Annotated in this window: 37 protein-coding genes and 1 pseudogene; 23 read left to right on the top strand and 15 right to left on the bottom strand. The window is 70.2% G+C overall.

The window, feature by feature from the left end; translation table 11 throughout:
- From ACFW48_RS24035 to ACFW48_RS24005, 7 genes are all read left to right on the top strand, one after another.
- Positions 1-1423, top strand: a 1423-nt coding sequence (locus tag ACFW48_RS24035) for a serine hydrolase (protein ID WP_386317716.1), incomplete at its 5' end; no start/stop codon positions are given.
- 58 nt (positions 1424-1481) lie between these two features.
- On the top strand, positions 1482-2435 hold the full coding sequence (locus tag ACFW48_RS24030; protein WP_386317714.1) for an ornithine carbamoyltransferase: 954 nt from the start codon (positions 1482-1484) through the stop codon (positions 2433-2435).
- Positions 2432-3724, top strand: coding sequence for an MFS transporter (locus ACFW48_RS24025; RefSeq protein WP_386317712.1), 1293 nt, complete (start codon positions 2432-2434; stop codon positions 3722-3724). Before ACFW48_RS24030 ends, ACFW48_RS24025 begins: the two co-directional genes overlap by 4 nt.
- Complete coding sequence (locus ACFW48_RS24020; protein ID WP_386317710.1) at positions 3711-4502, top strand: thioesterase II family protein; 792 nt, start codon at positions 3711-3713, stop codon at positions 4500-4502. The genes ACFW48_RS24025 and ACFW48_RS24020 overlap by 14 nt, the downstream gene beginning before the upstream one ends.
- A 30-nt stretch (positions 4503-4532) precedes the next feature.
- On the top strand, positions 4533-5468 hold the full coding sequence (locus ACFW48_RS24015; RefSeq protein WP_386317708.1) for a TauD/TfdA family dioxygenase: 936 nt from the start codon (positions 4533-4535) through the stop codon (positions 5466-5468).
- Between the two features lie 7 nt (positions 5469-5475).
- Complete coding sequence (locus tag ACFW48_RS24010; protein ID WP_386317706.1) at positions 5476-6339, top strand: 4'-phosphopantetheinyl transferase family protein; 864 nt, start codon at positions 5476-5478, stop codon at positions 6337-6339.
- Positions 6336-7268 (top strand): TauD/TfdA family dioxygenase, encoded by a 933-nt coding sequence (locus tag ACFW48_RS24005; protein ID WP_386317705.1) that lies wholly within the window; start codon positions 6336-6338, stop codon positions 7266-7268. Before ACFW48_RS24010 ends, ACFW48_RS24005 begins: the two co-directional genes overlap by 4 nt.
- 103 nt (positions 7269-7371) lie before the next feature.
- Here ACFW48_RS24005 and ACFW48_RS24000 read toward each other — a convergent pair whose 3' ends face one another.
- Together ACFW48_RS24000 and ACFW48_RS23995 are read right to left on the bottom strand one after the other, a co-directional pair.
- Positions 7372-8085 (bottom strand): DUF4097 family beta strand repeat-containing protein, encoded by a 714-nt coding sequence (locus ACFW48_RS24000; protein ID WP_386317703.1) that lies wholly within the window; start codon positions 8083-8085, stop codon positions 7372-7374.
- 69 nt (positions 8086-8154) lie between these two features.
- Positions 8155-8409 (bottom strand): hypothetical protein, encoded by a 255-nt coding sequence (locus ACFW48_RS23995; RefSeq protein ID WP_310872089.1) that lies wholly within the window; start codon positions 8407-8409, stop codon positions 8155-8157.
- A gap of 181 nt (positions 8410-8590) precedes the next feature.
- Between ACFW48_RS23995 and ACFW48_RS23990 the strand changes: the two genes are divergently transcribed.
- Positions 8591-9229 (top strand): sensor domain-containing protein, encoded by a 639-nt coding sequence (locus ACFW48_RS23990; RefSeq protein WP_386317701.1) that lies wholly within the window; start codon positions 8591-8593, stop codon positions 9227-9229.
- Positions 9230-9371: 142 nt separating this feature from the next.
- Here the strand turns inward: ACFW48_RS23990 and ACFW48_RS23985 are convergent, their stop codons facing one another.
- Entirely contained in the window at positions 9372-11243 is a 1872-nt protein-coding gene (locus tag ACFW48_RS23985; RefSeq protein WP_386317699.1) for a BTAD domain-containing putative transcriptional regulator, read from the bottom strand.
- 157 nt (positions 11244-11400) lie between these two features.
- Positions 11401-11916, bottom strand: coding sequence for a DedA family protein (locus ACFW48_RS23980; RefSeq protein ID WP_386317697.1), 516 nt, complete (start codon positions 11914-11916; stop codon positions 11401-11403).
- Between the two features lie 151 nt (positions 11917-12067).
- Between ACFW48_RS23980 and ACFW48_RS23975 the strand changes: the two genes are divergently transcribed.
- The 3 genes from ACFW48_RS23975 (at position 12068) to ACFW48_RS23965 (ending at position 14580) form a co-directional block, all read left to right on the top strand.
- The gene (locus tag ACFW48_RS23975; RefSeq protein WP_386317695.1) at positions 12068-13357 is read left to right on the top strand and encodes a sensor histidine kinase; all 1290 of its coding nucleotides are present in this window, start codon (positions 12068-12070) and stop codon (positions 13355-13357) included.
- Positions 13330-13989 carry a response regulator transcription factor gene (locus tag ACFW48_RS23970; RefSeq protein WP_121748265.1) on the top strand — a complete coding sequence of 220 codons (660 nt, stop codon included), beginning with the start codon at positions 13330-13332 and terminating at the stop codon, positions 13987-13989. Before ACFW48_RS23975 ends, ACFW48_RS23970 begins: the two co-directional genes overlap by 28 nt.
- A 135-nt stretch (positions 13990-14124) precedes the next feature.
- Complete coding sequence (locus tag ACFW48_RS23965) at positions 14125-14580, top strand: phospholipase (RefSeq protein WP_386317693.1); 456 nt, start codon at positions 14125-14127, stop codon at positions 14578-14580.
- A 188-nt stretch (positions 14581-14768) separates the two neighbouring features.
- On the opposite strand, the gene ACFW48_RS23960 is transcribed toward ACFW48_RS23965, so the two are convergent.
- Positions 14769-15035 (bottom strand): hypothetical protein, encoded by a 267-nt coding sequence (locus tag ACFW48_RS23960; protein WP_386317691.1) that lies wholly within the window; start codon positions 15033-15035, stop codon positions 14769-14771.
- A 294-nt stretch (positions 15036-15329) separates the two neighbouring features.
- Here ACFW48_RS23960 and ACFW48_RS23955 point away from each other — a divergent pair, with 294 nt between their 5' ends.
- The 6 genes and pseudogenes from ACFW48_RS23955 to ACFW48_RS23930 form a co-directional block, all read left to right on the top strand.
- The gene (locus ACFW48_RS23955; RefSeq protein ID WP_386317689.1) at positions 15330-16937 is read left to right on the top strand and encodes an acyl-CoA carboxylase subunit beta; all 1608 of its coding nucleotides are present in this window, start codon (positions 15330-15332) and stop codon (positions 16935-16937) included.
- An 8-nt stretch (positions 16938-16945) separates the two neighbouring features.
- On the top strand, positions 16946-17161 hold the full coding sequence (locus ACFW48_RS23950; protein WP_386317687.1) for an acyl-CoA carboxylase subunit epsilon: 216 nt from the start codon (positions 16946-16948) through the stop codon (positions 17159-17161).
- Positions 17162-17696: 535 nt separating this feature from the next.
- A complete protein-coding gene (locus ACFW48_RS23945; RefSeq protein ID WP_386317685.1) occupies positions 17697-19736 on the top strand; it encodes an SPFH domain-containing protein in 2040 nt (679 codons plus the stop codon).
- Between the two features lie 78 nt (positions 19737-19814).
- Positions 19815-24695: a DNA repair ATPase gene (locus ACFW48_RS23940; protein ID WP_386317683.1), complete on the top strand. Its 4881-nt coding sequence runs from the start codon at positions 19815-19817 to the stop codon at positions 24693-24695.
- 188 nt (positions 24696-24883) lie between these two features.
- Positions 24884-26131: a cation:proton antiporter gene (locus ACFW48_RS23935; protein ID WP_386317681.1), complete on the top strand. Its 1248-nt coding sequence runs from the start codon at positions 24884-24886 to the stop codon at positions 26129-26131.
- Between the two features lie 11 nt (positions 26132-26142).
- Positions 26143-26352 (top strand): annotated as a pseudogene (locus tag ACFW48_RS23930) (site-specific integrase); the annotation flags it as partial.
- Between the two features lie 331 nt (positions 26353-26683).
- On the opposite strand, the gene ACFW48_RS23925 reads toward ACFW48_RS23930, so the two are convergent.
- The 7 genes from ACFW48_RS23925 to ACFW48_RS23895 all read right to left on the bottom strand — a co-directional run bounded on the left by ACFW48_RS23925 (position 26684) and on the right by ACFW48_RS23895 (position 38604).
- Positions 26684-27364 carry a hypothetical protein gene (locus tag ACFW48_RS23925; RefSeq protein WP_030183853.1) on the bottom strand — a complete coding sequence of 227 codons (681 nt, stop codon included), beginning with the start codon at positions 27362-27364 and terminating at the stop codon, positions 26684-26686.
- Entirely contained in the window at positions 27361-27921 is a 561-nt protein-coding gene (locus ACFW48_RS23920) for a hypothetical protein (protein WP_097249658.1), read from the bottom strand. The genes ACFW48_RS23925 and ACFW48_RS23920 overlap by 4 nt, the downstream gene beginning before the upstream one ends.
- 204 nt (positions 27922-28125) lie before the next feature.
- Positions 28126-29646 (bottom strand): NaeI family type II restriction endonuclease, encoded by a 1521-nt coding sequence (locus ACFW48_RS23915; protein ID WP_386317679.1) that lies wholly within the window; start codon positions 29644-29646, stop codon positions 28126-28128.
- A gap of 489 nt (positions 29647-30135) precedes the next feature.
- Entirely contained in the window at positions 30136-31416 is a 1281-nt protein-coding gene (locus ACFW48_RS23910) for a TIGR02679 family protein (protein WP_386317677.1), read from the bottom strand.
- The gene (locus ACFW48_RS23905; protein WP_386317676.1) at positions 31413-35651 is read right to left on the bottom strand and encodes a TIGR02680 family protein; all 4239 of its coding nucleotides are present in this window, start codon (positions 35649-35651) and stop codon (positions 31413-31415) included. The genes ACFW48_RS23910 and ACFW48_RS23905 overlap by 4 nt, the downstream gene beginning before the upstream one ends.
- On the bottom strand, positions 35648-36973 hold the full coding sequence (locus tag ACFW48_RS23900) for a TIGR02678 family protein (protein WP_386317674.1): 1326 nt from the start codon (positions 36971-36973) through the stop codon (positions 35648-35650). The genes ACFW48_RS23905 and ACFW48_RS23900 overlap by 4 nt, the downstream gene beginning before the upstream one ends.
- The gene (locus tag ACFW48_RS23895; RefSeq protein ID WP_386317672.1) at positions 36970-38604 is read right to left on the bottom strand and encodes a TIGR02677 family protein; all 1635 of its coding nucleotides are present in this window, start codon (positions 38602-38604) and stop codon (positions 36970-36972) included. The genes ACFW48_RS23900 and ACFW48_RS23895 overlap by 4 nt, the downstream gene beginning before the upstream one ends.
- A 232-nt stretch (positions 38605-38836) precedes the next feature.
- Between ACFW48_RS23895 and ACFW48_RS23890 the strand changes: the two genes are divergently transcribed.
- Together ACFW48_RS23890 and ACFW48_RS23885 are read left to right on the top strand one after the other, a co-directional pair.
- Positions 38837-39481, top strand: coding sequence for a DUF433 domain-containing protein (locus ACFW48_RS23890; RefSeq protein ID WP_097251353.1), 645 nt, complete (start codon positions 38837-38839; stop codon positions 39479-39481).
- A complete protein-coding gene (locus tag ACFW48_RS23885; RefSeq protein ID WP_386317670.1) occupies positions 39478-39948 on the top strand; it encodes a DUF5615 family PIN-like protein in 471 nt (156 codons plus the stop codon). The genes ACFW48_RS23890 and ACFW48_RS23885 overlap by 4 nt, the downstream gene beginning before the upstream one ends.
- A gap of 87 nt (positions 39949-40035) precedes the next feature.
- Here ACFW48_RS23885 and ACFW48_RS23880 read toward each other — a convergent pair whose 3' ends face one another.
- A complete protein-coding gene (locus tag ACFW48_RS23880; protein WP_386317668.1) occupies positions 40036-40788 on the bottom strand; it encodes a hypothetical protein in 753 nt (250 codons plus the stop codon).
- 427 nt (positions 40789-41215) lie between these two features.
- On the opposite strand from ACFW48_RS23880, the gene ACFW48_RS23875 reads away from it, so the two are divergent.
- The 4 genes from ACFW48_RS23875 to ACFW48_RS23860 all read left to right on the top strand — a co-directional run bounded on the left by ACFW48_RS23875 (position 41216) and on the right by ACFW48_RS23860 (position 46132).
- Positions 41216-42040 carry a hypothetical protein gene (locus ACFW48_RS23875; protein WP_386317666.1) on the top strand — a complete coding sequence of 275 codons (825 nt, stop codon included), beginning with the start codon at positions 41216-41218 and terminating at the stop codon, positions 42038-42040.
- On the top strand, positions 42037-43359 hold the full coding sequence (locus ACFW48_RS23870) for a 7-cyano-7-deazaguanine synthase (protein WP_386317664.1): 1323 nt from the start codon (positions 42037-42039) through the stop codon (positions 43357-43359). Before ACFW48_RS23875 ends, ACFW48_RS23870 begins: the two co-directional genes overlap by 4 nt.
- A 152-nt stretch (positions 43360-43511) precedes the next feature.
- Entirely contained in the window at positions 43512-43925 is a 414-nt protein-coding gene (locus tag ACFW48_RS23865; protein ID WP_328312088.1) for a hypothetical protein, read from the top strand.
- A complete protein-coding gene (locus ACFW48_RS23860; protein WP_386317662.1) occupies positions 43925-46132 on the top strand; it encodes a caspase domain-containing protein in 2208 nt (735 codons plus the stop codon). Before ACFW48_RS23865 ends, ACFW48_RS23860 begins: the two co-directional genes overlap by 1 nt.
- Positions 46133-46193: 61 nt before the next feature.
- Here the strand turns inward: ACFW48_RS23860 and ACFW48_RS23855 are convergent, their stop codons facing one another.
- Together ACFW48_RS23855 and ACFW48_RS23850 are read right to left on the bottom strand one after the other, a co-directional pair.
- Positions 46194-46946, bottom strand: coding sequence for a transposase family protein (locus ACFW48_RS23855; protein ID WP_386317660.1), 753 nt, complete (start codon positions 46944-46946; stop codon positions 46194-46196).
- Between the two features lie 41 nt (positions 46947-46987).
- Positions 46988-47299, bottom strand: a complete 312-nt coding sequence (locus ACFW48_RS23850; protein ID WP_386317658.1) for a hypothetical protein — start codon at positions 47297-47299, stop codon at positions 46988-46990.
- Positions 47300-47376: the final 77 nt, after the last annotated feature.

Below are 47376 nucleotides of genomic sequence, written 5' to 3'. Positions count from 1 at the left end.
GATCCCGGCCGCCTTCACCGCCCTGGCCGCCCTGCCCCTCAACGCCAACGGCAAGGTCGACCGCCGCGCCCTGCCCGCCCCCGACGCGGACGGCGAGGACGACACGCAGCGCCCGTACACGGCCCCCGTCACCGGGATGGAGAAGGTCATGGCGGGCGTCTGGAAGCAGACCCTCGGCCTCGACCGGGTCGGCACCGGCGACAACTTCTTCGAACTCGGCGGCCACTCGATGCTCATCATCAAGGTGATGGCGGCGGCCCGGAAACTGAACCTGCCCATCACCCTCCAGATGCTCTACCAGACGCACACCCTGGCCGAACTGGCCGCCGAGCTGGACGCCGCGGCCGGCCCCGGCACCACCCGGACGGCCACCGACAACGACCCGGCGGCGCCCGCCGCCGACCGACTGCCCGTCATGGAGGAGCACCACATCCCCGGCGTCGCGGTCGCGGTCCTGCGCGACGGCGAGGTAGCGTCGCTGCACGGTTACGGCGTCCTGGAGGCGGGCTCGACGCGGCCCGTCACCCCGACGACCCTCTTCCAGGCCGGCTCGATCAGCAAGCACATCACCGCCCTCGCCGTGCTGCGCCTGGTCGACGAGGGCACCCTCGACCTCGACACGGACGTCAACCCCCGGCTCACCGGCGGCTGGCGGATCACCGACCCGGCCGGCACCCCGGTGGCCGTCACCCTGCGCCAGCTGCTCTCGCACTGGTCGGGGCTGGTCTCCGTGCCGTACGAGGGGGTCGCCCCCGGCGCCGGGCTGCCGCCGCTGTCCGAGCTGCTCGACCAGGTGCACAGCGAGGTGGCGCCCGGCACCAGGTTCCGGGTGTCCAACACCAACTACTGGGTGATCCAGCGGCTGCTGGAGGACGTCACCGGGCTGCCGTTCGCCGAGCTGATGCGCCGTACGGTCTTCGAGCCGCTGCGCATGGCCCACAGCAGCTTCGACCAGGACCACCCGGAGACGTCGGGCAGGCCGGCGGCCGTCGGACACGGGCCGCTCGGCGACCCGGTCGAGGGCGGCTGGCGCGTCGGACCGCACCTCGCCTCCTCCGGTCTCTGGTCCACCGCCGCCGACCTCGCCAAGGTCGCCGTCGAACTGCGCAGGGCCTTCCTGGGCGAGCCCTTCGCCTTCCTGTCGAAGTCGCTCGCCGAGGAACTGCTCACGCCCGTCGGCGAAGGCACCTTCTACGGCCTGGGCACGGTGGTCGACGGGGAGGCCCCCGCCCTGGAGGCCGGGCACGGCGGCGAGCCCCACGGCTACCGCAACATGATGATCGTCCGGATCTCCGACGGCACCGGCTTCGTGGTGCTGACCAACGCCGCATCGGGCCGCGCCGCCATCAAGGCCGTCTCGGCGGGCCTGCGCGAGCAGTCCGGAATCGGCGGCGGCGAACGCGCCGGGCAGTGGGCCCGGTGACCCCCGCACGTCCGGCTCCCGGACCCGCCCCCACCCTTCCTTCGAAAGGACGCCCGCCGTGCGGCATCTGATATCCATCGACGACCTCACCGACGAGGACCTGCGGGCCATCGTCGACCGCGGTGCCCGGTTCAGCGCCGAGGGCCCCGCCGGGGCCCGCCCGCTGGAGGGCGACATCGCCGGCATCTACTTCCGCCGGACCTCCACCCGGACCCGCACGGCCTTCTCGGCCGGCGCCCTCAGGCTCGGCGCGCAGATCGTCTCGTACGGCAACGGCGACCTCCAGCTGAACACCGGTGAGACCAGCGAGGACACCGGCCGGGTCATGTCCCGGATGCTCGACGTGCTCGTCGCCCGCACCGCGGACGACCCCGCCGAGATGCGCGCCTGGGCCGCCCAGAGCCGGATGTCCGTCATCAACGCGATGAGCGCCGACGAGCACCCCACCCAGGCGCTCACCGACCTGACCACGCTCCTCGGCCGGTTCGGCCGGCTGGAGGGGCTGCGCGTCCTGTACGTGGGGGAGGGCAACAACACCGCCTCCGCCCTCGCGCTGGCCCTCACCCGCTTCCCCGGGGTCGAGCTGGAGCTGCGCACCCCGCCCGGCTACGGGCTCGCCGACCGGTTCCTGGCCCGGGCGGCGGAGCAGGCCGAGCGCCATGGCGGCCGGTTCGCCGAGCGCCACGACATGGACGCGCTGCCCGCCGACCAGGACGCCGTCTACACGACGCGCTGGCAGACCACCGGCACCGACAAGCCGGACCCGAACTGGCGGGAGCTGTTCGCGCCGTTCCAGGTCCGCGAGGCGCTGTGGGAGGACAGCCCCAAGGCCGTCTTCCTGCACGACCTGCCCGCGCACCGGGGCGAGGAGGTCACCGCCGACGTGCTCGACGGCCCGGCGAGCATCGCCTTCCAGCAGGCCGAGAACAAGATGCACAGCGCCATGGCCGTCCTGGAATGGTGCCGCCGCGGGCCCACCGGTTCCGCGGACGGCGCGGGGCGGTCCCGGTGACCGTCGCCCCCCAGGCACCGGCCGAGGCCCGCCCCGAGCTGCCGCCGCTGCGCAGGAACCGGGACTTCGTCCTGCTCTGGTCCGGAGCGGGCATGTCGTTCCTCGGCACCCGGGTCACCGCGGTCGCCTATCCGCTGCTCGTGCTCTGGCACACCCGCTCACCGATCGCCATGTCCCTGGTGACCTTCGCGGCCCTGCTGCCCGCCCTCCTGGTGCAGCTGCCGGCCGGGGCGCTCGTGGACCGGTGGGACCGTCGGCGCGTGATGGTGGTGTGCGAGGCGGGCCGTGCGCTGGCGCTCGGCACGGCCGCGGTCGCGGTGCTCACCGGCCAGGTCCAGGTGGCGCACATCGCCGCCGTGGCGTTCGTCGAGTCCTGCCTCACCGTCTTCTACCGGCTGGCCGAACGCGGCGCCGTGCGCAATGTGGTGCACGAGGAGCAACTGCCGCAGGCGCTCGCGCAGAACGAGGCGCGAGGCCGGGCGGCGGGCCTGCTCGGCCAGCCCGCCGGCATCCTCTTCTACACGGCGGTGCGCTGGGTGCCGTTCCTGTTCGGCGCGGTCGCCTACCTCGTCTCACTGGTGACCCTGCTGTTCATCAGGAAGGAGTTCCAGGGCGAACGGGTCGCCCCGCCCAAGGCGCTGCACCGCGAGGTCGCCGAGGGCATGGCGTGGCTGTGGCGCCGGCGTTTCCTGCGCACGGCGCTCGGCTTCGTCGCCGGCACCAACGCGCTGTTCCAGGTCCTCAGCCTCGCCGTGATCCTGATGATCAAGGAGGAGGGCCGCTCGGAGGCCGTCCTCGCCGTCGTCGTGACGGGCGGCGGCATCGGCGGCATGCTCGGCGCGCTCACCGGCGGCTGGTGGATGCGCCGGTGCAGCCAGCGCACCATCCTCGTCGGCGGGCTCGCCGTCTGGGCCTGCCTGATGACGGCCATCTCCTTCACCCGGGCCGAACCGCTGCTGCTCGGACTGCTGTTCGCCGGTACGAGCCTGGTCGGCGCCGTCTTCAACGTCGCCGCCGCCGTCTACCAGGTGCGCACCACCCCCGACGAGTTCCAGGGCCGCGTCGCCGGCACGGCGAACCTCATCTCCTCCGGCACGAACTCGCTCGGCGCGCTCCTCGCCGGCCTCGCCCTCGAACTCTGGGGCGCCGCCGACTCGATCCTGCTGACCGGCGCCGCGATGGCGCTGCTGGCCCTGGGCGCCGTACTCAGCCCCGCCCTGCGCACCGAGGACGCGCCGGCCGACACCGAAGCCCAAGGGCGAAAGGGAGACGAACGTGAGCGGACCTGACAGCCCGGCCGCCTGGTTCCGGGTGCACCGGCGGACCGTGGACCCGCGGCTGCGACTGGTGTGCTTCCCGCACGCCGGCGGCACCGCCCAGCTCTACCACGGCTGGCCGTCGAGGCTGCCCGAGGACATCGAGGTGCTCGCCGTCCGCTATCCCGGCCGGCAGGACCGGCTGGCCGAGCCGTGCGTCGAGGACATGGCGGCCCTCGCCGACCGGGTCACCCGGGCGCTCGTCCCGTACCTCGACCGGCCGGTGGCGCTGTTCGGCCACAGCATGGGCTCCGCCGTCGCCTACGAGGTGGCGCTGCGCCTGGAGGCCCGGCACGGCACCACGGCCGCCCGACTGCTGGTCTCCGGCCGGGCAGCGCCGCACCGGGCCCGGCACAGCGGGCTGCACGAGGAGGACGACGACACGCTGATCGCGGGCGTCCGCAGTCTCGGCAGCCTGGGCTCCGAGGTCTTCGACATCCCCGAGCTGCGGGAGCTGCTGCTGCCCGCGCTGCGCGCCGACTACCGGCTCATCGAGACGTACCGGCCCGGGAGCCCGGCCCCTGTGCGCGCCCCCGTCAGCGCGTACATCGGCGACGACGACCCCGGCTCCGGCCGCGACCGGGCGTTGGTGGCGGCCTGGGCGGAACTGACCACCGCGGGCGACTTCACGCTGCGGTCCTTTCCCGGTGACCACTTCTACCTCGACCCGTGCGAGGCGGAGCTGACGGCCGACATCGCACAACAACTGGAGGGAGTGGGGCGAAATAGAAGATTTATAGCTTTCCCCTAGATAGTTGGAGAATACTGAAGGGATCGTCCCATGACTGAACAGCAGACCTGGTCGCCGCTCGAGATCGAGACCGAACTCGTCGGCGGCACGGAGGAACTGGTCGACCGCCTCAAAGCGATGGGTGACGAACTGGGAGAACTCATCGTGCAGGAGAAGGCCCTGGTCTTCCGTGGCTTCGGGGTGACCCCGGCCGGTCTGGACGACGTCCTCGACCTGCTGCTGCCGAACCGCCTCGCGTACGTGCACGGCAACTCGCCGCGCACCAAGGTCGGCAGCAACGTCTACACCTCGACCGAGTACCCGCAGGAATTCACCATCTCGATGCACAACGAGATGAGCTACGCCCACGCCTGGCCGGCCCGGCTCGCCTTCTACTGCCAGATCCAGCCCGGCAGCGGCGGCGCGACCCCGGTCCTGGACTCCGCGGTGTGGCTCGACTCCCTCGACGACGAGGTCAGGCAGGCCTTCGCCGGCGGCGTCCGCTACACCCAGAACCTGCACGACGGCTACGGCCTCGGCAAGAGCTGGCAGGACACCTTCGAGACCGACAGCCGCGAGGAGGTCGAGGCGTTCCTCGACGGCACCGGAGCCGGCTGGGAGTGGAAGGCCGACGGCGGCATCCACGTCGAATCGGTACGCCCGGCCACCGTCCGGCACCCGGTCACCGGAGTCGAGGGCTGGTTCAACCAGGCCGACCAGTGGCACCCGGCCGGCCTCGGCGACGACACCGCCGCGGCCCTCGCCCAGATCCTCCCCGAGGACGAACTCCCGCAGAACGTCACCTTCGCCGACGGCAGCCCGATCCCCGCCGAGTACGTGACCCAGATCCGCGACCGGGGCCTGGCCAACGCCGTCGACGTCGACTGGCGCACCGGGGACCTGCTCCTCATCGACAACGTGGCGCTCGCCCACGGCCGCCGGCCCTTCACCGGCGCCCGTCGCGTGCTGGTGGCGATGTCGGACTGATGACGCCATGACTGCCGAGACCGCCGAGTTCGAGCGGCTGCGGACGCAGGACGCCGTCCACGTCTGGCGGGGCCGCGCACCGGACGCGCTGCTCCCCGAGGACACCGCCCTGCTCTCCGCCGCCGAACTCGGGATCGTACGCCGCAGGTCGCCGCAGGCCGCCGTCCGGTACGCGGGAGCGCACGCGGCCCTGCGCCGGGTCCTGGCCCGCTACCTGGGCGAGCCGCCCGAGCGGATCAGGCTCGGGCGGCAGCCCTGCCCCCGCTGCCGGCATCCCGAACACGGGCGTCCGCGCATCGACTGGCCGCCCAGCGGCCTCGACTTCAACCTGTCCCGCTCCGGCGGGCACTGGCTGCTCGCCGTCGTCGCCGACCACCAGGTCGGTGCCGACGTCGAGGACGGCAGGACCGTCGACGTCCAGGGCTCGTCCGCGATCGTGCTCACGGACGACGAACTGGCCCACATGCGGGCCCAGCCCACCGAGGAACTCCGCCTGGCGGCCTTCTTCCACTGCTGGACGCGTAAGGAGGCCGTGGTGAAGGCCTCCGGGGTGGGCATCGTCGCCGACCTGCGCACCATCGAGGTACGCCCCGCCGACGACGGCCCGGTCCGCGTCACCCACGCCGAGCCGAACGGCCCGGACACCTGGACCGTGCAGAACCTGCCGGTGGGCCCCGGACTGTTCGCCGCGCTCGCCAGGGAGGCCGGCAGCACGGGCCCCGTACTGCTGCGGGACTACCGGGAGATCCAGAACCTGCCGCACGACAGCGCCCCGCACGACAGCGCCCCGCACGACAGCGACCGGCACGACTGCGACGCGTACGACCCCGCGCCCCACGACACCGAGAAGGAAGGAGCCCACGCCGCATGACCGCCGCCGAGTTCTTCGCGCCGCCGGGCACCCCCGGCACCTCAGTCCACACGTTCATCGACGAGAACCACGACAAGCTGCGCCGCGTCCTCGCCGAGCGCGGAGCGATCCTGCTGCGCGGCTTCGAGGTGGGCGGGGTGGACGGATTCGACGGCGTGGTCCGCGAGTTCTCCCGCTCCGCGCCGCTCACCTACGCGGAGCGCTCCTCGCCCCGCTCCACCATCAAGGGGCAGGTCTACACCTCGACCGACTACCCCCAGGGCGAGGAGATCTTCCTGCACAACGAGAATTCCTACCAGGCGACCTGGCCGCGCACCCTGTACTTCTTCTGCATCGAGCCGGCCCTCACCCAGGGCGCCACCCCGCTCGCCGACATCCGCGAGGTCTACCGGCACATCGACCCCGGCATCCGCGACGAGTTCGCGCGGCGCGGCTGGCGGGTCGTGCGCAACTTCCACGCCGAGTTCGGCGTGCAGTGGCAGGAGGCCTTCGGCACCACGGACCGGGACGCGGTCGAGGAGTACTGCCGCGGCAAGGGCCTGGACCCGCACTGGCGGCCGGACGGCGGGCTGCGCACCACCGCGGTGCGCCGCGCCGTGCACACCCACCCGGAGAGCGGCGCCCCCGTCTGGTTCAACCACGCGACGTTCTTCCACGTCACCTCGCTGGCCCCGGAGGTCCGGGAAGGTCTGCGGGAGATCTTCGCCGAGGAGGACCTGCCCACCAACACGTACTACGGGGACGGCGGCCGCATCCCCGACGAGGTGATGGACCACCTGCGCGCGGCCTACCGCGCGGCGTCCACCCGCTTCGACTGGGAGCGCGACGACGTCCTCATCGTCGACAACATGCTCGCCGCCCACGGCCGCGAGCCCTTCACGGGCCCGCGCAAGATAGCCGTCGCCATGGCAGAACCGTGGGAGGGCTGATCGGAACGGCTCGGCACGAGCCGGCCGGCGCGCCGAGCGCGACGGGCCGGGCACTCCCTCTCGGGGAGCGCCCGGCCCGTCGCCGTCGCCGTGCCGCGGGGGCTCAGCCCGCGGCGCTCAGCTTCACGTCGCCGCCGTCCGTGTGCAGCGTGATCTTGCGGGTGGCCCCGGGGTCGGTCTTGATGTCGACCTTCGACGAGCCGCCGTTGCTGGTGGCCTTCACCGCGTACGCCTCGGCGGCCGGCACCCGCACCGACACGTCGCCGGCCCGGGTGTCGACGTCCACGGTGTCCGGCGCGGCGGTGAACCGGGCGTCGACCGCGCCGCCGTTGCCGTCCACGGTGAACCGCTTGGAGGTGATCCGGTCCGCGGTGACCTTGCCCCCGCCGGACTTCACCTCAAGGGTGCCGGCGAGCCCGGACACCGTGACGTTCCCGCCCTTGCTGTCCAGGACGGCCGCGAGGGCCTTCGGCACCTCCAGGGTGTAGTCCACGGTGCACCTGGAGGCCCCACCGTCCTCGGCGCAGCCGTCCCCGGGTGTCAGCAGCAGCGTGCCGCCCTGTGTGGTGTGCTCCGTGTCCGGCTTGTCACCGCTGTACGTCACCTTCTCGGTGACCCTGACCGTGCTGCCGTCACCGGCGACGACCTTGATGTCGCCGCCCGGCGTCCGCACCTCCAGTGCCGACACCTTCCCGGTCACGTCGTACGAGGTGCTCTTGCTCTTGGATCCCTCCTGACCGACCTCGCAGCCGGTGGCGAGCACGCCGGCGGCGAGCGCGAGGACGGCGACGGACAGGTGACGGGCGCGGAGCTTCATGATGGCCTCTTCTTCTTTCGGTGCTCGGGACGACTTCAGGTCTGCGCAGTTGCGGGGCGGGGACAGGACCTAGGAGACAGGGCGGCGGTTCACGGACCGCCCGCCCTCGCGGTAGGACGCGTGGGAGAAGGAGCCCGGGGTCTGGGCGACCCACACGCCGCCGACGACCTGGGCCCGGACCACGGAACGCGTGGTCCCGGTGCCGGGGAGCGGGCCGCTGAACACCACGGTCGGCGCGGCACCGCCGGCCGGCAGACGGCCGGCCACCAGCGAACGCTGCGGGCACGTCTCGACATAGCTCTGGGTGTTCGCGACCGTCGACATGTGGACTCCCAAGTGACTTGGCCCCGCTGCTGCGGCGCTCCGACTGCTGACTCAACAAAACCGTGAGTAGGGGGTCCGGCACATTGCGGCGGAACAGAGTCTTCGGGGTAGGGCCAGGCATACCCCGGAAGTAGAACTGGGCTGCTGGGCGCGGGAGGCACCCGGTTTCTACGGTGGGGACATGGCAATCCTGGAAGCGACATCGGTGTGGGTGGCGGTCCGCCGCCCCGGTTTCCTGTTCTCCTCGTGGCCGTGGCGGGCGACCGCCTACCTGCTGAGCAGTACTCCGGTGGGCCTGATCGGTCTGATCGCGATACTCACCGCGTTCGCGGTGGGCGGCGCGCTCACCGTCGTGCTCGTGGGGGTGCCCGTCCTGCTGGCGGCCCTGTTGTCCGGCGTCCCGATGGGTGTGGTCGAGCGGCGCCGGCTGCGGATGGTCGGCCACCGCGCCCTGCGCGACCCGCACGAGGAGCCGGAGGAGCCGGGACTCGGCCCCTGGTGCAGGAAGCGGTTCTGCGAGGCGTCCAGCTGGCGCGAGCTGGCCTACACGCTGCTGTTCGTGACGGTGCTGTGGCCGCTGGACCTGCTGGCCGTGGTCTTCGCGCTCGCCGTTCCCGTGGGCCTGATGGCCACCCCGTACATGCTGGCCGCGTACGGCGGTGGCGAGTCCACCATGGCGCTGAAGCAGTGGGCGGTCACCTCCTACCCGCAGGCCTGGGCACTCGCCGTACTCGGGCTGCTGCTGCTGCCGGTGGCGGCCTACGCGCTGACCGTGGTGGCCGGCGCCCGGGCCGGCTGGGCGCGGATGCTGCTCACCTGACCGGGCACGGGGCCTCATCCGCCAACCTCCTTCCACGCCGCTCACGTTGATCCATTCAACGGGGCGGCGCGGCGGTGTGCCCGGCGTGTCAGCTGGCAGCACCCTGCCCCGGCAGGACGTTGCGAAAGGCCCCGGCCGGGCTTCAGCAGCGCGCCCCGGCCAGTGAGCGGGCGAACACCAGGACCACCTCGTGGAAGAGGTACTGCGGCAGCCCCGTCGCGTCCACGCCCACCGTCTCCAGCAGGGACACATCGGTCAGCCGCTCCAGGAAGTCCTCCGCCTCCTGCTCCGGGATCCCGAGGAGCAGCCCCGCCGTGACCGCGGGGAACGGGCCGCGCCCCAGCGCCGTCAGCTCGGCGAGGAGCTCGTGCTCCCGCGCGCTGAAGCCGCGCATCGAGGACAGCACGGACTGCCGTACGTCGAGGTCCCCGAAGCGCAGTTCGTGCAGGCGCGTGTCCTCCTTCGCGAGCCGGTCCGCGAGCCGCGTCGCCGACCAGTGCGGCCGGGACGCGAGGCGGGCGCCGGCGACCCGCAGGGCGAGCGGCAGCCCGCCGCAGGAGTCCGCGATGGCGGCGGCCGCGTCGGGTTCGACCGCGATCCGCCGGAGGCCGGCGACCGCCGCGAGCAGGGCGAGGGATTCGGCCTGTGCCATCGGCGCGCACGCCGTCGTGTGCGAACCGGACACGGCGCACAGCCGGGCCCGCCCCGTGACCAGCACGGTGGCCGAGGCGCTGCCCGGCAGCAGGGGATCGAGCTGGAGGTCGCCGGCCGCGTTGTCGAGGAGGATCAGCAGCCGCTTGCCCGTCGTGCGGGTGCGGTAGAGCCGCACCAGCTCGTCCAGGTCGGCGGGCGGCCGGTCGGGCGCCGCGACCGGCTCCCCGAGGGCGCGCAGCAGCCGTACCAGAATCTCGGCCGGGTCCTTGGGCGTGCCGTCCGCGTGGCACAGGTTCGCGTACAGCTGGCCGTCCGGGAAGTGCTGGACGCTGGCGTGCGCGGCGTGCACGGCGAGCGCCGTCTTGCCCACCCCGGCCATGCCGGTGATCAGCATGCGCTGCGGCCGGAAGACGGGCTGACGCCCGGCGCGCGGCGGCGCCAACTGCGTCAGGAGGAAGTCGAGTTCGGCCTTGCGGCCGGTGAAGTCGGCGATGTCGGCGGGCAGCATCGCGGGGGGCGCGGCCTGGGGCGCGAGCGGCGGCGCGAACGTCAACGGCCGCCCGCCCGGGTTCTGCGGGGTGTTCGCGTGCGGCGCGATCGCCGCCGTCGGGGCCGGCGGCCGGGGCAGGTCGAGGGTGCTGTTGAGCACCGCCTGGTGGGCCGCGTTCAGGTCGGCGCCGGGGTCGACGCCGAGTTCGTCGGCGAGCGTCCGACGGCCCTGCTGGTAGACGTGCAGGGCGTCGGCCTGCCGGCCGCACCGGTACAGCGCGGTCATCAGCTGGGCGCGCAGCCGTTCACGCAGCGGGAACTCCGCCACCAGGCCCACCAGTTCGGGGATCAGCTGCTGGTGCCGGGAGAGCGCGAGGTCCGCCTCGATGCGGTGTTCCAGCATCGTGGTGCGCGCTTCCTCCAGTTGCGGCAGTTCCGCGTCCGCGAGGAAGGTCGTGACGTTGGCGAGCGCGGGGCCGTGCCACAGGCCCAGGGCCCCGCTCAGCAGCTCGTGCGCGTCCTCGTAGCGCCGTTCGGCGAGCGCGGCCCGGCCGAGCCTGCCCAGCCGCTCGAACTCCGAGGTGTCGAGGCGTGCGTCGTTGATGTGGATGAGGTATCCGGGCTGACGGCGGACCAACTCCACCTCCGGGCCCAGGAGTTTGCGCAACCGGGAGATGTACGTGTAGATCTGGGCGCTCATGGTGGCGGGCGGGTCCCAGCCCCACAGCAGCGCGCTCAGCCGGTCGTCGGTGACGATCTTGCCGCGGGCGAGCAGCAGCGCCGCGAGCACGGTGTGCACCTTCGCCCCCGACATGGAGACACGCCGTTCGCCCTGTCTGGCTTCCACCGGACCGAGAAGCTGGAAATCCATGAGTCCCCCACTCACTTGCGTTCACTGCTGTCGAGACGGCCGGCTGGATTGCCGAAGTCTTCCGTTGAACCATTCTTCGAGGGCGTGACCTGGTAAGTCGTCAGCGGCGCAGGGCAGGAGGCTGCGGTGGCAAGACGTTGCACGCTCATCCGCGCGTTCACAGGCCCGGGCTGAAACCCATGCCGTAGCCGACGAGCACGAAGGCCGGCGCCCACACCGCGCTGCTCACGACGGACCAGGTCAGATAGGACCGCACGGGCATTCCGGAGACCCCGCACAGGGTCGGTACGAGGGTGCGCAGCCCCGCGGTGAACCGCCCCACGAACACCGCCCGGCCGCCGTGCCGCTGGATGGCGGACAGGGCGCGGGCGGTGGAGCGGGGCCGCAGCAGCCGACGCGGTACGCGGTCCAGGAGCCGGGTGTTCCAGCGTCGGCCGGCCGCGTAGCCGAGGCCGTTGCCGAGCACCGCGCCGAGCAGCGCGGTGACCACGATCCAGCCGAGCGGGACCCGGCCGTGGTGCGCCAGCATGCCGCCCATCACCACGGCGGTCTGCCCCGGGAGCAGCACGCCGATCAGTGGCAGCGCGGCCTCGAGGGCGGGCAGCAGCAGCACCGCCGCCAGGATCCCCCAGATCCCGAACATCAGGGTGTGGTCGGTCAGCCAGGCCAGCATCTCCGGCCTCCTTTCGCTGCCTCCAAGACAACCGCGCGGGCCCGCGCGGAACACGACCACTGGGCTGAGTCCTGGGGTAGGGCAGGCCCTACCCCAGGCCCTCGGTCTGGAGGGATGGCTCCGGCAGAGAACCGCCTTCTACCGTGAGGCCATGCGCTCACTCAACGTGTGGCAGGCCCTGTCCCGCTCCGGCTACCTGCTCTCCGGCTGGCCCTGGCGGGCCGCCGGTTATCTCCTCAGCAGTACCCCTGTCGGCATCGTGGTGCTGCTGGCGATCGTCCTCGCGGCGGCGATCGGCAGTGCGCTGGCCGTCGTGCTGATCGGCCTGCCGCTGCTCGCGCTGCTCGCCCTGTCCGGGCTGCCGGTGGCGGCCGTGGAGCGGCGGCGGCTGCGGCTCGTCGACCGGCGGCCGGCCCCCACGCCGCACCGGGTGCCGGACGAACCGGGGTTGCTGGCCTGGGGGCGTACCCGGTTCCGGGAACAGGCGACCTGGCGGGAGCTCGGTTACACGCTGGCGTTCGCGACGGTGCTGTGGCCGCTCGACCTGCTGGTGTTCGTCATGGCGCTCGTCGTGCCGGCGGGGCTGGTGGCGACGCCGGCCCTGATGGCGACGGTCGGCGATGGCGAGGAGGCGCCCGTACTGAAGATGTGGACTGCGACCAGCTGGCCCGAGGCGTTCGCCGTCGCCGTCGCCGGCCTGCTGCTCTTCGCCCTCAGCGGGTATGTGATCGGCGCCGTGGCGGTGGCCCGCGCCGAACTCACCCGGCTCCTCATCGCGCCCGTGGAGACCGACCTGGGGGAGAAGGTCACCGAACTGGTGCGCTCCCGCGTCCGGTTGGTCGACGCGTTCGAGGCGGAGCGCCGGCGGATCGAGCGCGACCTGCACGACGGCGCCCAGCAGCGCATCGTCGCCCTGACCATGGCGCTCGGCCTGGCCCGTCTCGACGCCCCGCCCGGCCCGCTGGCCGACCAGCTCGCCAAGGCCCACGACGAGGCCGGCAAGGCGTTGGCCGAGCTGCGGGAGCTGATCCAGGGCATCCATCCGAAGGTTCTCGCCGACTTCGGGGTGGGCGCGGCCGTCGCCGACGCCGCCGACCGGTCGGTGGTACCGGTGGACGTCTCGGTGGAGTTGCCGCGGCGGCTGCCCGAGGCGGTCGAGGCCGCCGCCTACTTCGTGGTCTGCGAGGCGCTGGCGAACGTCGCCAAGCACAGCGGGGCGCGGCGTGCCGAGGTGGTCGGCCGGTACACGGACGGGTGGCTCGTCTTCGAGGTGGGGGACGACGGGTGCGGTGGCGCGGACGCCCAACGGGGCAGCGGCCTCACCGGACTTGCCGACCGGGTGTCCGTGCTGGATGGCAGACTGACCCTGTCCAGCCCCGCCGGCGGCCCGACCCTACTGCGTGTGGAGATCCCTTGCGAGCCGACAGAGCACTCCGTGTAGTCCTGGCCGAGGACAGTGTGCTGCTCCGGGAAGGACTGATCGGCCTGCTCGGACGCTTCGGCCACGAGGTGGTCGCGGCGGTCGGTGACGCGGAGGCGCTGATGACGGCCGTCACCGAGCACACCCCCGACATCGTGGTCACCGATGTGCGGATGCCGCCGGGATTCACGGACGAGGGGCTGCACGCGGCCGTGCGGCTGCGGGAGGCCCGGCCCTCGCTGCCGGTCCTGGTGCTGAGCCAGTACGTCCAGCGCAGTTACGCGTCCGAGCTCCTCGACTCCGGGGACGGCTCCGGCGTCGGCTATCTGCTCAAGGACCGGGTCGGCCAGGTCGAGGAGTTCCAGTCGGCCCTCCTGGAGGTCGCCGGGGGCGGCACGGTCGTCGACCCGGAGGTCGTCCGTCAGCTGCTGCGCCGCCGACGTGACCCGCTGGAGCGCCTCACGGCCCGCGAGCGCGAGGTCCTGGCCCTGGTGGCGGAGGGCAAGTCCAACACGGCGGTCGCCCGCGAACTCGTCGTCTCCGAGGCGGCGGTGGGCAAGCACATCGGCAACATCCTCGCCAAACTGGACCTCCCGCAGGCGGACGAGACACACCGCCGGGTCCTCGCGGTCCTCGCCTTCCTGCGGGGCTGAGCCGTATATGGCGCGGTGCTCGCCTTCCTGCGGGCCTGACCCGTATATGGCTGCGCCATAGCCCCCGCGGCCAGGCTGTGCCCGCCCCGCGCATCAGCGCCGGGCCCACACCCACAGCCCGCCGGAGGACTCCCGATGCGCAGCCGTTTCGCCACGCCCCTCGCCGCCGCCGCTCTCGCCGTGCCGCTCGCCCTCGGTGCGGCGGCCGCCCCCGCCCAGGCCGCCCCCGCCGACAAGCCGCAGGTGCTGAGCGGCTGGACCCAGACCGGCGCGAGCAGCTACAACTCCTGGGTGGCGGCCCGCGACAACCAGGCTTCCTACAGCGCGTACGGCTTCGACTGGTCGACCGACTACTGCACCACGTCGCCCGACAACCCCTTCGGCTTCCCCTTTCAGATGTCATGCGCGCGCCATGACTTCGGCTACCGCAACTACAAGGCCGCGGGTTCCTTCGACGCCAACAAGGCCCGCCTGGACGACGCCTTCCACGCGGACCTGAAGCGGGTGTGCACCGCCTACTCGGGCATCAAGCGCGCCTCCTGCGACGCCTCCGCCTGGACCTACTACCAGGCCGTCGACAAGCTCGGCTAGGAGCTGTCGCGTGGGCCCCCTGCGCATGTGAAGGTTCGGAATGCAAGGTTCCCCGCGTATTGCCGACCGGCGACCGGTCGGCAATACGCATGCGGAGGGAAATCGCTCACCAGAAAAGGCGAAAGGGCCCGCCCCCGAAGAACGCGGGGGCGGGCCTTCGTCGACGCGACGGTCACTTCCGTGCCGGGTCAGTCCCAGCTGGGGTCCGCCGGCAGCGACAGGGCGCTGTCCCAGCTCGGGTCCTCCTGGACGCTGTCCCAGCTCGGGTCCTTCTCGGCGCTGTCCCAGCTCGGGTCCATCTGCACACTGTCCCAGCTCGGGCCCTTCTGTGTCACCGCCACGCCGGCAGTCGAGTCCCCCGCCACCTGGGCGACCGCCCCCGCGGCCGGCGCACCGAGCGCCACGGCGACGGCGGCTACGGCGACAAGACCTGTGCGCAGAACGCTGACCTTCATGTGATCCCCCTGGTTGTTTTCCGGATACCGGAAAGACATTGAGTGAGCGGACGTATTCCATCGGAATTCCGACGACCGCCCTCCGATGAATGAGATTCTTGTTCCTCGGTCACCCCTGCCACCAGGGCAATCCCATGTCAGGGTGCTGCGCTGGCAGTAGCTTGACAGCGGATCATCGCATTCCGATTCGGCGGCCGAAAGTATTCCGCTTCTCTCTGTGTAGAAGAAGTAAAGGTGAAGGGCCTAAAGCTGGGTCTGACGTGCACCCTTGAACTCTTTCCGAGGAGTACTCAGATGACCCTCGCCGCCGAGCCGGCCACCGGCCCACCGCTGCCCCAGCTCGCCGAAAGGCCGGATCTTGCCACGCGCACCGCCGAGCTGCGCGGCTACCACGAGGAGGCGCGGCGCGGCCCGGACGAGCAGGCCACGGCCCGTCAGCACGCACGCGGCAAGCTCACGGCCCATGAGCGGATCGCCCTGCTCTTCGACGCGGAGTCGTTCACCGAGGTCGAGCCCCTGCGCCGGCACCGGGCCGTCGGCTTCGGCATGGAGTACAGGCGCCCGTACGCCGACGGGGTCGTCACCGGCTGGGGCACGGTCCACGGCCGCACCGTCTTCGTGTACGCCCATGACTTCCGCGTCTTCGGCGGCGCGCTCGGCGAGGCCCACGCCGAGAAGATCCACAAGGTGATGGACCTCGCGGAGGCGGCCGGCGCCCCGCTGGTGGCCCTGTGCGACGGAGCGGGCGCCCGCATCCAGGAAGGGGTCACCGCACTCGCCGGCTACGGTGGCATCTTCCGCCGCAACGCCCGCTGTTCCGGGGTGATCCCACAGATCAGCGTGATGCTGGGCCCGTGCGCGGGCGGCGCCGCCTACTCTCCCGCGCTGACGGATTTCGTCTTCATGGTGCGCGGCACCTCACAGATGTTCATCACCGGCCCCGACGTGGTGCAGGCCGTGACCGGCGAACAGATCGACCACAACGGCCTCGGCGGCTCCGACGTCCACGCCACCACGACGGGCGTGGCAGCTTTCGTCCACGACGACGAGGAGTCCTGCCTGGAGGAGGTACGGCACCTGCTGTCGCTGCTGCCCTCCAACAACCGCGAACTCCCCCCTCACCAACCGTCCGACGACCCGGCCGACCGCGGTAACGACGCCCTCCTCGACCTCGTCCCGGCCGACCCGTCGCGCGCGTACGACATCCGGGACGTCATCGCGGAGATAGTCGACGACGGCGACTACACGGAGGTGCACGCCCGCTGGGCGGGCAACGTGGTGTGCGCCCTGACCCGGCTCGACGGCCACGTCGTGGGCATCGTCGCCAACCAGCCGTCGTCGTTCGCCGGGGCGCTCGACATCGCGGCCAGCGAGAAGGCCGCCCGCTTCGTGCAGACCTGCGACGCCTTCTCCATCCCCCTGCTCACCCTGCTCGACGTGCCCGGCTTCCTGCCGGGCCGCGAGCAGGAGCACGGCGGCATCATCCGGCACGGCGCGAAGCTCCTGTACGCCTACTGCAACGCGACCGTGCCCCGGATCCAGCTGATCCTGCGCAAGGCGTACGGCGGCTCCTACATCGTCATGGACTCCCGCTCGATCGGCTCCGACCTCTCCTTCGCGTGGCCGTCGAACGAGATCGCCGTGATGGGCGCGGAAGGCGCGGCAGGCGTCGTCTTCCGGCGCGAGATCGCCGCCTCGCCCGACCCGGAGGCCACCCGCGCCCAGCTGATCGAGGAGTACCGCTCCGAGCTGATGCACCCCTACTACGCGGCGGAACGCGGCCTCGTCGACGACGTCATCGACCCCGCGCGGACCCGCGCGCTGCTCATCCGCTCACTCGCCATGCTGCGCACGAAACACGCCCCGATACCGGAACGGAAGCACGGCAACCCACCTGTATAGGAGCCCCCTTGCCCAAGACCCCGACCCCGAACCCGAACCCGAATCCCGTGTTCACAGTGGAACGCGGCACCCCCGACGCCACCGAACTGGCCGCCCTCACCGCGGTCCTGCTCACCCGGGCCAGACTGCTGCCCCACCCACCGATCCCCACCCCCGCCCCGACCCCGTCCCGCCCGACCTGGCCCCACCCGTCCTACCGGGTCCCCGGCACATGGCGCCGCTGACGTCCTGGTCGCCGGGCGCGATGCGACCAGTCGGCCGTCCTCGCTGGTGAGCAGGACGCGCTCGCGTCGACGCCCGGCATCAAGAGGACGTAAAGATTGCCGTATTACGGCAATGCGGCGCGATGCGCTCCTCGGTCAGTATGAGGGCGGCAGCAACAGGGGGACGGCCCCGGTGCCAGGGCCCGGCAACGGGCGTCGGTGCCGGGGTCCGGTCGATCGTCTCGGGGGTGAGGTCGTGGCACGGACTGACGACGTCACCGCGCACATCCCCACCCGCCTCGACATCACCGCTCCGGCGGACGAACCCGGCGTGCGGTCGGGCGCCGCCCTTCCTGCTGGGCCGGGCCGCGGACACCGCGGGCGACGACGACCGGACACTGCGGCCGGTTCCCCGTACGACCCCGGCAGTAGCCACCGCCGCGGCTGAGCCGTGGCCGACGTGCGTCGCACCGGACGCGTCCACCCGTAGTCGAACGGGCGGCCGCTCTGCCTCTTCGTGGAGGCATCAACTCTTCGCAGACTTCGAGGACTTCCTATGGATTACCCCACCCTGGGCATCGGCGTGCTCGTTTGCCTCCTGCTCGCGGCCGCCGTGCTGTTCGTCGTCGCCCGCCTGTTCCGCAAGGTGGAGCAGGGCAAGGCCCTGATCGTCTCCAAGATGCGCAAGGTCGACGTGACCTTCACCGGGCAGGTCGTGCTGCCGGTACTGCACAAGGCCGAGGTGATGGACATCTCGGTGAAGACCATCGAGATCACCCGGGCCGGCAAGGAAGGGCTGATCTGCAGGGACAACATCCGCGCGGACATTCGGATCTCGTTCTTCGTCAAGGTCAACAAGACCGCCGAGGACGTCGTCAAGGTCGCCCAGGCGGTCGGCACCGCACGGGCCAGCGACCGGAACACGCTCCAGGAGCTGTTCCACGCGAAGTTCTCCGAGGCGCTGAAGACCGTCGGCAAGCAGATGGACTTCACCGACCTCTACACCAAGCGCGAGGAGCTGCGGTACCGGATCATCGAGGTCATCGGCGTCGACCTCAGCGGGTACCACCTGGAGGACGCGGCGATCGACTACCTGGAGCAGACGCCGCTGACCCAGCTCGACCCGGCCAACGTCCTGGACGCGCAGGGCATCCGGAAGATCACCGAGCTGACGGCCGTGGAGCACGTGCGCACCAACGAGGCCCAGCGCACGGAGGAGAAGGAGATCACCCGCCAGAACGTCGACGCGCGGGAGGCGATCCTGGAACTGGAGCGCCGGCGGGTCGACGCCGAGACCAAGCAGAAGCGGGAGATCGAGACCGTACGGGCGAGGGAAGAGGCCGAGACCGCGCGGGTGGTGGAGGAGGAGCGGCTGCGGGCCCAGTCCGCCTTCCTCAAGACCGAGGAGCAGCTCGGCATCCAGCGCGAGAACCAGGGACGCGAGGTCGCGGTCGCGCAGAAGAACCGCGAGCGGGTCATCGCCATCGAGAACGAGCGCATCGAGAAGGACCGCCTCCTGGAGGTCATCGCCCGGGAGCGGGAGACGCAGCTGACGCGGATCGCCGCCGAGAAGGAGGTCGAGGGGGAGAAGCGGGAGATCGCCGACGTCATCCGCGAGCGGGTGGCGGTGGACCGTACGGTCGCCGAGCAGGAGGAGGCCATCAAGAGGCTGCGTGCCGTCGAGGAGGCGGAGCGGCAGCGGCAGGCCGTCGTCATCGCCGCCGAGGCCGAGGCGCAGGAGCGGCTGGTCAAGGACATCAAGGCCGCCGAGGCCGCCGAACAGGCCGCCACGCACCGTGCCGCCGAGGAACTCACGCTCGCCGAGGCCCGGCTGAAGAGCGCCGACCTCGACGCGCGGGCCAAGCTGCGGCTCGCCGAGGGCATCCAGGCGGAGAGCGCGGCCCAGGGGCTGGCCGAGGTCCAGGTCCGCGACAAGGAGGCCGAGGTCCTGGAGAAGGCCGGCCGCGCGGAGGCCGGGGCCACCGAGGCCCGGCTGCGGGCGGAGGCCGAGGGCGCCAAGGCCAAGGCACTGGCCGAGGCCGCCGCCGTCGGCGAGAAGCTGAAGGCGGAGGCGGCCGGCCTCACCGAGAAGGCCGCGGCGATGGCCGCGCTGGACGAGGCGTCCCGCGGCCACGAGGAGTACCGGCTGCGGCTGGAGGCCGAGAAGGACGTCCGGCTGGCCGGGCTGGACGTGCAGCGGCAGGTGGCCGAAGCGCAGGCGACGGTCCTGGCGACCGGGCTGGAGAACGCCGACATCAACATCGTCGGCGGCGAGTCGGTCTTCTTCGACCGGCTGGTCGGGGCGATCGCCCTCGGCAAGGGCGTCGACGGCTTCGTGCAGCACTCCGAGACCGCGCAGGCGCTGGCGGGTCCCTGGCTGGACGGAACGTCGAGCTTCACCGACGACATCGGCCGCCTCCTCGGCTCGGTCTCCACGGCCGACGTGCGGGACCTGACCGTGTCCACCCTGCTGATGAAGCTCATGAAGACGGGCGGCGCCGACTCCGCGGCCCTGGAGCAGCTGCTCAGCAAGGCCGGCGAGCTGGGCCTCGCCGACACCCGGCTGGCGGCCGTGAACGGCAGCGCCAAGGGCTGACCGACCGCGGTCGTGGAGCTGCCGCGCGGGGGGCGGCAGCTCCACGACCGCTCTTTCCGACTTCCTGAGAGGGACCTCATGACCACCGCCCTGGACACGGGTACGTACGAGGTGCTGCGCGACCGCCTCACCGCGCAGGCGGCCGAACTCGCCCGCCGCGCCGAGGCGCTGAACGCCCGCCGCGTCGAGGAGTTCGGCTCCCTGCGCCTGGAGCTGACCGGCACCGAACACCTGCGCACCGAGTCGGCGTGCGTGCCGCGCGACCTCGTGTCCGTCGGCGACGTCCTGGTCTTCGGCTACGGCACCGTCCCCGGCCGGGGGCCCAAGACCACCGTCGGCGACGTCCTCGCGCTGCACGACCGGGCCCTGAACCGGCTGCCCGAGGACGCCGTGCCCGGCCTGCTCGACGATCCGGCGTTCGTCCGCGAGTTCGCCGCCCTGCACCGCTACTTCCACCAGGCCCGGCTGCTCCGGCTCCGGCGCGTGGAGGACAAGGTCCTCGCCGTCTTCCGGACCGGTGAGAAGGCGGACGACATCCGGGTCCTGCGCTGGGCACTGTCCGACGACGGCCGGGCGTCCTTCCTGGACGCGCGCGGTGACCGCGACCACGTACTCCCGCCCGCCCACGACTTCGCGTGGACGGTGACGACCCGCGAGGACCACGTCCTGGGCCGCCATCCGCACGTCTCCATCGAGGGCGAGGTGTTCGTCGAGACGCTGGGCGGGACCCTGACCGTCAAGACCGAGGACGACACCGGCACGGGCGAGGGCGTGTACGCCGAGCCGGTCGACGAGCCGCTCCAGTCGCTCGCCGACGCGCACATCGCGTACGCGCGCGTGGGCGCCCTGATCCTGGTCGACGTCCTCCCGTACAAGGAGGACGTCCACCGCTACCTGGTGTTCAACACCCTCACCAGGACCGTCGTCCGCCTCGACGGCATCGGGCAGGCGTGCCGCCGGCTGCCCGAGGACCAGGGCATCGTCTTCCCCGGCGGCTACTGCCTGGCCACCGGCACCCACCGGACGTTCGACGGCGTCGACACCGAGGGCATGGAGTTCGAGCGGGCGGTCCGCTCCCCGAACGGCGAGGACGTCCTCTTCGCCTTCCACGCCCGCGCGGCGGGCCGCAGCCTGCTGCTGCCCTACAACGTGATCCGCAAGGAGGTCGCCGCCCCGCTGTCCTGCCACGGCTGGGCGCTGTTCGACGACGGAGCCCTCCTCACCCTGCGGGCGGCCGGCGCCGAGCCGCAGCGCGTGCACCCCGTCCAGCGGTGGACCTCCCCGTACGTCTCCGACACCCACGCCGCCGCCCAGCCGGCCGGCACCGGCCCGCTCGCCCGCGTCGGCAACGCCGACCTGGTGCGCGGCGTCTCCGACTGCCTGTCCGTCACCCGCGCGGTCACCGAGACCACCCCGACCGGCGAGGTGTACGAGGCGCTCGTGGCGGCGTGCGTGCGGGCCGCCGACACCCACCACTGGCTGTCCGAACCGGACCTCGGCGCCCTGCACGAGCCGCTCACCCAGGTGCGGGTCACCGCCGAACAGGTGCTGGCCGAGTTCGAGACGGTGCAGGCGCTCACCCGGCAGGCGGCCGACGCGCTCACCGCTGCGGCGGCCCGCGTCACCGCCGTCGTACGGCGTCTGCGCGGCGAGGCCCCGCGCGGCGCCACGGCATGGGTGGCCGGACTCACCGAGCTGCGGCAGGCCCAGGGGCAGCTGCTCACCCTCAAGGACATGCGGTACGCGGACACCGACCGCATCGACGAACTGGCCGCGGACGTCGAACGCGACCTCGCCTCCTTCGCGCAGCGTGCCGTGACCCACCTGGCGCACGAGGACGCCTTCGCCGGCCACCGGGCCGACATCGAGCAGCTCGTCGCCGACGCCGAGGCGATCACCACCGTGGCCGAGGCGGAGCCCGTCGCGGCCCGGCTCGACGAGCACGCCGACAACCTGCGCACGGTGACCGACGTCGTCTCCGGCCTGGACATCGGCGACGCCACCGTCCGCACGTCCGTCCTGGAGCGGATCGCCGAGGTCCTCGGGGGCGTCAACCGCGCCCGCGCCACGCTGGACGGCCGCCGCCGCGCGCTGCGGGAGAGCGAGGGCCGGGCCGAGTTCGCCGCCGAGTTCGCGCTGCTCGGCCAGGCGGTCACCGGCGCGCTCGCGGCGGCCGGCACCCCCGAGGAGTGCGACGAGCAACTGGCCCGCCTGCTCGTGCGGGTGGAGAACCTGGAATCCCGGTTCGCCGAGTCCGACGACTTCCTCGCCGAGCTGGCGGACAAGCGCGACGAGGTCCACGAGGCGTTCTCCGCCCGCAAGCAGACCCTCGCCGACGCCCGTGCCCGCCGCGCCGAGCGCCTGGCCGAGTCGGCCGACCGGGTGCTGGGCACGATCGTCCGCCGGGCCTCCGCACTCGCCGACGCGGACGCCCTCACCACGTACTTCACCTCCGACCCGATGCCCGCCAAGGTCCGCCGCACGGTCGACGAGCTGCGCGGACTCGGCGACCAGGTCAGGGCGGAGGAGCTGGACGGCCGCCTGAAGTCCGCCCGGCAGCAGGCCCTGCGCGCGCTGCGCGACCGCACCGACCTGTACGCCGACGGCGGCCGCACCGTCCGCCTGGGCGGCCACCGCTTCGCGGTCGACACCCAGCCCCTCGACCTCACCCTCGTCCCCCAGGGCGACGGCCTCGCCTTCGCCCTGACCGGCACGGACTACCGCGCCCCGGTCACCGACCCCGAGTTCGCCGCGACCCGCCCCTACTGGGACCGCCCGCTGCCCTCGGAGTCGCCCGAGGTCTACCGCGCCGAGCACCTCGCCGCCCGCCTGCTCGACGAGCACGGCCCGGCCGCCCTCGCCACGGCCGACGACCTGCCCGCCCTGGTCCGGCAGGCGGCCCAGGAGGCTTACGACGAGGGCTATGAGCGTGGTGTGCACGACCACGACGCGGCCCTGATCCTCGGCGCCCTCCTGCGCCTGCACGAGGGCGCGGGGCTCCTGCGCCACGAGCCGTCCGCCCGCGCCGCCGCCCAGCTCTTCTGGGCGCACGGCACGACGGCCGAGGAGCGCGACGCCTGGAGCCGCCGCGCCGTCTCCCTGGCCCGCGCCCGCGACACCTTCGGGCTCGCCCCCGCCATCGCCGACCTGGAGGCGGAGCTGGCCACGGCGATCGGCACGCGAGCGGCGGCCGCCTACCTCTTCGAGGAGCTGACGTCCGCCCCCGACGGCTTCGTCATCAGCGTCGGCACCCGGACCCTGCTCGACAAGTTCCGCCGCACAGTGGGCGACTCGGCCTACGACGACGACCTGACCGCCCTCACCGACCCGGCCGCCCGCCGGCAACTCGTCGAGGCGTGGCTGACGTCGTACACCACCGCGACCGGCACCGACCTCCCCCCGGGCGACCTGGCCGAGGCGGTGGCGGCCGAGCTGTGCCCCGAACTGCCCCGCTACGAGTCGGACGCACCCCTCACGGAGACCGTCACCGGCTTGCTCGGCACCCACCCCCGAGTCCACGGCGACCGGACCCTGACCGTCCGAGTCGACGAACTCCTCTCCCGCACCCGAGAGTTCCGCGCCCGCGAAGTCCCCGCCCACCGGGCCTACCAGCGTCGCCGCGCGGCACTGGTCGCCGCCGAACGCGGCCGCCTCCGCCTGGACGAGCACCGGCCGCGCGTGATGTCGGCGTTCGTGCGCGGCAGGCTCATCGACGAGGTCTACCTCCCGCTGATCGGCGACAGCCTCGCCAAACAGCTCGGCACCACGGGTGACGCCAAGCGCACCGACACCGGCGGCCTGCTGCTGCTCATCTCTCCGCCGGGCTACGGCAAGACGACCCTCGTGGAGTACGTCGCCGACCGGCTCGGCCTGCTGCTGGTGAAGGTCAACGGCCCGGCCCTGGGCCACACGGTGACCTCCCTCGACCCGGCCGAGGCTCCGAACGCCACCGCCCGGCAGGAGATCGAAAAGATCAACTTCGCATTGCGGGCGGGCAACAACACCCTCCTCTACCTCGACGACATCCAGCACACCTCACCCGAACTCCTCCAGAAGTTCATCCCGCTCTGCGACGCCACCCGCCGCATCGAGGGCGTGCGCGACGGCGAGCCGCACACCTACGACCTGCGCGGCAAGCGGTTCGCGGTGTGCATGGCGGGCAACCCGTACACCGAGTCCGGCAGCCGCTTCCAGGTGCCCGACATGCTCGCCAACCGCGCCGACGTGTGGAACCTCGGCGACGTCCTGACCGGCAAGCGGGACGCCTTCGCCGCCAGCTTCGTCGAGAACGCCCTGACCGCCAACCCGGTCCTCGCCCCGCTCGCCGGCCGCGACCGCGCCGACCTGGAGCTGCTGCTCCGGCTGGCCGCGGGCGACCCGGCCGCCCGCGCCGACCGGCTGACCCACCCGTACGAGCCCGCCGAGCTGGACCGGATCACCGCGGTCCTGCGTCATCTGCTCACGGCCCGCGAGACCGTCCTCGCGGTCAACGCCGCGTACATCGCCTCGGCCGCCCAGTCGGACACCACCCGGACCGAGCCGCCGTTCCGGCTCCAGGGTTCCTACCGCAACATGAACAAGATCGCCCAACGCATCCAGCCGGTCATGAACGACACCGAGCTGTCCGCGCTGCTCGACGACCACTACACGGCGGAAGCCCAGACCCTGACCACCGGAGCCGAGGCCAACCTGCTGAAACTGGCCGAGCTGCGGGGCACGCTCACCGCCGCCCAGGCCGGTCGCTGGACCGAACTGAAGGCGGCGTACGTCCGCACCCAGACCCTCGGCGGCCCCGAACACGACCCCCTCACCCGAGCCGTCGCCGCCCTCGGCCTGCTCGCCGACCGGGTCGCGGCCGTCGAGTCGGCGATCAACCGCGCCGCCGACCCGCGCCACCTCGTCGCCAATCCGGCCGCCCGGCACGCCGCCCGCCCGGCGCGGGGGCCCGGAGACGAATGAAATGAGGAGGGCAGAGGGCCGCCCACCGCGATGGCGTCGTGCCGGAACGCGGCAGCGTGCGGCGGACGGCGTTGCCCGTCAGGCACCTGTCAGGGAGGCGTAAGAGACGTGTAAGGTCCGTTGCGGAGTGCCGGGAAGTCTGGTCGGCGAGAGGGAACAGCTGTCTTCGTCGATCGGGGTTGGTCTTCGTGGTACTCGTCGCGGTGTTCGGCGCCGCTCTGCTCATCGCGGTCCTCCTCTCCGGACTCGCGGCCCGGACCGTGCTGTCCACCTCCTTCCTCTTCCTCGTCGGCGGCGCGCTCGTCAGCGACGGGTTCCTCGGGCTGATCCACATCACGCCGGACAGCGACATCGTCGCGGTCACGGCCGATCTGGCGCTGTTCGCTGTGCTGTTCACCGACGGCATGCACGTGTCCTTCCCGAAGCTTCGGGAGAACTGGAAGAACCCGGCCCGTGCCCTCGGCCTCGGCATGCCCCTCGCCTTCGTCGGTATGGCGCTGATCACCCACTACCTGGTCGGATTGGACTGGACGACTTCCTTCCTCGTGGGCGCCGTACTGGCCCCCACGGACCCGGTGTTCGCCTCGGCGATCGTCGCCCGCAAGGAAGTACCGCCCAAACTGCGGCAGTTGCTGAACGTGGAGAGCGGCATCAACGACGGGCTCGCCCTGCCGATGGTGCTCGTCCTCATCGCCGCCGCCGGCCCGACCAGCGGCCACGCGGAGACGTCCTTCGGGATGATCGCCCTCGAACTCGGACTGGGACTGGCCTTCGGTGTGGTGCTGCCTCTGCTGGTGAACGGGCTCGTGAGGTTCCGGCTCTTGGGAGCGGAGCCCAAGCTGCAGCCACTGCTGCCCCTGGCCACCGGAATCACCCTGTACGCCGCCTGCCACCTGACCCACGCCAACCCCTACCTGGCCGCCTTCTCCGCAGGCGCCGTTCTCACCGCCGTATCCCCGGAGGCGAAGACGGCCTACGAACCGCTGGGTGAGGCGCTCGCGGAGCTGGCCAAGTTCGCCGCCCTGCTGGTCTTCGGCGCGCTGCTGACGCCCCAGCTCTTCGCCGACCTGTCCTGGACCGGCTACGTGGCCGTGGTCCTGGCGATCCTGCTGGTGCGGCCCACCTCGATGCTGATCTCACTCGTCGGCACGCAGTTCGACCGACGCGAGAGGCTGGTGGCCGCGTGGTTCGGCCCCAAGGGGTTCGCGTCCGTGGTCTACGGGCTCCTCGTGCTGCAGGCCGGCATCCCGCAGGGGGAGCAGGCGTACACGCTCATCGCCGTCTGCATCGCCTTCTCGATCATCGCCCACAGCAGCACCGACGTACCCATCGCGAGGATCTTCGACGTCGAGGACCTGGCCGGCATTCCCGAGCCGGCGAACAGCGCGCAGAAGCGGGCCCCGAGCCAGGAGGAGGACCAGACCCGCCGACCGTGAACACGGCGTGCGCCGACCGATGGACACCGAGGGAGCTGCGGCACAGCTCCGTGTCGTCCCTGCTGTCCGACCGCGGCGTCCCGCTGGAGGGGATCTCCCGGCTCGTCGGACACTCCGGTACGGCCGTGACCGAGGAGGTCTACCGGAAGCAGATCCGGCCCGTCATCCAGACCGGCGCTGTGGTCATGGACGGCATCTTCAAGCGGGGTCCGGCGCGATAGTCACGCAGATAGACACGCACAGAAAACAGGTGAGGCAGACCGTAACGTTACGGTCTGCCTCACCTGGTGTTTCTCTGTCGGGGTGGCGGGATTTGAACCCACGACCTCTTCGTCCCGAATGAGGTTCGGGTGGTGATCTTGCCAGCGTGGACGGCGTTTGCGCTGGTCAGGGCGTCGGGATGTCGTGGTCTCAGGTGGCCTCGAAGGGGCTCGGGGAGCGGGTCGGCTCCCAGATGGCTCCCAAGGGGACCGTAGCCAACGGTCGCTGGGGCCACCTGTCCCGCCACATCGGCACACGCTGAATACGTGTGCGCGACGCTCGTGCGACGGCTCAGATTACGGTTGAGGGAGCGTGCTTGCTCAGGTAGCTCTTGAAGGTCTTCCTGATCTCGGCCTGGAGATAGCCTGCCTGTGGTGAGTTGGGTACCACGTCGGGCTCGAAGCCTCTCTTTCGGGCATCGAGGTACCGCACGATGCTCGACGATCTGGTGTTGGCGACGAAGAGTTCGTTCTGGGTACGGATGTCGGCGCGCAGCCCCTCGAAGTTCCGTGCGAGGCCGATGCCGAGGTTGGAGACGTAGTACTTGCACTCGACGATGAGGACACTCTGACTGCCTCGTGGTGCGATGCCCTGCGCTCGGCTCAGGGCGGCTTCCTCGGCTGGCAGCACCAACACGTCGCACTCGTGCAGGACGCCCGACGAGCCGGTCACATAGACGCCGAGGTGGACTTCAAGGGCGGGGGCACCGTCGAACTCAATCACGGCGTGGGTGAAGGGCTGGCTGTTGCCGTACAGGTGACCGGGCCCTGTCCGGAAAACAAGATTGCTGGCCTTCGCCCCGTAGACGTCTTCGTAGGTGACAGTGGCACCATGCCGACTCGCGGTGGCGACGATCAGGGAGAAGATGAAGCCCTCGTAGATGTCGGACGGCTTCGAAGCGGAGTCGTACGACACCGCCCCCGCAGCCAGAAGGCTCTTGATCTCGTTGACTAGGTCATCGACCGTGCTCAACTGACTACCTCCCTCGTCACTTCGGCCAGCAGCTGGCTGACGCGTGTACGTCGCTCAGCCGGCACCCGATCTCCCCGGAACTCAGTTCGGCTACGGCGTGTTCGAGCGCTTTCGTCGGGCTCGAACACGACCCCCTCAGCCATGCTCCGGCTGCCAGCGTCGCCTTCGGGCTCAGACCGGAGCGTCTTCAGCACCTCCAGTTCCATTTCAGGCAGGTCGACGAGCACGCGCTTTACCGCATCAAGGAGGAGCTGCACACGTTCTTCCTCTGTCATGGCTCGCGTGGCGATGACCAGGGTCCCTCCCTTGCGTGAAGACTCGTACTCTCCGAGGCCAAGCATGCTGCGGTCCACGACCTCGTATCGAGCCGCTGCTGCAGCCGGACTCGTGGCGGGGAGGTTATCGCCGCGGCGCTGCTGGCGTCGGCGGAGGATCTTCTCCTCCGGCACTCCCGCGGCGATTGCTGCGTCGACATCGTCGAGCACCCAACTTAGGGCGGTGTCTTGCAGCGCTTCGCGGAGCTGCCCTTCCACACGGCGTAGTTCGAACTGGTTCATGTCCCCCTCGTATCAGTAGCTTTCGTCTGACGTAGCCAGTCGGTTCACGGTTCTTCCCCGGGATGTGTTCGAAGGAACCGCAGTTAGCCGTCGATCAGATTCCGGAGTGCCTCCAGCGACAGGCGGGCTTCCGGAGCGGTAGCTCCACCGGATAATCGGACACCCTCGCCTTCCAGGACGGGTTCGCCGACGTTTCCTTCAGCGCTACCAGAGTTTCGCGAGCGACGGAGCCTCCTCGATGGGGTCGTCTGGTCCAGCCAGTGTCCACACCTCATCGGAGAGGGCGATGCTCGGCGCATCGCCATGTTCGGGGCGTCGGCGGGTGACCCGTTGACTGACCCATTCACCGTCGCGCGGCACGGGCAGGCCGAGGCTACGGGCGATCGTCGCCTGTCGGCTGGTGCCGCCGAGCACGAGGATGCCATCGCCGCGCAACGCCTCCCGGGCAGTTCGAACTCGCTTCGGGCCATCTGCGGTCACGGCGACGGTGGAGATCGTGGTTCGGTTGAGTAGCCGTCCTTGCGCGAGCCTGAAGAGGTTGTTCACCCGGGCCTGGCTGCCGCGCCGGCTCACTTCGGTGGCGAAAATCTTCTCTCGAAGCGGCGCCGGAAGGTGGAGAAGGGTGTTCTCCGGCAGATGCGCGTTGTGGAAGAGCCAGGTGACGGCCTGTCGGCCTGCGGCCGAGAGCGTGCGCTTGAAGTCGCGGTTGGCTGCTCCGCTGAGGTGGCCGGATTCGATCCGGATCAGTCCGAGGCTCCAGCAGGACCGCTCGTCGTTGGCTGACACGAGCAGACACACCCTCCCGACCTCCCCGGGCGTAATCGTCCATGTCACACCAGTGGTGAACTTCAGTACTACCTGCTGGCGTCCTATCGGGAGGTCGGTGGTCTCCTGGCCAGGCGGGAATCCCCAGGCCGCCGTGAGCTCGTGAGTGACCTTGGCGCCGAGGTAGACCTTCTCGGATTTCCCGAGCGTAGCCGGGTCGAATCGCCCCGTTCGCCGTCCGTCGAGCACGCTGTCGAATGCGTGGCGCAGGGCGTTCGCCGTTGTTGCCTCGAAGTCCGGCATGCCGCGGAGGGCATCCGCGACGGTAGCCACGTCAGAGGATTCAGAGCTGCTTTCAGTTCCTGCGGCGGCGGCAGAAGGGCTGCTGGTCGCGGCTGCGATGTCGGAGTCTGCCAAGCGGGTCGCTGCGACACCCTCGTCCGGAAAGGACGGGATCACGGTGGTCGGTTCATCCCGCGCCGGGCCGACGGACGGAGCCGGAGCTCGGCGCTCGGCGGCGGCCAGCTCGTCGCGCAGTGCTTGGAGGTGCTTCTCCTTGCGCGCCAGGCGGCGCTCGATCCGTTCCACCTTGCTGCGAAGGTCGCGGTTCTCTCGTAGCACGTCCAGGAGTTCCGGATCCGGGCTATCGGGCGTCGGCTCTTGCGATGGTTGTGTACTGCCGGCTGCCAGCGTGGCCCGCGCGTTCACCAGGTGCTGCCTGACCTCCTCGGTCATGCCTTCCTTACGCTCTGGTGGAGCGAGTACCGCGATGATCGCGTAGATCAACGAGGCGTTGTTCTGGAGCCCTCTGCCTCGAAGCCGGTCCGAGAGCACCTGATACGACGGAGGGCGCGGGCCTTCCCGGTGCTGCGCCAGCAGTAGCTGTTGCAGCCCTTTCAGCTGGACTCCGCTGCTGTCGACCAGATCACGCAGCAGCCCCACGATCTCCAGCATGGGCATGCAGAGTTCCGTGTCCACCTCTGACCACTGACCGCCCCGTCTTCGGCGCGCCACGTCCTCGCCCCCGCCCCTTCGATCTCCTCAAAAGAGTATTCAATCTATCTGATCGGAAGATCGAACTTCCGGGCGTCGTGGAAGTCCGGCACCGTGGTCACCCCAGCCGCAAATCGCTACGTGAGAAAGGACGTCGATGCGTCAGCGCACGGCCGATATCTGCGCCTTCGCCATCATCGTCGGCACGCCAGCAGCTCTGATCGCCTTGAATCTGCCTTCCGATCAGGTCATCGCGAGCACCTCCGCCGCGGCCGTTCTCTACTCGGCCTGGCGCCAGGGTGGAGGTACGCCGCCGTCACAGGGCTCCGGGGGACGGCATGGCGCTGACTCTGCTGCCGCTTCCGACTCCGGGGCGGTGTCCGAGTCGGAAACCCGCCCAGGCCGGGGGCCTTCGGAACAGGTCGGCTCCCGGGACCCGGCATAGTGCCGATGTCTCTATGCCTGGCGTGACAGGTCGGCCACCAAGAGGTCGAGAGTGGCCTCCTCATGGAGCGCGACGCCGAGGGCGGTCATGGCAGGGGCGAGATCCGAGTCCCAGTCCGCGTCGACCAGCTGGCCGTCGAGTGCCAGTTGAGGGATGCCCTCGGCCTGATTGCGAGCGGCCAGATGCTCGTAATCCGCGGTGCCCATGCGCCACGGCCGGGCTTCGTAGCGGCGGATGACCCGGTTGGCCAGAGCGATCCCCGGCCAGTCGAAGTCGCCGTGGTACGCGAAGCGGCAACCCGTGGCGGCGAGGGCGTCGAGAAGAGTGAAGACCACGGTGGCCGCGCTGCCGGAGGTGCACACCAGGGGCTGGACGCAGGCCGCGTCCGCCGCGGCTTCCACCACGCGCGGGTTCTCACAGATGTGGATGAGCGTTCCGGCGGGGAGCTGCAGCCGGAGGCCATGCAGGTCGCGTGGTGTGACGTGCACTTCGGCGTGATGGTCGGCTCGCTCCCGCAGAGCACGCTCCCGCCAGCCCTCGCCGTCGGGTCGCAGTCCGTACGTCAGCACCGTGCTGGAGACCTCGTCCGGCGTGACGGACACCAGCCGCCACAGAGCGCGTCGACCGGCCGAGTCGTCGGGGAACTCGGTGCCGTGGGCGAGGGCGACCCCGCGTTGGACGAGGCGTGCGAGCCAGGTGCCGTCGTCCAGGCCGTGCGCGGAGCCGGTCGTCATGGCGGCGAGTTCTCCTCGACCGCGTGTGCCGTTGCGTTCAGGTCCATCGAGTCCGAGGAGAGCGGTGAGGACTTGGACCGCCTGCTGGAGTGTCCATATCGCCGCTTCGGGCGTCACACCTCTCGGGACACCGGAACGGCGCAGCAGGTCGTACCACTGCCGGGGCCATTCCTGGTCGGCGAGTGGGGAGGCGTCCAGTGACGAAGCAAGAGACGACCACACCTGGTCCCGCCGTGCCGCCACGTCTGCGCGGGCGGCACGGCGGTCGGTGAGTGGCGGGCCGAGTTCCTCCAGGGTCTGTCTGAGGCCGAGTCCGGCGGCCGAGGCGCGCAGCCGTGCGTCGAGCACGTCGAGCCGTATGGTCACGGCGGCACCTGTGAGGGGTTTGCCCAGCAGGAGAGACAGGTCGTTGCGTTCCTGGGCGTTCATCGCGGTCAGTCGGAGCGAACCCGTGGCCTGTACGCCGTTGCTCTCCAGGCGTTTGCGTGCCCCCTGCCAGAGCCGGGTGAGTCCAGGTCCCGTCAGCCAGTCGCGCGTCGCGGCGGGCAGCCCGCTCATACGGACACCAGACGCCGGTGCCGGCCGTTCCAGGTGTAGTGAAGGGTGGCCACCCCGCGTACGTGGGGATCACGGAGGCACTCGTATATGTGCAGGGACGGAACCTCGGGCCAGTTGCCCATGAGCCGCTCGCTGGTGAGGACGAAGTCGAGATCGAGGTCGACGAGGATACGGCCCAGCCGGCCATGGGTGGGTTCGTCGACCTTGGCGAAGGCGTCGTCCAGGAGAATCAGGCGTGGCGCATGCGGTGCCGACTCGGCGAGGCTGGTGAAGTGGGCGGCTGCCGCGGCGAAGAGCACGAGGTAGGAGAGGACCCGTTGTTCGCCCTGGCTGAGACCGGTCCGGCCGGTCAGTTTCCTACGGCGGCCCGGAGCCGCGTCCTCGACCACAAAGGTGTGGAAGCGGAACCAGTCGCGGTAGTCCAGCGCGGTCCGCAGATGGGCGGCGTAACCGGCTGACGGGTCGGCACGGCGGGCGTCCTCGATTCGGCGTTGCAGCACCTCGCGCAGCTGCTCGGTCTGGTCGCGCGTCCTGAGGCTCGACGGACTGCGCAGCAGCTCGACGGCCGCGCGCACATCCGCGTCCACGTCCTCGTCCAGCTTCCACAGCAGCTCGACACCGAGGCCGTGGGAGGTGCGCACGGTCCGCAGGGTGTCGTTGAGAGCGGCGACCAGGTTCGCCGCGGTGATGACCTGCGCCGAGAGGTGGTCGCCGAGCTCGCCGGTCAGGAACCGCTGGAAGACCTCGCGTTCGCGCTCGGTGAGCCGTCCCCGGGCCTCCGCCGCCTGGACTGCGATCCGCTCGCCCACGGCCGCGACGTCATGGGACCCATGATCGTCGACCAGACGGCACACCTTGATCCCGTCTCGCTCCTCCAGCTGCGCGTCGAATCCGCCGGCCAGTTGGTCACGCAGATCGGTGTGGCGGTTGAGCAGGGTGCTGTCCGACACCTCGCCCTTCGGGCGGCCGAGGGCATGTTCCACGGCGTCGGCGAGGGCACGCAGTGCTCGCAGACGGCTGCGCACGTCCGCGCCGGGATCGTCCGACATGTACTCGGGCAGCGAAGCCCGGTCAAGCCCGGCGCCGCGCACCACCTCGGGTCGGTTGAGAGCGCCGCGAAGAGCGCTGCCGACGTTGATAACCGCGGTCTCCTGATCCACCAGGCTCCCGCGCAGGCGCTTTTCGTCCTCTTCCGCGCGGACGCGCAGGTCGTGGAAATCGTCGCGAGCTCGTTGTGCCGTGGGGAGCGCTTGGACGGCGTTCGCGATGCGCTGCTTGGTCTCCTGCTCGCGGGAGAGGATTTCCTCCTCGGACGACCCGATGGCCTCCTCGCGGGTGCGCAGGTCCTGCTCGGCGGTGCGCAGGCCGGTGAGGTGGACCCGGTAGCTCTCTTCCGCGGCCAGGCGATCCACGCGGGCGCGTCCGTACCGGTCGGCATCGGCCTGGTTCGTACCGTGCCGCTCGCCCGTGCCGCTGACGGCCCTGCGCAAATGTCCGATACCGCTGAGCAGACCAGCCAGCGCGGTGCGCACACGGTCCAGGGAGGTGGGGTCGCCGGGCAGGTCGTGGGCGGTCGCGGTGGCATCAGCCTCGGTCCGCGCCGATACTGCGAGAGCGCGTGTCTCCTCGGCCAGCCGCGCCGCCCGGGCCGCCTTGGCGGTCAGATCGCGCAGGGTCCGCTCGGCTGATTCAGTCCTGCTCCACGCGTCCGCGAGATTCCGTGCCCTGGGGAAGTCCCGTTCCGCGAGCGTGAGAGCCCGACGCATGGCATCGGCTACGGCGAGTTCCTCGCGGACATCTGCCAGCCGTTGTTCCGTATGCGTGATCCGCTCCTCCAGCTCGGCGAGGATGCGTCGCCGAGTCTCGGCGCGTACGGCGGCCCCCACATACTCGGTGGCGCCCTTGTCATGACGACCGCTGAGTACGCCCAGACGCCAACTGCCGTCGTAGAAAACCGCGTTGTGCGCGGAGGTCTCCTGTGCCGATGTGAGTGCGATGGTGGCCAGGAGACTCCCCACCTGCTCGGAGGTGACGCCGCAATCCGGTTCAGGGGCTGGGCGCAGGGCCGAGGCGAGAGTCGGCCCGTCGGACAGCACGGGACCCGGCTGGAGAAGCGTGTCCTGGGTGAGTGGATTGAGAAGGACGCCGTCCGCACTCACCCACGCATCCAGGATTCCGCTCGCCTCCAGCGCCCCTTCCAGACCGGCTCGGTCGGCCGGAGCCAGGTCGTCCGCGAAGTCCACGAGCCGGTAGAAAGGGGCTCCACTGCCCGGCGTCCTCGCGGCGGCGCGATGGTGCGGGGCCGGTGGCTCGGGGTCGGTACGTTGCTCCCAGTCCCGCTTCTGCTCCGCCAGGCGGTCGAGTTCCTCGCCGAGTCGGCTGACGCCGAGTACCAGGGCGTCCCGGCGTTCGGTGAGTTTCTCGCCGTACGGCTCCAACGCGGCCTGAGCGGTCAGCCACGCCTGACTGTCGATATCGGGCGGCAGCGTGCGGTCCGCGAACGGCGCATCGGTAGAAGTCTCGAGGCCGACGACGGCGCGGACGGCGTCAAGCGGCGGGCAGTCGGCACCCAGTGCATTCCGCGTGCGTGCCGCCCACTCAGCGACTTGACGGGAGTAGGCGCCGCTCTCCTCAGCGACCTTCTCACGGCTGCCGTCGAGATGGCCGGCGGCGTCTTCTGCCTCGCCTTCCAGCCGTTCTCGCTCGGCATCAGCCTGGGCTGCCCCGGCCCGGGCCTCGTCCGCCCGTGAGATGAGGTGGGTCACCTCCTGAACCATCCGGGCCCGGTTTCTCGCGACCGACTCGGCGTTTTCCAACTGGTTCTGCCAGGACCGCAGCCCTTCCTGCGCCGTGACCGTGTCCACTCGGGCCACCGACCGGTGCCGTACGGTGCGCGTCTCCCCGTCCGGAGTCGTCAGCTCGGTCTCGGTGGCCTGGGCGAGAACCGTGCGCGGCAGAGCCACCGCCTCGCCGAGATGGCCGGTGGGAAGCCCGGCCTTCTCCGCCTGGGTCAGCAACTCCCGGTGTTCGGTTCCCAGCTCGGCCAGCCGGCTTCCGAGGTGGTCGACGCCTTCGGCCAGCCGCTCCGCCGAGCCCTCCTCCGCGTCGTGGGCGTTGCGCAGGGTGGTGAACGCGGCAACGGCGGCGGTGTGTAGCGCCTCCACCGTGCCGCGGCGCTCTGACAGTTCGCGCAGGCTGCGGTAAGCGTGACTGGCGTGCAGGGCGGCCAGGTCGGTCCTGGCTGCCTGTTCCTTCTCGCGCAGGGTCTCCAGTCGGCCCTCCGACTCCTCCTCCTGCGTCCTCAGGTCGCTCGTCCGCTGTGCGGCGTCTCCGGCCGCCCGGCGCCGCTGAGCGAGGATGCCCAGCTCGTGGCTCACTCTCTTGGCGGAGGTGCGCAGGACCCCGGCCAGGTAGCCGCGGTAACTGGTGAGGAACGTACGCAAGGCCGCGTCGGTGCGTTCCAGGCGGCCGAGTTCCTCCCGTACGGCGTCGAGGTCGTGGAGGTTGCGCGCCACCTTCTCGACCACGTCCTCGTCGAGCCCCGGCAGGGTCTCGCTCAGCAGGGAGACCAGGCCCCCGTGTTCGATCCGGTCGCCGACCGTCGGGCGCCGCAGCCGGTGGAGGAGCTGGGTGAGATTGCGGTAGCGCGTCGCGTCGGTGATGCCGAACAGTTCCCGGGCCACGCGTGAGCGGTGCTGGACCGCACGGTCGGTCGTGTTGTCGGAGCCGACGATCTCCTTGAGCCGGTCGACCGGCAGCGGCTTACCGGCCTCGACCAGGTGCAGGTCCTCACCGATCCGCAGAGGGGTGACGAAGAATGTCGGCAGCGCCTTCTGCGTCGACTTCGAGGCGCGGATGGCGGCACCGAGCGTCAGATGGTTGTGACCGCCGTCGTCGGCCGTGCCCCGGAACTCCACCCACAGATACCCGAGACGGTTGGTCTGCTCGAACCCGTCCAGCATCAGCCAGGGAAGTGTGGTGCGGCCGGTGCCGGTCGCGTCCAGTGCCCGGGAGTCGCCGTCCAGAAGATACGGAAGCAGCATCTCCAGGGCCTTGGACTTGCCCGCGCCGTTCTTGCCACGCAGCAGCAGCCGCCCGTCGCCGAAGGAGAACTCCTGCTCGTCGTACTGCCAGACGTTCTGGATGCCCGCCCGGTGCAGTCGGAAGCGCGCGCCGGTGGTCGTCGCGGGGCCGGAACGCGGCAGCGGAACGAGGCCACGCGCGTCGGTGGTCATAGCGGCAACTCCTCTTGAACGTCAGTGCCTTTGCCGGCTGCGGTGGCCGGGCGCACCATGACTTGGGTGGCGTAGCGAGCCGCTGCTGCCAGCAGCACCCAGCCGTCGCCGCCGGGCCGTGCGTCATGGACATCGGTCACCGTGCGTCCTTCCGACGCCTCTTCGACGTACCCCTCCGGCAGTCCTTTGCCCTCGGCGCGCAGCCGGCCCGCGCGGGCCATCAGCCGCATGCGGACCAGCAGGTCCAGTACGGCCTCTCGCAGGGAGGGAAGGTCTTCCAGGTAGCCGCGTTGCCAGTTGCTGCGCTGCCCGTACTCGGTGATGAGCTCGGCGAGCACCTCGTCCACGAGGCCGTCCGGGACGGCCACCCCGATGATGAGTGTCCCGCCGGTCGCCGGATGCCCCGGTTCCTGCGGCCGAAGGCGTTCCACGAGCCGTTCCGCCAGCAGCAGCGCGGCCTGTGCGACGGTCCCCGTGCCCGGCAGGTGCAGATCCGTGAGTTCTTCCTCGGGGTCCATCAGCGCCACGCCCTCGGCACGGATCTCCATCTCCAGACCAAGAAGTTCGGAGAAAGCCTGGGCCTCCCGGCGCTGCCGGGTGCGCAGCCAGTCACGCTCGGCGTCCGTCAGCTCGTCGAGGTGGACGACGGGTGTCTCGACGAGCATCCGGCGCACGTAGGTGCGTGGTCCGCCGAAGCTCGGGTCCGCTGCCCACCGGACCAGGTCGGCGCCGTCCCGTGCCTGGGAGAGCGGGCCGGCGACGACCACGCGTGCCAGCTCCCGGTCTATCGTGATCAGGGCTTCTCCGCCCGCCTCCTGCGCAAGTACGGCCACATGGCCCTCGGTCTCGATGAGCACGCCCCAGTCGACGAGCTGGCGCAGAGCCGCGACCAGGGTCCGCTTCCCGGCCGCCCGGCCCGTTTCCTCCAGCTCGATTCCGGCGTCGGCTGCGGCAGCCCTGATATCGGCGACCAGGTGTGACAGGAGCATCTGCTCGGGCGCGGTCACCAGCACGGACAGGGCGAGCGCGAGGCAGGCGTACGTGTGTGGGGTGAACGGGGTGCCGGTGGAGCGCTCCAGCCGATGACCCGAACCCGTCCCCAGCCCCGCCTTGAACAGGCGGGCGTAGGAGCTGTCGACCAGCAGGCGGTAGCCGAGCACCTGCTGGAACCGTTTGCCCAGCCAGTCGGCGTGCCTACGGATCAGCGGGAAGAGGTCGGCGTGGGGGCCGTCCGATGCGATCAGCGGGTGGGCGAGCAGCAGCCGGGCGGCGGTGCGGCGCTCAGTTGCCAGGGCTACGTCGTGAGTCGAGGGGAGGGTCATGACACGCTCGCCTCCGCTTCGCCGCCGACCGTGGCGGAGGTGCGACCGATGTCCAGCTCCAGGTCGTCCAGCAGCAGGTCGCCGTCGGCCGAGTACAGCACCGTTCGCGTGCCCGCCGTCCGGCGCACGGTGAGACGGATACGCAGTTCGGCGTCTTCACTGCTGGCCGAGTTGAGGTCGAACACCGCCGTCCTCTCCCCGTCCGTGCTGACGGGCCTGCTGAGCTGTGCGTTTCCGAGCGCTGTGGCCAGTAGCTCCAAGAGCAGGCCGAGCGCCGCTGACGTGAGGCGTACCTCGGCGAACCGGCCGGACGCGCTGCGCAGTTCGTCCGCCGCCGCTGCTCTGGCCGCTGCCCGCTGCCGTGCGGCCTCCCTCAGCAGCTGCTTCTGCGCGGAGTGGTCCTCCACCGCGGAGGCCCGGCCCCGCTGGGCGCGGCTGCCTCTTTCACGCAGGGCCACCGGTACCTCGACCACCGGACCGGTCCACCAGCTTGTGTAGGCGGGCACCACCTCGTCGGTGGCCGGAGGTATGCCCAGATGGCGGGCGCCGTACAGCCCGAAGGCGGCGACGGCTATGTCGTGCGCGTCCCGCGGCGCCGCTTCGTCGAACCACCGGGCCAGCCGCAGCAGATCCTTGCGCCGGGACATCTCCCCGGTGGCCGACCGCAGCATCCGCTTGGCGTTGGCGAGCAGCGACTGCAACGCGCGCAGAGTGGCATCGCGTAGCTGGTCGACCTGGCTGCCCTGGCCGTCGGTGTTGCTGAACCAGCCGCGCAGGCCCTCCCAGTCCGCGAATTCGCGGCCCCGGCTGCGCTGGATCCGGACGTCCGGTCGGCTTTCGCCCTGCGCCTGCGCCTGCGTCGAGAGCCCGGTGAGCCCCTGGGCGTGGGAGTCCAGCCGGTCCAGCAGAGCCGGGATGTGCGGCCACAGGGTGTCCAACGCGGCCGAGATCCGGGGCGCGCGGAACGCCACGTCCTCTGTGATCGCCTCGACGTAGTCCAGGAGCAGCTCCTTGAAGCCCTGGTACTCGGCGCTGTCCAGGTCGTAGCGGGACAGCACCTGGCCGAGGTAGGCGTAGAAGTCGCGTATGGAGTCCGCGAACTCGGTGAACTGCACGAACAGCGTGCTGATCCGCTCCAGTCCGTCCTGCGGCTCGACGCCGCCCGGCGCGGTCACGAGGTCGGCCAGCTCCCGTAGTCCGCGCTCGACCAGGGCCAGCAGTTCGTTGCTGACCTCGCGGGCGGCGTCGGCCTCGGTCAGGACCCCGTCGGCGTCCCGCTGGATACGTTCGCCCAGTTTCGACAGCTGGTAGCGCGAGCGGGAACGCTGGTACTCGCTGATGCTGGATGCGTTCACCGTGTGGCTGCTGCGCAGCAGGTTTCCCCAGGCCACCAGCTGTTCCAGCCGGACCGTGAGAGTGTCGGCGTCGAGCGTTGCGGCGGAAGTACCGGCCTGGCGCAGTTTCACCATGATGTCCGGGACGGCGAGATCCGCCAGCAGCGTTCCGCAGAAGACCCGCATGATCGCGACGTGCTCCAGCCGCTCGGGCGCGCTGAGGTACGTGTACGCGTTCAGCCGCCGCCGCGTCTCCTCGTCGGCGTCCTGACCTGCACCGGATACTGATGCCCCCATGCCCGTGAGGTTACGCGGCGCATATGGGCGCCGCCGGTGGGTGGCCGAAAATGCCACGGACGTGTGCCGGCCTGTGGCGATTCCCGTGGCAGCGGCCTGCGCGGCATGGGGGCGTCCGGCGTCCCCGGCTCACCCTGAATGGGCCCTTCGGTTTCTGTGCCGCGTGGCCTCCAGGAGAATGGGGTACGTTCAGGCCGAATCGATGGGGGCGGAAGACGGAAGGAGGCACGCGGTGTCATACGAACCCAAACTCGCCGCGGCTCTTTCCGGCGCGACTCTGCGCCAGCTGTCCCACTGGCGCCGAGCCTCCGGGCCCAAAGGCGCCGTGCTCGTCCCCGAGATCTCCAGCGAGAGGCCGATACTCTACTCGTTCCGCGACGTTGTCGCACTCCGCATCTGCGTGCAGCTGCGCGAAGAGGCTTCGTTGCAGAAGATCCGCCGTGCGCTGAACACGCTCCGGGAAGACCTCGGCGAGTGGGAGCACCTCTCCTCGTACAAACTCGTCGCGGGCCCGGACACGATCTATCTGGCTGAACCCGACCACGCCGTAGACCTGATCAAGGGGGGCAACGTGGTCATCCACCAGATGGTGGATGTTCTCGCGCCCTTCTATAAGGACGGCCGTAGCATTCCCGCTCTACTCACCCCCCGTGAGCACGTCGCGGTCGACGAGTCGGTCCGCGGCGGAGAACCGGTCATCCAAGGCACAAGGATCCCAGCCTCAGATGTCGCTGCCCTCGTAAGAGACGGCATCCCGCCGGACCAGATCGGTGAGTTCTACCCAGGCGTGACGGCCGAGGCCGCCCGGGACGCCGCCGACTTCAGCGAGTACGTCGACAGCTATGGCAGCAGCGAGCCCCGGCAGGTCGTCGCTTGAAACTGCTGCTCGACGAGAACGTGCCGCGCCCCATGGCCGAGATCGTGCGCATCCTGCTGAAGGCCCATGAAGTCGTTCACGTCCACGACCTCAAGGGCTGGACGGGCACGAAGGACATCGAGCTGTACGCCAAGGCCGAGGCCGACGGCTTCGAGGTCGTCATCACCAACGACACCAAGCAGCTCAGCCGGCCACTCGAAGTGGCGGCCATCGCACAGTCGGGCCTGCATCGCATCGAGTACCGCCAGAACAACAAGCATGGTGGCCTGGTGGGCCTGGGCACGGCGATCGCCACCGTCTGCGCGGCCCTTCCTCACGCCCTGTCCGAACTCGAAGCAGCTGACGGCCAGCGTCTCGTCTCTCTGACGTCGATCGACCCAACCCGGCAGAAGCGCCTCCAGATCACGGACCCGGCCGTCGCCCCGCCGAAGCACTGGCCGGGGCGCGATTCGACCGCTGAGTCCTGACACCTCGATACACGAGGGCTCCCGGCCAGTAACCCATCGGAATCGATGCGGGGAATGGCCTGGCATCGCTGCCTGCGCTTCGTCTCATCAAGACTCACTGCCGAGCTCTTCCTGGAGCTCGGCGATGCGTTGTTGGGTTGCCGCCGCGTTCTTCTGCTGACGGGTCAGCTTCGCCTCGACGGCTGCCAGTTCCCGGGCGAGCCGCTCCCGATCAGCTGCCGCCCGCTCACGGATGGTCCCGTCATCGCGGTACGCGGGCCCTACTCGCTCACTGCTCACTACGCCGCGACGCTCTCCGCACTCTGGGCAGTCGATGACGCGGGTGGAAACGCGGCTGTTCTCGCGATGCTGAATGTGGGGCACCACATGGTCGCAACGGAGAGTGAGGTCCCAAGTATCGAGGTCTTTCTTGCTCTCCTCCCGCGAAGGCCAGGACGCGAACAGGCTGGCGAGCTTCTCTATCTGCTTCGGCCCCATCGGCGGTGGCGGGCAACAAAAACAGCAGTGCGTCACCCGAGAACCGCTGACGGACCACCGAGCATCCCGGCAGTCGGCGTGCCGCTCGCGGAACCTCTGGTTGGCTTCCTCGTATTCGCGCTTCTCGGCCTCGGACAACCTCATGAGAGGTGGCCAGCTCCCCAGCTCATCCGTCATGGGTTGTCCGCAACCGCGACAGGGCTCACCGGCCACGTACTCCGCCCAGCTGAGGCACGTACCTTCTCGCTTCCAGCGTGCATCCCGCTCGCGGCGACGACGGTCGTCCGCTTCGGCATTCAGGGCCGAGCGCAGAGCACGTTTGGCGGCTCGTCGCCGCTTCTGCTCCTCCGTGAGCTTGGCCATGGCTTCACCCTTCGCTGCACCGTGTTCTCGTGCACAACCGTGGAATGCATGCTGGCGTGGCCACCCCGTGAGCCGACTGCCCGTGTGCCGGATGACGACTTGTGACCGGACCTGGATCGCAAGCGGCCTTCAGGCGACTGGTGTCGTCTGGAGCGGACAGCCGGAGCTTCCTGATTTGATACGCGGTCAGGAGCCGCACTGCAGAGAGCACGGACAACAGGGCATACGACGCAAGGGCCAATCTTGCCAGCCCGCGACCTGCCCCGAACCGGTACTTGCGGGGCGTCTGTGACTCAGCGCTACGACTGGTCACGTATCTGGGTGTAGGCATCACGGGAAGTGATACCCCTGGCGGTTTCAGCACCTGGTCGGTCCGCGGGCCCCTGGCCGAGTCCCGCCCTACCTGGGGATCGTCCGGTCTGATGCCATGGACGAAGTGGCTGGTTGGGACACCATCGTTGGGGGCGATGTGGGGACATCCACGCGATGGAAGGGACCGAACGGCGATCGGTGGAGCTCCGCTGGGAGGCGGCTGGCGCGCTGGCGGGAGGACTCACGTAACGCGGATCAGCGGCTAGAGGAGATCGCGGCGGACCACCTGAGCGCCCTGCACGAGACGCTCCGTGCCGATCGATCGGCTTTCGGGTTGTACGACACGGCTTGCGCGGCAGGCGAACGGCTCGCCGGAGCCCTGGGGCCGCTGGCTACAGAGGGGGCGGAGTCGGAGGACGCGCTCGTCGCGCGTCTCGTCTTGGAGGTCGGTGGGGACGGCGGCACACTCGCCGACGCCGCGGTGCGCAGGGGGATGGCCGCGGCGGTCCGCGATGTCCGGAGCAGACATCCCGAGCTGGACGATGCCATGGGCGGAGGCGGCGGCGGCTTCACCTGGGACATCCTGTGCGATCTCTACCAGGTGTTCTTCGCGGACATGGTGGGGGAGTTCCTCAGGTCCGTTGTCGCCGAGCACGTCAAGGTGGCGGTCCCGGTGCTCATCGCGGCCGATCCGGAAGGCAGGATCGCCGACTGGGTCGCGGAGAAGGTAGTGGACCTGGTGCCGAATCCTTGCGAGGAGTCCGCCGAAGCGACGGACCTTGCACAGGGTGTGGATACCGCGCAGTCAGTGGTGGACGCTCTGCAGGACCCGTCGGCTGCATTGCCCAAGATCGCCGAGTTGTTGGTACCGCGGGCGGTCGGAAAGGTGCTTGGCCTGATCACCGAGGAGATCACCGGAGAAGAGGGAGCTGCGGCGTGACCGATTCTGACGATTTCCTGTGGTGGCGCGGTCCTCGGAGCGACCGACCTCGTGGCGACCGCTGGACGGAGATCGGCGAGGAATCCTTCCAGGAAAAGGAGCGCCGCATCACCGGCCGGCACTATCTGCCCGGTTCCGTCCCCGACTGGGCCGAGGACCTGTTCCGCGTCGCCAGGGCGGCTTTCATCGCCGACAAGTACGTACGCCGGACCGGAGTACGGGACAGGTGGACCCGCCGCATCAGCCTCGCCGTGCCCGTCACGGAACACGAGCGGTGGGCAAGCGCAGCGGTCCGTACCCACCTCACTGCGCTTCTCCAAGACCTCACCGGGGACCTCTGGAACGTGGACTTCCGTCCCCTCACCGGTCACTACGTCGAGGAGGCGATGATCTCTCCCGACGACCCGCGTGCCGCGGAAGTCGCGTTGTTCTCCGGCGGACTGGATTCCCTCAGCTGGGCTGCCACCCGTGCGCGCGCCGCCGACTCCCGACCGCTGCTGCTCGTGATGTTCCGCGAGATCGGCCTGCTGCGTCTCCAGCAGCGGGTGTACAAGGCCGTCGAACGACTGGGCGGAGCAGGGCCGGTCCTGCTGTTGCCGATGAGCCAGACCCCGGCGGGCGACGGCTCGAGGTTACGGCTGGAGACCTCCTCCCGCACACGTGGCCTGCTGTATGCGACAGGCGCGATCCGCGCCGCCACCGCGCACGGTGTGAGTACCGTCCACATCCCCGAGAATGGCCAGCTCGCCCTCAATCCGCCCCTGACAGCGGCGCGTTCGGCCGCTTGTTCCACGCGCTCCGTGCACCCGCGGACGCTGCGCAGCCTGAACGCCTTGGTGACGGCCGTGAGTGACACGGAGAGCGCGGTGCAGGTGGTCAACCCCTTGGCACAGCTCACGAAAGGCGAGGTGTGCAAGGCCGGACGTGATGCGGGGCTCACCCCGTCCGACCTGGAGTCCACTCTGAGCTGCGGCAAGCCTCCAACCCGCCGAAGCGGCGGCCCTCCCATCGCCAACTGCGGGGTCTGCTTCCCGTGCCTCGTGCGCCGCTCCGGGCTGCTCCACGCCAACGGCATCGACGGCACCCGGTACGAGGCATTGCCGTGGGCGGACGGCTTACCGCTTGACCGGGGTGCCGACTGGCGCGCACTGCAGCGGTGGCTGCTCGGCAGATACACCATTACGGATCTCCTCACCGATACTCCGCTGCCGCCGGACATGGATCCAATGGCGGCCTTCGAATTGATCAAGCGCGGGCGGAAGGAACTGGCCCGACTGCTTCAGATCGCCGGTGCGGCCGAGGCCGCTGATGCGGCGTAGACGGCTTCGTGGCGTACGAATCAACGCCACACTGTTGAAGGCCAGTTGAGACGTATTCTTCCCTCTGGGGTGAAAGCTGTGGCAGGAGTGACGGCCCCATATCCGCTCCTTGCCGTGAGCGCTAGGCAGCAGAGACGATAGAGGGAGACGTCGTGGAGATTCAGATCACGGTCGATGCGCAGGGCGACGACGCAGCGGCACATGATCTCTACTACTGGCTCCGGCAGGATCGCGACCTCCGGCGTCACGTGGAGGTCGAACTGGAACAAGCCTCCGAAGTCTCTGACCGCATGAGCGCGGGCGAGATCATCAACATGTTCGTCAGCAACGGTATTGCCGCTGCGAGCTTGTTGGTGAACATCGTGGTCGCCTGGCGAGCATCCCGACCTTCGCCGCCCGGGGCCGTGACCTTCGAGCACGGCGGTATGACAGTGACCGTGCACGATGCGTCGGACGAAACCTTGCGCCGAGTCGCACTGCTGTTGGCTCCCGAGACCCACGGCGGAGACCCAGGGGCCACTGGTCCGGGACGTCCGTCGGCACCGTCGGTTGCAGGGAATCGGTGATGGGGCTGCCCGACCCCGACGGAACTCGTGTGGTGCTGATCGGTGCGGACGACTATCAGAACTTCTCGGACCTGCCAGCGGTGCGGAACAACCTCGCCAGGCTGGCAGAGCTGTTCAGGTCACCGGACGTTGGGGGGCTACCCGCCGGACATTGCGTGTCGCTGCGTAATCCCGCCGATGGCCAGGACGTACTCGATGCCGTCCACCAGGCAGCAAGCGAGGCGACAGACACGCTGGTGGTGTACTTCGCCGGCCACGGTATGCGGTCGCTCGATGGCTTTCTCTATCTCGCGCTGGGGCATTCCGAGCGAAACCGGAAGCTGTACAAGTCGGTGGCGTTCAACTACCTCCGCACAGCAGTGCTGGAAAGCGCAGCGCCCAGGAAGGTCGTGATCCTCGACTGTTGCTACAGCGGTGCCGCGCTGGAGGGATACATGGGCGGGCCGGATGAGTTCGCGGACCAGGCCGCCATCGAGGGTACCTATGTCATGACTGCCTCAGCCGCTACGCAGGCTGCCATGGCCCCCGTGGGTGCGCACTTCACTGCGTTCACCGGTGAACTCGTGAAAGCCATTACCGATGGCGTTCCAGACGTGTTGGGCCCACTCGACATGAACGCCCTCTACCAGCACGTCAGCCGTGAACTGGCATCACAGGGCATGCCGGTACCCCTGCAACGGGCCGGCGACCAGGGGCACGCCATCACACTGTTCCGAAACAAGTGGAAGCGGCCCAGGAAGGAGCCCACGCTCGCGACGCTGCGTGAAGAGTGGTTCCGCGCGATCCAAGAAGGGCTGCTCTGGCATGTAAGGGATGTCCCGGCGCTTGCTGAGGGCCGACTACGCACCGAGTTCGGCGAACCCGGGCTCATCGGCTCCCTGCTGGTGGCGCGGATCGCCGCCCGGCTCGCTCGGGGTGAGGGCACGGCGAATATCCGTGGCTGGCTCGCCGCCAGCCCTTTTTTCACTGCGCCCGGCCCCAATGCTGATGAGCTCACCGAGCTCATCAGCAAGGTCCAGTTCGGGTTCCAGCATGACGGGCTGGCCACCACCGTTGTGGTCCTCGACGGCCTGGGACTGCTCCCCTGGAGGCCGGAGAGCACGGACATGCTTCTCATTGAATACTGGGCTGCCCAACGAGGTCGTACGGTGCCTCGTACACGTGTGGAACGTGAACTCAGGGAGCTGTGGGACAGCACGGACTCGCGTGTCCACGCGGCACTCTCGGCGCTGCCGTCCTCTCCACTGGAGGCATATCCCGACGTGTGGAAGAGGCTGAAAGACGAGTCGGACTTCCGCGTCGGCAACGCGGGGGCCATGGTGCTCGGCGAGCGGAGTGGCGGCGACCGCGCCTGGGATCGGTGGATGTCCACCCGCACCTGGAGCATTCTCAAGGCTCGCCACTTGGTGCGCCTCGGCGGAGATCTCGTCCGCTGCCAGGCCGCGCAGCGTGCTCTCGGCCGTCTCCTCGATCAGGCACCTCCCGGCGATGAGTTCCGCGGTGTTCTTGAGCGGGCCGCAAAGATCATCCAGGAACAGTTGGAGCACATCGCCCTGGCTGTAGAGGGCATGAGCGCCATCGAGTACGAGCTGCTACGCGAGCGTAGCCGGGACGAACACTTCCAGGACGGCTGCCTTGTCACCTTCCAGCAGCATCTGCTGGAGCGGTACCGGTCCTTCACCCCTTTCCCCGAGCACGTGACAACACACGGCACCTGGGGCCCGCTTCCATGGTGGTCGATCGCCCTGCACGACGAGCGCGAACAACTTGCGGCGCAGGAGCTGCTTGTCCGCGGCGGCATGCAGATGAGTATCACCTCCAAGAGCCGTGACGCTGACGAGCTTGTCATCACCTGCCAGGAGCCCGGGTCCGGACCCTCAGGCATCACAGCCCGCCTCCGTTTCGATCTCCGCGACGCCGTGCACGCCTGCGAGCTGCTCCTGCTTGCCCGTCGGCAGTCGGTGGCGGTGGACTTCCTCACTGAACACATCGACGAGTGGGATGACCGCGAGGTCACCCTCATCGGCACGTTGCCCATCGACGTAGGCAGCGACATCGGAACTACGCTCGCCGATATCGCAACCGGTGCCCTGCGCCGACTCATGCCCGGTGCATCAGGCCCGGCTATTTACCATGACGGGGTCCCGGCGCTCGAGAGGCTCATCAAATCCTCACGGCTCCCGCAGATCTGCCGTCATCCGAGGTAGCGACCGAGCCTGATGAGGCTGGCATCGACATGCGCGTCAAACTGAACCTTTTCCATCTTGATCAGCTGGCGAGTTCGAGGGCGACGACGGCTCGGACGACAGCGGTGATCCGGGTAGTGCTGCAGCGGAGCTTCCGCAGGAGCCGCCAGCACTTGAGGATCGCCATGGCGCGTTCACCGAGGCTGCGGATCCTGGTGTGGTCCTGGTTGTGACGCCGGCGCCAGCCGCACAGGTTCTTGCCTCGGAACGGGACGCGGATGGCGGAGCCCGCACCCTGATAGGCCTTGTCTGCCCAGCACTTGATGTTGTCCGCGGCCAGGGCGGCGGGAATGCCGTGAGTCCGGGCCGCGGTCAGGTCGTGCGTGGCTCCCGGCAGTGCGTCCGAGGCCCAGATCAGGCGTCCGGCGGGATCGGCGAGGACCTGCACGTTCATCCCGTGGTGCTTCTTCTTCCCGGAGTAGTAGGGCCGGTCGGCGGCGATGCGGTCGATCAGCAGGAGTGTGCCGTCGAGGATCACGTACGCCTTCTTCCGCACGGTCTGCATGGCCTGTTCGAGCGTGGGCGCGAGGGCGGCCAGGAGGTCTACGGCCTCGCGTATGTACCGGTAGACCGTGGCGATCCCGACGCGGAAACCCGCCGCGAGGCGGGCATGGGTGTCACCGCAGCGCAGGTGGGCCAGGACCAGCAGGCCCTGCCGGCCGCAGGTGAGGCGCCGCCAGCGGGAGCCGATGCGGCGGCGGTGACCTGCGAGAAGTCTGGAGAGGTGCTGCAGGGTGCGGCTGGACAGATCAGTGGCAGACGGGTAGACAAGCACGAGAGCTCCTGGCGGACTGGTGATCTTGGTCGTGAACCCGTCTACCAGGAGCTCTCTTCGTGCCCGCCACCGGGACGCCGATCCACCCACCCGTCAGGTTGGAAAGGGTTGACTGTCTCCATGTCCATCAGACGTCGCGGAGAGGTGACGGAGTGTTCGACGGTCATGTAGTCGTGCCCGGCGATCTGGTCGTCGAGGTCGCCATGGAGGGCGAGGGTCTCAGTGTCAATGCCCTCGCTCTCTTCCATGCGGGCGACGATCTCGGTGTCGAGCTGTTCTGCGATCTTTCGCGGCTCGCGAACGCTCTCGACCTTTTCCTCAAGTTTCGCCACTGCTTTGGCCGGAACGCCCATTTCGTCTCTCCGTTCCGGCTGTCATGATCTATCCTCGCGAGCGCGCCAGCGACGAAGGTCGTGCGGTCTGTCGCCAT

The sequence above is a fragment of the Streptomyces sp. NPDC058812 genome, from assembly GCF_042744565.1.
GTDB lineage: Bacteria > Actinomycetota > Actinomycetes > Streptomycetales > Streptomycetaceae > Streptomyces > Streptomyces thinghirensis.
The sequence above is the reverse complement of the archived record's forward strand: the minus strand, read 5'-3'. Positions and strand labels throughout refer to the sequence as shown.

Bases quoted from the DNA above. Each gene is read 5' to 3' on its own strand.
- ACFW48_RS24015 (WP_386317708.1), top strand. From the start codon at position 4,533: ATGACTGAACAGCAGACCTGGTCGCCGCTCGAGATCGAGACCGAACTC.
- ACFW48_RS24010 (WP_386317706.1), top strand. From the start codon at position 5,476: ATGACTGCCGAGACCGCCGAGTTCGAGCGGCTGCGGACGCAGGACGCC.
- ACFW48_RS24005 (WP_386317705.1), top strand. From the start codon at position 6,336: ATGACCGCCGCCGAGTTCTTCGCGCCGCCGGGCACCCCCGGCACCTCA.
- ACFW48_RS24000 (WP_386317703.1), bottom strand. From the start codon at position 8,085: ATGAAGCTCCGCGCCCGTCACCTGTCCGTCGCCGTCCTCGCGCTCGCC.
- ACFW48_RS23995 (WP_310872089.1), bottom strand. From the start codon at position 8,409: ATGTCGACGGTCGCGAACACCCAGAGCTATGTCGAGACGTGCCCGCAG.
- ACFW48_RS23990 (WP_386317701.1), top strand. From the start codon at position 8,591: ATGGCAATCCTGGAAGCGACATCGGTGTGGGTGGCGGTCCGCCGCCCC.
- ACFW48_RS23985 (WP_386317699.1), bottom strand. From the start codon at position 11,243: ATGGATTTCCAGCTTCTCGGTCCGGTGGAAGCCAGACAGGGCGAACGG.
- ACFW48_RS23980 (WP_386317697.1), bottom strand. From the start codon at position 11,916: ATGCTGGCCTGGCTGACCGACCACACCCTGATGTTCGGGATCTGGGGG.
- ACFW48_RS23975 (WP_386317695.1), top strand. From the start codon at position 12,068: ATGCGCTCACTCAACGTGTGGCAGGCCCTGTCCCGCTCCGGCTACCTG.
- ACFW48_RS23965 (WP_386317693.1), top strand. From the start codon at position 14,125: ATGCGCAGCCGTTTCGCCACGCCCCTCGCCGCCGCCGCTCTCGCCGTG.
- ACFW48_RS23960 (WP_386317691.1), bottom strand. From the start codon at position 15,035: ATGAAGGTCAGCGTTCTGCGCACAGGTCTTGTCGCCGTAGCCGCCGTC.
- ACFW48_RS23955 (WP_386317689.1), top strand. From the start codon at position 15,330: ATGACCCTCGCCGCCGAGCCGGCCACCGGCCCACCGCTGCCCCAGCTC.
- ACFW48_RS23945 (WP_386317685.1), top strand. From the start codon at position 17,697: ATGGATTACCCCACCCTGGGCATCGGCGTGCTCGTTTGCCTCCTGCTC.
- ACFW48_RS23940 (WP_386317683.1), top strand. From the start codon at position 19,815: ATGACCACCGCCCTGGACACGGGTACGTACGAGGTGCTGCGCGACCGC.
- ACFW48_RS23920 (WP_097249658.1), bottom strand. From the start codon at position 27,921: ATGAACCAGTTCGAACTACGCCGTGTGGAAGGGCAGCTCCGCGAAGCG.
- ACFW48_RS23915 (WP_386317679.1), bottom strand. From the start codon at position 29,646: ATGCCCATGCTGGAGATCGTGGGGCTGCTGCGTGATCTGGTCGACAGC.
- ACFW48_RS23910 (WP_386317677.1), bottom strand. From the start codon at position 31,416: ATGAGCGGGCTGCCCGCCGCGACGCGCGACTGGCTGACGGGACCTGGA.
- ACFW48_RS23905 (WP_386317676.1), bottom strand. From the start codon at position 35,651: ATGACCACCGACGCGCGTGGCCTCGTTCCGCTGCCGCGTTCCGGCCCC.
- ACFW48_RS23900 (WP_386317674.1), bottom strand. From the start codon at position 36,973: ATGACCCTCCCCTCGACTCACGACGTAGCCCTGGCAACTGAGCGCCGC.
- ACFW48_RS23895 (WP_386317672.1), bottom strand. From the start codon at position 38,604: ATGGGGGCATCAGTATCCGGTGCAGGTCAGGACGCCGACGAGGAGACG.
- ACFW48_RS23880 (WP_386317668.1), bottom strand. From the start codon at position 40,788: ATGGCCAAGCTCACGGAGGAGCAGAAGCGGCGACGAGCCGCCAAACGT.
- ACFW48_RS23875 (WP_386317666.1), top strand. From the start codon at position 41,216: ATGGACGAAGTGGCTGGTTGGGACACCATCGTTGGGGGCGATGTGGGG.
- ACFW48_RS23860 (WP_386317662.1), top strand. From the start codon at position 43,925: ATGGGGCTGCCCGACCCCGACGGAACTCGTGTGGTGCTGATCGGTGCG.
- ACFW48_RS23850 (WP_386317658.1), bottom strand. From the start codon at position 47,299: ATGGGCGTTCCGGCCAAAGCAGTGGCGAAACTTGAGGAAAAGGTCGAG.